Here is a 55000-nt window from a genome sequence, read left to right on the forward strand (position 1 = left end):
CGCCTCCCTGAGACCCTGGACATATTGGTCAATGTGCCGCTCATCGTGCCCACCGTCGCCCTCGGTTACTCCTTGGGCTTGTTCTGGGCAGGCGGGCAGCCAGTCAATGGCGCGGTCGGTATTGTACTGGTCATTCTGGCGCACATCGCCTTCACCTATCCGCTGATGGTGAGGAGCGTCACCGGGGCGGTGGAGGAGGTCGACCCGGTCTATGAGGAGACGGCCCGGACGCTTGGCGCGAAGCCGGTCCAGGCTTTCAGGCGTGTGCTCTACCCTGTGATCTCTAGCTCCATTCTAGCTGGGGCCATCATGGCCTTCACCAGGAGCTTGGGGGAGACCGGCGCGACCAGAGCGGTGGTGGAAGGCGCTAACACCGCCCCCAACTTCATCGTCAACCTGGTCCAGGCGCATGATTATTACTCGGCGGCATTGGCCTGCATCGTGCTGATCGTCATCTCCTATGCGTTCATGCTAGCGCTCCGTTACATGGTCAGGAAGAGGAGGAGGGACTAGATGCCCACCATAAAGTTGGAGGGCGTCGGGAAGCGCTACGGCGATATCAAGGCGGCCGACGACCTGGACCTGGAGGTGCGCAACGGCGAGTATCTCTGTCTCCTCGGGCCCACTGGTGCAGGCAAGACCACGGTGTTGCGCATCATCTCCGGGCTTACTAAGCCAGACAAGGGCAAGATAACATTCGACGACAAGGTCATGAACGAGGAGGAGCCGGAGAACCGCCGGGCGGTCATGCTCTCTCAAACCTACGCATTGTTCCCCCAACTCACGGTGGCGAAGAATATCCTCTTCGGGCCGGACATCCAGGATGTGCCAGATGAGGTGAAGAAGAGGACATTGACGGAGATGCTGGACCTGGTCAGGCTCACCCATCGCCCGGACGCCTACCCGAAGGAGCTGAGCGGGGGCATGCAGCAGAGGACGGCGCTGGCTCGCGCCCTGGCCTCCGGTGCGGACGTGCTCCTCCTGGACGAGCCCCTGAGGGCCATTGACGCCCGGCTGAGGATCAGCCTGAGGCAGGAGCTGAGGTCGCTGGCGAAATCGCTGGGCATCACCACCGTCCATGTCACGCACGACCACGACGAAGCCCTGGTCATGGCCGACCGCATCGCCGTAATCCGCGGAGGAAAGATCATCCAGGTCGGGAGCCCGGCCGAGGTCTTCGACAATCCCGTCTCCCCCTTCGTGGCCAATTTCGTCGGGCAGTCCAACTTCTTCGTGGGCAAGGTGGGCGCCAAGCGCGAGGCCACTGAGGTCCGGGGGGAGAATGGAAGGTCGGTCATGGCCCAGCCCTGCTCTTGCCGCGAGGGGGAGAATGTGGTGGTGGCCGTCAAAGTAGGCAACACCGAGATCTCCAAAGAGGGGGAAGGCTTCTTCGAAGGACGCGTAGAGCGCATTCTCTTCGAGGGTCGCAATCTGCACATCGATCTGGACGTGGGGGAGTTGGGGCGCTTCGCTGCCAAGGTGCCTTCCTGGCGATTGGGCAAGCTGAGCAAGGGAGACAAGGTGCAGATCAAGTGGAGCGCGGAAAAAGCGAGCGTATTCCCCGTGCCTCCGGGCGGACTGGAGGAGGAGCTGAGGGTGGAATAATGCCGCAGGTGGAGCTTAAGAGGGTGACGATGCGCTACGGCAAGCTGCGGGCGGTGGATGAGGTCGACCTCACCATAGCCGATGGAGAGTACGTCACCATCCTCGGTCCGTCGGGATGCGGCAAGACCACGCTCATTCGCATCATCGCCGGCATCCTGGAGCCGACCGAAGGAGAGGTCTGGATTGGAGGGAGGGAGATGCGAGGCGTCCCCATCGAGGATCGGGACGTGGGCTACGTCTTCCAGAACATCGCCCTCTTCCCTCATCTGAATGTGGAGGACAACGTCTCCTACGGCCCGCGCGTGAAGGATCTGCCCAGGGAGGAGCAGGGACAGGTTGCCAAGCGATACCTGGAGCTGGTCAAGCTGCTCGACAAGATGGAGATGTTCCCGTCCGAGCTCTGCGGAGGAGAGCAGCAGAAGGCGTCACTGGCCCGGGCCTTGGCCACGGGCGCCAAGCTCCTGCTTCTGGACGAGCCGCTTTCCGCGTTGGACGCCAGGGTGCGCGTGGACCTGCGCTACGAGCTGAGGCGTATCGTGAAGGCCTTGGGACTGACCACTGTGCACGTGACCCACGACCAAGAGGAGGCCATGTCCGTCTCAGACCGCATCATGGTCATGCGTGCCGGTGGGGTCGTTGAGACCGGAACGCCGGAGCAGCTGTACACCCAGCCCAAGGACATATTCACCGCCAACTTCGTGGGCGAGACGAACCTCCTGGAGGGTTGGGTCAAGGGTCGGGCCGAAGGTAAGTCGTTGATCGAGCTGCGCGACGGTTCGACCGTCGAGGTGACGGAGTGTGGTCACAAAGAGGGCGACGCAGTGGTCATCTCCGTTCGCCCGGAGTTCGTTTTCCCATTCACCGATGGACTGCTATCGAGGGTGCAGAACGTCACATACATGGGCACATACTGGAGGGTCGTGGCTCAATCGAGAAGCGAGGACCGAGTGGAGTTCGATGTGCCGGCGGCGGAAGGAAAGCTATATCATCAAGGGCAAGAGGTGTATCTGACGGTGAATCGAAAGGCAGCGGTGGTCTATCCCAGGCCACTAGAAGGCATAGCGGAGGCGGTCAAACTTGAGTGAAGCTGGTTCGTTGCTGGAATGGTTCGGAAAGCGCCGGGAATCGGTAGTGATGAAGGGAATCCGAGATCATGCACAGAAGGTCGCGGACACCACCACGGAGCTCAACCGAGTGCTCATGGCGCTCTGCAAAGAGGACGAGGAGAGAGCTCTGGACGCGATAAAGCGGGAGATGCTCTCCGAGAAGGAGGCGGACAACCTGGAGGACATCATCACGGCGGAGCTGTCCAAGGGCGACCTGGAGGCGAAGGAGCGGGAGGACCTCATGCACCTCATCCGCCGCATGGACTATGTCGCCGACTGGGCCAAGGAGGCGGGTATGAACCTGCAGTTGGTCATCGAGGCCAAGGTGAACGTGCCGGTGACCCTCTGGAATAAGTATTGCGCCATGACCGCGGAGCTGGAGAAGGCCGCCAAGCAGCTGAAGATGAGCATCGACAACTTGGGAGTGGACGAGGACCTGGTCATCAAGTACGAGAGGGGGGTGGAGATACAGGAGCACATCCTGGACGAGATGTACTTCTCCACCAAGAAGGAGATATTCTTCGCCGACATCGATCCCAAGGCCATCTACCTCATGCGCGATATCCTGCACGGCATCGAGAACTCGGCTGACAAGTGCAAGGACGCTGCGGACATCATCCACATCCTGGTCATAGCCCAGAGGCACAAGGCAAGGTAGGGACATGGCAGAGCGACTCTTCGGAACGAACGGGGTGCGGGGCGTCATCAACGAGGACATGACGCCCGAGCTGGCGATGGACGTGGGCAAGGCCATCGGCACCTACATGAAGGGACGGGTGGCGGTCGGGACCGATACCCGCACCTCAGCCCACATGGTGAAGAGCGCCGTGCTGGCGGGCCTGATGTCCGCCGGAGCGGAGGTGCTCGACCTGGGACTGCTACCCACTCCGGCCCTGCAGTACTTCGTGAAGACGAACCGCATCGCTGGCGGGGTCATGATCACCGCCTCCCACAATCCCCCGGAGTTCAACGGCATCAAGGCCGTGGACGCGGACGGCACGGAGATGCCCCGGACCAAAGAGGAGACGATCGAGGGCATCTACTTTAGCCAAGCCTTCGCCATCCAGGACTGGAGAGGGGTTGGCAACATCAGAATGGCGGGAGGGGCGATCGCATCCTATCAGAATGCCGTCCTGCAGCAGGTGGATGTTGAGGCGATCGCCAAGGCGGGCATAAAGGTGGTATTGGATTGCGCCAACGGCGCGGGTTCGGTCTCCACCCCGGTTCTGTTGGAGCGTCTGGGCGTTCGGGCCGTGACCCTGAACTGCAATCCTCTGGGAACGTTCCCCGGACACCCTTCCGAGCCGACCGAGGACCATCTGGAGGACCTCAAGTCCTTGGTGGAAGAAACAGGCGCTGACCTGGGAATAGCGCATGACGGGGACGCGGACCGCACCATCTTCATCGACGACAAAGGGCGTTATGTCTACGGGGACAAGAGCCTGGCCGTGGTGGCGGCCGCCATGGTGGCGGAGAACGACGGCGGCATAGTGGTCACGCCCGTCTCCACATCGTCCTGTGTGGAGGACGCGGTGCGCGAGGCGGGTGGAGAAGTGGTCTATACCCGGGTGGGCGCTCCCATCGTGGCTCGAAAGATGATGGAGTTGGGGGCGGTCTTCGGAGGAGAGGAGAACGGCGGACTGATATTCCCCAAGCACCAGTATTGCCGGGACGCGGCCATGACCGCGGCCAAGATGATCGAGGTGCTGGCCATCGAAGGGGAGCTGTCAGAGCTGCTCAAGAAGGTTCCCACATACCAATTGGACAAGCGCAAGGTGCGCTGCCCCGATTCCAGGAAGGAGGGATTGCTGCAGCAGGTGTGCCAGGCATTCGCCGATCAGCGGGTGGACCAGACCGACGGCGTCAAAGTGTATTTCGACGAAGGGTGGACGCTCATCCGTCCTTCAGGCACGGAGCCCATCTTCCGCATCTATTCCGAGGGCAGAACAGAAGAGGACGCGAAGCGCATTGCGGAGCGTTGCGAGAAGCTGGTCAAGGAGCTTTTGGACGAGTGAGCCAGGCGATCAGAGAAGAGCCAGGATCAGGAACACCGATCCGAAGATTACGAATATTGCGCCGCTAGCGAGCTTGACGTACCTCTTCGGTACGCGTTTGCCGATCTCCGAACCTACCAGGACGCCAATGAGGGTGACGAGGGCGAAGCCCGCTGCCGCGCCTAGCAATACCAGCAGCCAATCGCCATACTGAGCGGAGAGGGCGATTAGGGACAGCTGCGTCTTGTCCCCCAGCTCCATGACCGCCACCAAGGTGAAGGAGGCCACCAATCCCTCCCCATCTGGCTTTGTGGTCGGCGTTCACCTCCTCCTTCTTGTCTGGAAGGAGGAGGGTGAGAAGCCCGAAGACGATGAACAAAATCCCCGCCCCCATTTCGACCATCGGTCGAGGGACGTACTGGAACAGCACCTGGCCCACCACTCCCACTGCGGATAGTGCCACTAGCTCGCGAAGGCGCCCAGGAACACAGTCGAGCGAGAGTGCTTGGAGGAGAGGGTGATGACGGCGATCATGGTCTTGTCCCCGATCTCCGTCAGAGCGATGAGAACGAAAGCAGAGAACACCGGCGCCAGGTCCATGATCGCTCACTGCTTTTTGCGGTGACCGTGCACCACCGAGATGACCTCGATGATCATTCTGGCCGCCAGAGCGGCGGTGTTCCCTTTGTCGTAGGGTGGAGAGACCTCGTTCACGTCGAACCCTACCAGGCGAGGCCCGAGCATGTTGATGCACTTCTTGACGTCCATTGAGGTGAGCCCGAACGGTTCTGGCGTTCCCGTACCAGGTGCGTAGGCAGGGTCGATGCCGTCGACGTCCAGAGAGAAGTAGATGTTCTCCCGGCGGATCATGTTGAGCGCCCGCTTGAACGCCTTCTCCACGCCCTCCTCATGGATGGTGTAGGCGTCGATGTACTCCGGCATCTTGGCCATCTTCTCTTCCATGGAGATGGAGCGCACCCCGAAGGCGAGAACGTTCTCTATGCCCACGTGGTCCGCGTTCCGGCGCAGCACGCAGGCGTGACTGAGCTTGTTGTTCATGTACTCGTCCCGGAAATCCAGGTGAGCATCGATGGTTATGACCCCTACATCCTGGAAGGCCTGGACCGCTGGGATGGTGACGGCATGCTCCCCACCCATCACGATGGGGAACTTGCCCGCCTTGACGATGGAGGCTACGACCTGCTTGGTCTCCCGGACCATGTCCTCCGATGAGCCACAGTCTTCGATGTTGCCAGCGTCATGCACGTTGACGTCTGTCAGAAGCAGGTCGTGCTCGAAGACATAGGGTTCGAAGTTGCTAGATGCTTCCCGGATGGCGTTGGGAGCGGCCCGCGCACCTGGCCGGAAAGAGGTGGTGCGATCGAATGGCACGCCCACGATGACGAACTCCGCCTTCTCGAAGCTGGCGGTGGCGAAGGCAAAATTGATCCCGCGAAGCACCATGTGGACTACCTACACCTTGGTTATCTTCTTTCTTCCCATGGCGATCATGTACATGATCTCCTCGCCGGGGTGAAGCTGGCCCTGGAACTCATCCGGGATGCTCAGGGAGAAGTTCTCGTAGTTATCCAGGTCCATCAGCTGGACCTCTTTGCCACCGATGGCTAGGACCTGCGCCTTGCGCTTGTCGATCATGGGGATCTGCACCTTGTGGGTCACGGGGTGCACGATGCTGCGTTTCTTCTCGTCGAACAGCCCGACGGCATCGATGCGGGCCTTGGCCTCGCCGTGTTTACCGGGCTTGGAGGTCTGAATGGAAATGATCTTGCAGGGCTCTTCGTCGATGTTGACGTATCGGCCTTCCTTGAGCTCCCTGACCTCGGCTTGGTTCCAGGACATAGGTATCGGTGAGGGAAAAGTGCGGGCGTTTAAATACTTTTTCAGGTGCGCTTCTTGTAGTGGGCCTGACGGCGCTCACCGCTGGCTTGCTCCCTGCCCCTTCCCTTCTTGGGCGGCTCGGGGTACTTCTGCTTGATCTCCTCCACCCGCTTCTCCATCTCCGCCTTCAGGCGCTCCCCGATGAACTCGCCCTTGTAGAAGTCCACCCTGGCCGCGATGGTCGCCTTTGCGCCTAGAGTGCGAGACACCTTCCCCCGCTGCCAATACGGCGCCCTGTGAACCGCTGGATGCTGGAAGATGATGCCATGCTTTGGTGGCGCTTTTCCTGAGCGCAGATGCAAGAACATGGCCTTCTCCGCCCCTAGGAGCTGCACGGTGGACGAGGGCAGGGTGGCCAATCGGCCCAGCCCTCCCGCCAGGGAGATGAGCCTCGCGCCTAGATTGGCGGTGAGCAGGGCGGTCAGGTTGGGAGCGGTCTCCTCCATGCGCTTCTGCACGTACACCTCCAGCTTGGCCTTGGTCTCGTAGAGCTCCGCCAGCGACAATGCAAGGTCCTGCACCACCGAGACGTCTTCGTCCAAGAGCTCCGCCCCCACCGACTCTAGCTGCACGCCAATGGCCTTGAGGATTTCTTCCCTCTCCCCGTGGCGAGCGATCAGCTGGGCGTACTCCGCATCCTTCACGTAGTCGGCCATTTCCGGGAAGTGCAATCCATACCATTCGTGCAGCCGCTCGCTCATGATGTTGATGTTCTCGTTGAGGTCATCGATAGCCCGGATCGCTTGCACGACGTGTCTGTCCGGCCTGACTGGCTCCCGAGTGCGGACCTTGCCCAGCTCCACCATTACCTGCTGCATCAGCTCCATGGAAAAACCGTAGTCTTCGGGCTTGATGTACGAGGAATCGTACACCACTGGCTTCCCCAGCTTGGAAAGCCGAGGATCGGCCACCTGCACCCTCTTGCCCGCCAATTGCGCCTCTTCAGGCAGTATCTCACCCCGCTGCACCAAGGCCAGCTTGGAGGCGATGAGCTTGTGCTCCTTCTCGAAGAGGGTGGACTTCCGCACCCTCTCCTTATCGCACAGGAAGACCCCGAACCATTTGGTGACGATGATCATAGATTCCCCTCACTTCTCCTTAGCCATAAGTGCTAGGATCCTATCCGCTTCTTCCTTGGGCAAGGATCTCAATCCCATTGTACCGGCGCTTCGGACCTGCAGCTCCGCCAGGAACTCCAGGGTCTCCATGCGGTAGAACGCCTCGCCCAGGTCGCGGCCGACCACGATGGCCCCGTGGTTCTCCAGGAGGAAGGCGTTGCCCTTGGTCGATGTCTCTCGCAGACGCCGAGCCAGCTCCTCCGTTCCTGGGGTGGCATAGGGTACCAGGGGCACCTCCGCGCCCAGGACCATCAGACCCTCCGGCGTCAGGTCCGGGCGTGGCTTCTCCCCTGCGCATGCTAGGATGGTCGAGAACAAGGGGTGGCAATGGACCACTGCCCCCACGTCCTCCCGGCAGCGGTACATCTCCAGGTGGAACGGGGTCTCCATGGAAGGCTTGCCTCCGGAAGTGACCCTCCCAGCCAAGATATCCATGCGCACCAGATCGTACTCGCGCATCATGCCTTTGCATGCGCCCGAGGGGGTGATCACCATGGCGTCGTCGCTCACCCGGGCGCTTATGTTGCCTGACGTGCCAACGGTCAGCTTGCGCTCGTAGAGCATCTTCCCATAGCGCACGATGTCCCTTCGCACTTCCCATTCGATCTTCATATCCTGGCCCCCTTCACCCTGGTGATCTCATCCGGAACGAGAACGCCCACCTCCGTGATGAAACCTGCCACGTACCGATGGGGTGTCATGTCGAATGAGGGGTTCAAGGCATGGCTGCCCTCCGGCGCGATTTGCACGTCCTCCAAGAAGGTCACCTCCTCCTCTGCCCGGTCCTCTATGACGATGTCCTTGCCGCTCTCAAGGGCGAAATCGAAAGTGGAAATGGGCGCGGCCACGTAGAAGGGGATGCCCAGCTCCTTGGCCAGGACCGCTTTCTCGAAGGTGCCGATCTTGTTGGCGAAATCTCCGTTCAAGGCCACTCGGTCCGCTCCCACGATGACCATATCCACTCCCTTGCGCATGAAGTGGCCGGATGCTCCGTCGACGATGATGCTGTGCGGTATGCCCTCGTTCCTCAGTTCGTAGGCGGTGAGCTTCATGCCTTGGAGCCGGGGCCTGGTCTCTGAAACGTAGACGAATATTCTCTTGCCCTGTCGGTGAGCGACCCGGATGGGTGCGAGCGCCGTGCCGTAGTCCACCGTTGCCAATGCACCGGCGTTGCAATGGGTCATGATCTTGCTTCCATCCTTGATAAGCCTGGCGCCCTGCTCTCCGATGGAGCGGCACTTGTCTACGATGCGCTCCGCATAGCGTTCCGCGACCTTGCCGGCCTCCTCCCCCGCTCGGATGCGTTCCAGCATGAAGTCCACGGCGAAGAAGAGGTCGAAGGCGGTCGGTCTGGAGGCCTTGAGCACTTTGCCCGCTTCATCCGCATCCCTTCCGTTCATCGAGGCCAAAGCCATTCCGTAGGCCGCCGCCACGCCTATGGCCGGAGCGCCGCGCACGGTCATGTTGCGGATAGCCTCCGCCACCTGCTCCTCGGAACGGAACGAAACGATCTCGAATCGATGGGGAAGGAGGCGCTGGTCGATCATCTTGACCTCCGCTCCCTCGAGCCAAACCGCCCTGAATTCTTTGGCGCCTTCGCCAGTGACGATCCTCAGACGCTCACCGGGGATAAACCCGCTAGGCCATAGAAAAAGATTGCATTCGGGCAGGGCCGAGGTTTAATATCGCCTAATGCATTTGAACCCTGCCGGGTCGCTTGGGACTATGAACGAGAAGAAGACCGACGCTTTCGATGTATATTCGACGTCGACTGGTCTACGGCAGATTTCCAACCCCGTGAGGCAGAAAATCCTTAGCGAGCTGCAACGCAGGGACCTGAGCCTGAGCGAGATCGCCGTCTTGACCGGCAAGGCCCAGTCCACTCTGTCGGTACACCTGGACAAGATGGTCAAGGAAGGCCTTATCGGCTACCGGGACGACCCGAACGACAATCGGCGCAAGATCTTCTATCTGGTCTCCAGGCCGATCGGCAGCTCGGTGGTGCCGCGCGAGGACCTGATGAAGCAGGTGGAGAACACCATCTCCCGCAGCATCGGCACGCCAAGCACATTCCTCAAAGGGGTCGTCCGTTCCATCGTCATTGGCATGGAGGCCATCGGGTTCAACATGGACCCGGTGCTCAAGGATATAGGCCGGCAGATAGGGCGGGAGATCTCCAAGCGGATGAAGTCCAACAACGTGGAGGGCATCATCACCGAAGTGAAGGAGTTCTTCAAGCAGCACGAACTGGGCGAGGTGAACGTCTACGCGCTGCATCCCGTCACCCTGATCATCAAGGACGAGTACGACTGCTCCAAGGCGCCGGACGTGGGGAAGACCCTCTGCTTGATGAACGAGGGCATCCTCGAGGCCATTTTCGAATCGCGCATGGGCATACCAGCAAGGGTAACCAAGGCGGAGACGTTCGGTTCCGGCTTCAACTTCTGCAAGTACGTCATCGAGCCAGGGCTGTAAGCCTTGGTCCCTGGACGTGCATTGGGCAAGGCGAACTCAAGACCGCACGTTTTTTATGCCCCGTTCCAATCCCCAAGCATGGAGCGTTCGGAGATGCACAGCCTCTACGAGATGTTCGACGAGATCGACGAGGAGATGGTCTTGGTCCTGGATTGCATCAGCGACATCCGGGAGATGGTGGAGAAGGGCCAGAAGAAGAAGGCCCTTGAGACTCTGGTGGAGCTCGAGGATAGGCTAGAGGCCTTCCTGACCTTCCCTGATGATGAGGAGGACGAAGAGGATGAGGAAGAGGAGAGCGGCGAGGACAAGGAAGAGAAGGGCTAGTCCTCCTCCTCGGCAAGCCTGATCACGCCTCAACCGGACCGGCGCCTATCTCTTGATGCGATACACCTGGGCGTCCTTGGTCCTCACCCTTTCTATTGCCTTCTTTGCCTCCAGGTCCAGCTTCACCGCTTCCGCGTACCAGGGTATCGAGCCTTCGAACTTGCTTTCCAGTCTCGATTCCACGCACCGGGTTAGCTCCATGTGATTCAGAGGCTTGTTCCTAAGACAGTCAAGGATGACCTGGCGCATCTGGTCATACTTGTCCTTGGAGATGTTGACACCCTTCTTCCCCTGAGGATGCTTCGTAAGGATCTTCTCGTCCGCCATGGAGCAACCATCCCGTTGCGTCGCATATTATGCTTTCAGAGAGGTCGGAGCATCGGGAACGTGAATGTCATGCATCGCTACCTACGGGTGGTGGCAGTAGAGTCTGTGGCCATATGGATGAGATCGACCTTCACCTCCTCTGTGGACAGATCTCTTGATACTCAGAAACGGCAGGCGATGTGGAGAATGAGTGGGCTCAGCCAGATTCGAACTGGCGAACTTCTGCGTGTCAAGCAGACGTCATAACCGCTAGACCATGAGCCCCTGTGGATTCTGCTGTAACCTTTTCGACACTATATGCCTTTCGCTGGCCTCTGAGCGTCATCGTTCAGCGTCGACCAGATGCGGCCAAGACAGCAGTGCGTTCGATAGTGCATTCGCGCCGCGCCCTTGATTTGGTGAGCCTCGAAGATCTCGACTAGGCGATTCATCATCTCCTCGTGCTTCGCCTCACCGGGAGCAGGCAGATAGGAGACCGAGCTGACCAGGTTGCACAGCTCCTCGAGCCCCAGCCCCCTTTCGAATGAGAAGGTCAAATGCTCGAACGGCAGATCCCCGAACATCCGCTCTGGACGTTTCTTCTTGCTCTCTATATCCCCCCTTCCTTTCTCAAAATCGTCCACCAGCCGGGCGTACGCCTCGTCGAACGCCTCTTCCTTTCCCATCCGTTCGTTCCACACCAGGATGAGGTATGACCCCGGCCTGGAGATCCTCCGGAACTCTCTCATTGCCGGCAAGGGGTCGAACCAATGGAACGCCTGCGCCGCCGTGACCGCATCAACGGTCTCAGGAGGCAGGGGTATCTCCTCGGCCTTCCCCGCCACGCTGTAGAACCTTGGCTCGTCTCTAAGCTCCTCCTCCGCTATCGACCTCATGTCCCGATTCGGTTCCACGCCGAAGACCCTCATCCCTCTTTCCAGCAGCTGTCTGGTGAAGATGCCAGTGCCCGATCCGATATCGGCGACGACCGCACCCTCCCATAGCGCCTTCGCCCGGAGCAGATGTTCGAAGAGCTCGCCAGGGTACTGCGGTCGGCCTTTGGCATAGGAACGCGCTCTGCCACTGAATCGTTCCGTGGTCGATGTTTCCGTCCTCATCCTCACACCCTTCATTCGCTAACCAGGTTTATGTTGTTGCGCAGTCCTTTTATCTCTGAATCGGTTTCGGCAAAGAGGTAATGGGATGCCAGAGATACTACTCTTCACCAAGCCCGGCTGCGAGAAGTGCGACTACGTGAAGGAACGCCTGCCTCCAGGATTGAAGGTGAACATTTTGGACATGGAATCCGCCGACGGAATGGCCGAGGCCGCCTACTACGAGTTGCTCAGCAAGTACACCCCCATCCTGGTGGTCGATGACCAGGTCGTCGAGGGCGCCATCAACATATTGCAGAAGCTCAAGTCCGTCGCAGGCTGCGACGGCATTTAATACTCCTAGCCAATCTCACCAGCAGGATGATCGCGCTAGGCATCGAGGGCACGGCGCACACCGTGGGCGTGGGCATCGTCGACGAGCGAGGCTGCGTTCTAGCCAACGAGATTAAGATGTATAAGCCGGAGACCGGAGGAATACATCCCCGGGAAGCGGCCAACCATCACGCCGAGCACGTGGTGCCGATGATCGCCAAGGCGGTCCAGGCGGCAAACCTTTCGCTGAAGGACATCGAGCTCGTGACCTTCTCTCAAGGCCCGGGCCTGGGGCCATGCTTGCGCACCGTGGCCACGGCCGCTCGTGCACTGTCCCTCAAGCTCAAGACCCCCATAATGGGCGTGAATCACTGCATCGCCCACCTGGAGATCGGGCGCATCAAGACGCCTGCCAGGGACCCGGTGCTTCTCTATGCGTCGGGAGGAAACACCCAGGTCATCGCTTTCGCCAACGGCCGCTATCGCATTTTCGGCGAGACCCTGGACATAGGCATCGGCAATATGCTGGACAAGCTCGGACGAGAGATCGGGCTGGGATATTACGCCGGTCCGAAGATTGAGAAGGCGGCGAAGGACGGTAAGAAGCTGCTCGACATCCCCTACTCCGTCAAAGGCATGGACATGGCCTTCTCTGGCATACTCACCGCCTGCCTCGCGTTCAGAGACAAAGGGGAGAGCATCGAGGACATATGCTACTCCGTTCAAGAGACCTGTTTCGCCATGCTCGCCGAGGTGACGGAGAGGGCCATGGCGCACGTGGAGAAGAACGAGGTGCTCCTGGGCGGAGGCGTGGTACAGAACAAGCGCCTGCAGGAGATGGTGGATAGGATGGCCCAGGACCGAGGAGCGAAGATGTTCGTTCCGGACCGCTCGCTGTGCGTGGACAATGGGGCAATGATAGCTTGGACGGGGCTGGTCATGCATCTCGCTGGGGTAAGGATGAGCATCGATGAGACCGTTGTCAATCAGAGATACCGCACCGATGAAGTGGATGTGACCTGGCGGGATTAGATTGGCTTGAGGGCCGCTTTCTTGGCCTTCTGATCGCCTACGATGGAATCCAATCTAGTTAGGAATTCCGTCTCCTTTCCCTTGGGTATGGTGGCTCCGCTTGCCACCGCATGACCGCCGCCGACTCCTCCCACAGACTGAGCCGCTTCCCGCAGGGCCACGGCCAAATCCACGCCCTTCTCCAGGATGCGGAAGCTGGCCCGGGAGGATACCCGGATCACGTCATGATGGATCGAGAGTGTGATGGTCGGCTTATCGCAGTCCCCCACGAACTGCATCGTCAGCCCCGCCAGAACGCCGGAGAGCGAAGTATTGGTGCTCTCGAACCACTGGATGTTCTGCATCCGGGTGACGCCCTTCTTGATGATCGCCTTCATGGCAGAGATGATGGCATCCTTGTACTGCCGCCTCAGCTCTTCCGCCGCCGAAAGGGCCTTGGCGTCCCGGAGGGTCAGAGCCACTCCGATCCCTTCCTTATCCGTGCGCCCGCAGGCGTTCAGGAGCTGTGCCAAATCTTCCCCGTAGAGATTCCAGGAGGGGAAGAAGTAGCGCTCGGCGATGAGCTCCTCTAGGGCGCTGGTGGTGCAGCCCTGCTTCAGCAAGTGCAGCGCGACCAACGAGGAGAGCGCTCGCCTCTGATTCTCGTTCAACTGCTCCAACGAGGAATCCTCGGGGATCTTGGCCTCTCTCAGCAACGCTTTGGCACCTTCCAGGTCACCGCTCACGCCGATCATGTAGGGGTCGTTGCGGTCCGCCAGGGACTCGGCCAACTTGCCCTCGGGCAGCAGGGAGCCAGATCGTACCTCCACCAAATGCCTTTGGAGGCCGTTCTGGAGCAGGTAGAGGTTGATGCCGCTCAACCCTCTGATATGCTGTCGATCTCCGATTATTCCAGCGAAAGCGATCGGCAACAGGTCCCAGTTCCTCTCGTCCATGGCTAGGGCGAAGAGCATGCTCACCGCCCCGGCGCAACCGGAGGCCATGCCTTCGATGCCGAAGAGGTGGGGGTTGATGTGCAGGACCTTGGTGGAATCGCCCACCGTCTTGTGATGATCGAGCACCACCACCTTGGCGCCAAGCGCTTCCAGTGCGGGGAGATTGCCGGAACCCATGTCCGCCAAGATGAGGCATTTCGCCCCTTCGCCCACCTCCTTGATGGTGGCATCGTCCAAGCTTTTTACCAGGGTGAGGTGCAGGCGCTTGTTCGCTCTCAGCAGAGCATTGCAGAGAATGCCGGCAGCGGAGATTCCGTCGGCGTCGTAGTGGGATAGCACCACCACCTCGCTCTGGCGGGAGACCTCCTGTGCCGCGTTGGATAAAAGGGAAAAGAGGGGTTGAGGGAGCGGCTCTCCGTCCATTCCGCCCTCACTCGATGAGCAGCTCCGCGTTCTTCAGGGAGTACTGCCAGTCCTGGGGAAGGATCTCGTTGCGCTTGTAGTACTTCACCAAGCGGCGGATCTTCGACTCGATGAGCTGGAGGTTGCGGTTTGTGGCCATGTCCTTTTTGTTCTCGGCCATGTGGCCGTTGACGTTGATGGCCCGCCTCATGAGCGCCACCAGGTCGTCGGGGAGCGCCGGCCTCAGGCCGTTCGCTTCCAGAATATCGTACATCGTCTTGCCGGTGGCCAAGCGGACGCTCGGCACGGCGTATTGGTCTCTGAGCACTATGCCGATCTTGGCGGCGGTCATGCCCTCCTTGGCCAGCTTGACCACCATCTGTTCGATTTCGTCCTTGGGCACCGGGACCCACTCAGGGCTCTCCGTCACCAGAGGCTTGGAGGACGCGGACTTGCCCCTCCTTCTCGCATGCATCTTTGCCATGTGATCATCATCCTGGATTCTTGAGCTAAGGCGTTTCAGATATGGCGGCGAAGCAAACTGCCCATTTCCATTCTGGTATATAAGGTTTGAGCGCTCCGGTCAATCCAATTCGCTGCGGAAACGCGTGCGCCCATCTGTCCATTTGTCCCGCTCCGCTCGCGCCCAGGCCAGCAGCTCCTGGTACTCCTCGTCGGGGAAGGCCAGCTCCTTGGGCAGCTGCGAGAACAGGGCCCAATCCATCTCCGCCTTGCCGATGGGGCACTCCAGGTTGCCGACGAAAACGAGACCGTCCCGATGCTTCTTCTGCGCATAGGGCACGAGAACACAGCCGCACTCCTCCCGGACCTCGCGCACGGCTGCCTTCTCGTCATCCTCCCCATCCTCCACCCGTCCGCCGGGCATCTCCCATCCTCCGCGGGTAGGATTGAAGACCATCACGAAGCGCTCGTCCAGGAAAGCGATACTGTAGACCCATTTCATGTCCGTTCCACCACCATCATCGCGTGGTCTTTCTCGAATCTCTCCAACTCTACCACCTCAAGCACCTTGAATCCCCGGCTGCTCAGCTCGCTCCGCGCCCGCTCGAACACCTTTCTGGGATCGAGGGTCACATCCTCGCTGCGGGCCTTGATCGCCAGCATGCCTGAAGGGGCGGAGAACTCCTGCATGTTCTTCATCAGGATGGAGGCCTGGTTCTTCTGGGCCACGTCCTGATAGACGATATCCACCCGGTCCACTATGAACTTATACTCGGTGGGCTTGGTGGCGTCCCCCAGGATGGGCACCATGTTCTTCCTGGTCTCGCACACCGGGACCAGCTCGCGGAAGGAGCGCTGGGAGAACTCCACGCAGTAGACCCTTCCTTGCGAGCACACGTCGGCCACGTGGCTGGCGGTGGTGCCGCTCGCCGCTCCCAGATAGAGGACGCGCGACCCCTCGTGAAATGGGAAGCGCTTACCTCCCAATCTCAGGTAGGCGGCCAGCTTGCTTCGGTGCGGCACCCACTCCCTCAGTTCGATGTCATCCCAATTGACCAGTCTTTCACCGTAGACGCGATCTCCCGGGGCGGAGTTGCGCGTGTACAGCCTCTCGCCGTCGGTGTAGACGCCTCTAACCTCCAGCTCCCGGATGTCCTTTTCCTGCGCTCCCATGCCATCTCAAGGATGCACATCAAACTTAAAATCGTATCTAGGACATGCTGAGGACGTGGCGGAGGACGAACAGGCGCAGAAGATCGAGGAGCTGTCGCAAAGGATAGCGCAGCTCGAGGATTCCCTGCGCCAGGTGGCCAAGCCCTACTCGGAGCTGGTGCAGCAGCTTTCCATGTTCCAGGACACCGTGCAGCGCTACTTCCGCCTCATGGACCTGTACCAGAAGTACGGGGTGGTGAGCGTGGAGACCATTCTGCCCCAGGTCAAGAACCCCATCTCCAAGGAGATATTGCGCCTCCTGCTGGACAAGCCCGGCCTGAACACATCCGAGATCACGGAAGAGCTGCACGCCCGCCGAGGGTCCGCGTCCAGAAGGATAGTGCGTGAGAAGCTCGGCGAGCTGCTGGCGGAGAAGCTGGTGGTGGAGAAAGCGGATCGCAAGGAGAAGACCTATGAGATCTCCGAGGAGGTGGTGAGGAAGTGGTCACAAGTGCTCGGATTGTCCAAGTAGGGTGGTCACTGAGTATAGGGGTCGTGGAGCCGATGGCGGAGAGACCGCCCGGCGGCGAGGTGAATGCATGACGGACGATGAACGTGGCAAAGTGCCAGATGCGGAGCAACTGAGGCAGATATTCGAAGTGCTGACGGTGAGCGTGCCGGAGCTGCTGGACAAGATAACCAAGGTTCTCTATGGAGCTCAGGAAGGAGAGAAGTTCGGCATGTCTGTGGCGGCGTTCTACAAGGCGCTCAAGGACGCGGGCATGACAAGTGACCAGGCCTTCGCATTGACCAAGGAGTACATGAACAACATCTCCATCGGCGGGATGCTGAAGAACATCATGGGCGGAGGGAGGGCGGGAGACGAGATCGGCGCGGCCATCCGGAACAAGGTCAGGCGCGAGATGGACGACGACTGAGGCGCGTCCATGGCCAAGGACAAGGCCGCTGGGCAGGTCATGCTGATCGTGGCCACCTCAGTACCCTCGTTGGTGGTCAGGATCAGCTTGTCGTATTTGCGCATGAAGCGACAGGCCAATCGCTCAGCGCGTCAGTTCTATCTCAGCCTGGTCAAGAACGGCATGCCGAAGCCAGAGGCGAGGCAGCTTGCCGATGAGTTCGCATCCGCTTTCAGCCTCTCGACCATGATGAAGCAGGTTCGACCATTCGGCCGAGCTTCCCGGCCGTGAGAAGGCCGTTCACCTTCTGCGGTGGAGGTACTCCACGATGCCGAAGCCGACGTCGTCCCCGTCGGAGACGGTGAAGCGGGAAAGGCATTCGTGCATTCTCGCCACCACTTTTCCATCCTTGCCTGGGAAAGCCAGCTGCGCGCATCTCTCCACCTTCGCCTTCACGCCCAGCACCTCGCCGTCCTTGTCGTAGACGGCCATGTAGACGTATGCTGGCGAGCCTCGTTCCGTCTCTTCGATGACCAGGTCCACCCGGACGATGGGCCGGTTCTTGCCTTCTTCGTGGATGAAGCCGGCGTCGATGACCGTCCTCTCGTCCATCCACACCTTGGTGATGTTCAGAGCCAAGTCCTCGTCGAACTGCGCGGTCATCCAAAGCCATTTCAGCGCGGCGCCCCACTCGCGTACGCCCCAGGAGTGGTCCCTCTCGCCCAGAGCGGTCAGGTCATAGAGCTTGTTGCCCAGGGTGATCCTGCCAGAGGCCTTGCCGTACTGCTCCAGGTGCTCCGAGGCCACGGCCTGGGCCGCCTTCTCCTTCTCCGAACCGACGGACTCGCGATAATCGAATACTGGGTTGAGAGAGGTCCAGTCCAGCTCGAAGTGCACCTTCTCCATCTCTCCCTCCTTGTGGGCGTCGTGCAGCTCCCCGTCGAAGGAGAGCTTCCAGGCCTTCTCGTCCTCCACCGTGTTGAACTTGAGGCCGAGGGCCTCCAGGTCGTTGTTCTCCATGGGCGCGTTGCCCATCAGCCCGTAGATGTGGCCAGAGGGCATCATCAGGTAGCAGAAAACATTCTTCTCTTTCTTGTTGGGCTTGAGCCCGATACGCATGAAGCCGCAGATATCCTGTCCGCGGTCGTAGAAGTTGAAGTAGAAGCTCTCGTTCCAGTCTTCTTGGCTTCCAAACTCATGAATCACGTCCGTGTTCAATTTCGCATCTCCTCTAGATAGATAATTCCATCATTACCGTCGAGGGTTACCTCCTGCCCCGTTTTTAAGATTTTGGTCGCGTTCTTGACCGCGGTGACCGCGGGAATGCCGTATTCCCGGGAAACGACCGCTCCGTGGGACAGGATGCCCCCGGTCTCAGTGACCAGACCGCTAATCTTGGAGAATACCGCCGTCCAACTGGGATCGGTGTTCGAGGTGACCAGGATCTCGCCCTCCTGCACCTCGGACAGATGCTCGATGGAGCTCACCACCCTTATCCTGGCCTTGGCGATGCCCGGGGAGGAGGAGGTGCCCACAATCTTGAGGAGATCGCCTTGCTTGACCAGCGTGTCGTCGAACTCCACCTTGCCCTTGAGGAACTTGGGCGGGAGGCGGTGCTTCCAGCGTTCGAACTCCTTGCGGCGCCGCTGCACCTCGCCTTTCACATCCGCCTTGCCTTCCTTGGTAACGTGGAAGATCTCCTCCTGGCTAAGGAAGAAAATATCCTCCTGCAGGTCGGTCCAGCCGCGTTCCTGGAAACGCCGACCGAAATCCATGAACAGCCTTCTCTGGCGGAAGAGGATGTGGTCCAGGTAGAACCTCTGGTTCTCCCGGAACTCCAGGTATGTCTGGGCATACTTGAGCACCAGCTTGAACAGCGGCCTCTTGACCATCCCCCCCTTCAAACGTCGGAGCTTCCGGAACACCTCTTCCTCGGTGCGGAGCCGTTCCTGGATCTTCTCCCGCTCCATGCGCTCGAGGTCGATGTCCGAAGCGGCGGCCAGGGACTTGACGATCTCCACCACCAGCGTAGGATCGTCGCCCCAGCGGGGGAAGAACAGCTCCCGGGTATGGGAGCGCACCCCGTACTCGGCCAGGAAATGGTCCAGCTCCATCCGAAAGCCCCTGAAGCGATGGTCCTCCCGCACCACTTGCAGGAAGGAGGCGGGTCGGAGCTGGTTCAGATACTCCAGCACCAGCGGTTCCCTCTTGGCCGCCGCGGCCAGCTTGGCCAGGGCGATGTTGGTCTTGATGGTCTTGTTGTCCGGCAGCCCGGAGATGAGCTTGGAGTACAGCTCCCCTGAACGGTCATCGAGCCAGTCGGTCAGCAGCCGTTTGATGATGAGGTTGGTTCCGATGGAATGCGTCACCATGCCGTAACGGATGAGCTCGTAGTGCTTGCGGAAAGCCTTCTCGAAGTCCCGGTGCAGCTTCTCCAGCTCGGCATCCGAGAGCTTTCCCACGTCCGTTGCATCGAACTCCTGGCAGGTGACCATGAACCCGGCCGCCCACCGCTTGTACGCCTTGTCGGTCTTGTTGATCATGCCGTCCGTGTCCTTGAGGGCGATGCGCACCTCCGCCCAGAGGCGGGCAAGGAGCTTGGCCCTGGCCTGGGCGATCCTCTCCTGGTCCCTCTCCGGGAAGTAGTTCAGGAGCTCCTTGGTGCGCGAGAATCGAGGGTTGTAGGTGAAGACCTGCTCCAGCACCTCGGTGTTGAAGTAGACGTGGCCTTTGTGCAGCCGCAGAAGCTCGATGTGTACCAGGTCCTTGTAGCCCATGATGGCCGCGCCCTCGTGATTGACAATCCTGGTGAGATAGTCTCCCAGAGTGGAGAAGAAGAGGGGCGAGGTGACATCGGACCAGTACTCGTCCCCGTAACCGCGGGTCCAGAGCATCTCATCCCCTTTCCCCAAGGTGGTGATGGGCCTGGACTGGAGCAGATAGATATCGTCCCCTTCAATGGCCCATTCGATGTCCTGGGGGGAGGCGAAGAGCTGCTCTAGGCGCAAACCCATTTCCGCCAGTTGCTGCGCTTCCGCGTCGGTGAGCGAGGGAGCGTTCTGCATTTCCAGCTCGACATCCACCGCTCCCACGCGTTCTTGGAAGAGGTAGATGGCCCTGGTCTTCTTGGAAATCTCTCGGTGGCCGACCTTGCCCGATTTCCTTTCCACCTTGAAGTGGTCTGGGGCGACTATGCCGGAGACGATCGCCTCCCCCAGGCCGAAGGAGGATTCGATCATGATGTGCTTGTCATCCTGGTTCCGGGGGTCCTGGGTGAACAGTATGCCCGAAGAGCGAGCGTTCACCATGCGCTGCACTATGACCGCTATGCCTCCCCCGGTCTGGGGAATGCCCGCATTGTACCGGTAGGCCATAGCTCGGTCATTGTAGTAAGAGGCCCAACAGCGCTTGACGAAATCTGGTACGCTCTCCGTGCGCACGTTCAGGAAGGTGTCCTGCTGCCCGGCGAAAGATGCCTCCGGCAAATCCTCCGCCACCGCCGAGGAGCGCACCGCCCACAGCGTCCCCGGGCCCATTTCCTCGAACTGTCCCCCGAACTCTTTGCGCACCCAGAACTCCACCTCTGCGGTCAGAATGGCCTCCCGGATGCGCTTGGAGGCGGCGGCCACGCTCTCCTCGTCGTCGTAGTCCACGTTCTCCAGCATGGAAGAGATGCGCTCCCCCAAGCCCAGCTTCTCCAGGAACTTGTTGTACGTGCCAATAGGGATGACGAAGCCCTCGGGCACCGGGAACCCGGCCTCGGCCATGGAGGACAGGTTGCCTGCCTTCCCGCCGACCTGGTCCAGGTCCTTCTTCTCGATCTTCCCCAGGGCCATGAGCTTTTTTTCCACGCTCTCTCCTCCTGACGCAGGACGACGAACGCTCGGGCCTCTGGGATTGCCTTCCGCCGCATTAATAGATTGCTCGCTTCCGCGCTTGCCAGCTGGGGATGCGCCTGTGGGCGTCGTCTGAAGAAGCTTTTTGAATCGCCGGCCCATACTGCTGCTGATGATGATCAACGACCTGAAGACCATGGCCAGGAAGGTGCGCGAGGCGGAGCGCTCCCTGCCCAGAGAGTTCGAGCGGGGGCGAGAGCTGCGCCAGGGGGCCGACGGCACCCCTACGTTGAGCATCGACCAGCTGGCAGAGGACGTGATCCTGGACTTCGTCAAAGAGAAAGACCTTCCCTACAACGTCCTGAGCGAGGAGGCGGGCTTCATAGACCGCAAGCAGAGCCATACCCTGGTCATAGATCCCATCGACGGCACGCACAACTCGGTCGCTGGCATACCGTTCTACAGCGTGTCCTTGGCCGTAGGAACGAAATCGCTCCGGGACGTGGAGGCGGGAGTGGTCATGAACCTGATGACCCGCGAGACCTACTGGGCGGAGAAGGGCAAAGGCGCATACAAGGACGACGAGCGCATCCGGGTGCGCGCTTATTCGCCCCATCACTCACTGTTCCTCGTTTACCTTGGCAAGTACTCCAGCGCCCAGAATTTTCAGGTGGCAAGGCAGGCGATGAGGGCCAGGGCCATGGGATGCGCTTCGCTGGAGATGTGTCTGGTGGCCGAAGGAAAGGCGGACGCCTATTACATGAACTGCGAGGTGCACGAGAGGTCCATCCGGGTCATCGACATCGCCGCTTCCACTTTGGTCCTGCGCGAGGCAGGCGGGGATGTGGTGGATCTGAGGGGCAAGCCCCTGGACATGGGGTTCGATCTGGCGCAGAGGAGCAATCTGCTGGGCTACGGAGATGCTCGGGTGAAGGAGGTGGTGTTGTGAGGTTCGGGCTGACAGCCAACGTGGAGATCCCGGACGGACCGAGGCTGGCCAAGGTGGCCATCGAGGCGTTGCGGGGCAAGGAATTGGTCCTGGAGAAGGAGATTGCCCGCCGTTTCGGCCAGAAGGGCGCGCGCCTCGAGGATATGGATGTGGACATCATGCTCGCCGTGGGCGGGGACGGCACCATCCTCCGAGCGCTGCAGAAGAACGAGGCGCCCATCTTCGGCATCAACGCCGGCGATTTGGGGTTCCTTACCGAGGTGGCCGAGGACATGATAGTGGAAGGCCTGGAGCGCGTCCAGCGGGGCGACTACATGCTGGATGAGAGGATCAAGCTCAAGACCACCGTAGGGGGCAAGAGGCTGAAGGACGCCACCAATGAGACGGTGGTGCACACCGCCCACATCGCCAAGATCCGCCATTTCCAGGTGTACGTGGACGACCAGCTGGCCAGCGAGGTGCGGGCGGACGGCATCATCGTCTCCACGCCCACTGGGTCCACCTGCTACGCCATGTCCGTTGGAGCACCGATCCTAGACCCGAGACTGGACGCCCTGGTCATCGCGCCGATGGCACCTTTCAAGTTCGCCGGTCGGCCGACGGTGGTGCCGGCCAGCAGCGACATCCGCCTAGAGGTCATCCGGCCCAAGCCCTGCGTGCTGGTGGTCGACGGGCAAGAGGAGGTGCAGATGTCCGGCGAGGACTGCGTCCATTTCACCGTCTCCGAGAGCAAGGCGCGCTTCGTGAGCTTCGGACGGTCGTTCTACACCAAAACGCGAGAGAAGCTGATGGGCGGTCCATGCTAGCGAACAAGGGCGTGCGGGCCATCAGGCGGGATGTACTGCGAGCCATCAACGAGGCGGCGCTGCGCACCTACCCCAACGAGTTCGTGGCCGCCCTGAGGGCGGAGGCGGGCGTGATTGAGGAGATACTCCTTCTCCCGGGGACGATCCAAGGGCAGGATTCGGGCACGTTGCAGTTGCACATGCTGCCCATCGACTACAGCGTGGTCGGCTCGGTGCATTCCCATCCAGGCAACAGCAATCGTCCATCGGATGCGGACCTGCACTTCTTCGAGCACTTCGGGTACGTGCATATCATCACCTGCTTGCCCTTCGATGAAACGAGCTGGAAAGCCTACAATCTGCGCGGGGAAAGGATATTGTTGAACATCGAGGACTGATCAGAGCACCCTGGCGCCTGGTCCGATGTTGCCCCTGGCCATCGCCCCCGGTCCTATGACCGCGTTCTCGTGGACGATCGTGCCGGCGTCGATCATGCTATTGATTCCGGTCTTGACGTCGTCCCCCATGATCACGCCCAGTTTCTTCCTCCCCGAGTCGATGATGTGCCCGTCGAAGGAGACGCGCACGTTCCTATCGTCGAAGCGGAGGTTGGCGACCTTCGTCCCCGCTCCCAGGTTGCAGCGCTCCCCGATGATGCTATCGCCCACATAGTTGTGATGCGGGATGTGTGCATTGGCCATGACGATGGAGTTCTTCACTTCCACCGCCGCCCCGATGCGCACCCCCGGTCCGAAGCAGCAGCCTGGGCGGATGTAGCAGTTGGGGCCGATGTCGCAGTCCTTGGAGATGTAGGCCGGGCCCATGACGTAGCTGCCCGAGCGTATCTTGGCGCCTTTCTCCACCACCACGTTGTTCCTCAGGACGACGTTCTCCTCCACCTCGCCTTCCACCTTCCTCTCCAGGCGGCTCATGAATATCTCGTTCGCCCGCAGCAGGTCCCAGGGCCGACCCACGTCGATCCATTCCGTGGCGAGACGATACAGTTCCACCTCCCGCTTCGCGCTCAGAAGGTTCAGGGCATCGGTGATCTCGTACTCCCCTCGTGGCGACCTGCCTATCTGGTCGATCGCTTCGAAGATGTCCGGATTGAAAACGAACATGCCGGCGTTGATGAGATGGCTGGACGGGCGCTTGGGCTTCTCGATGATCTTCACCAGCTTGCCGTTGCGCTCCTCGATCACTCCGAAGCTGGTGGGGTTCTCCACCTCCACCGCTCCCATGACCGTTGAGCCGGTCCTCTCGTTCAGCGCCCTCATGGCCTTCAGATCGCTACCTGAGACCACCACGTCCCCGTTCAGGCAGATGAACGGACCGTCTCCCAGCCCTTTCGCATAGCGCACCGCGTCCGCGGTGCCCAGGCGGTCCTTCTGCTCCATGTAGGCGATCTTCATTCCTAGAACGGAGCCGTCCCCATAGAACTCCTTGATGCGGTTGGCCTTCCACCCCACCAGGATGGAGACCTCGCTCACTCCCGCCTCCTTCAATGCTTCCAGCACATGGGTCAGGAAAGGTTTCCCGGCCACCAGCAGCAGCGGCTTGGGAATATTGGAGGTGAGCGGACGCAGCCTCGTGCCTTCCCCCGCCGCCAAGATGATGGCCTTCATCTGATGCAGCTCCTTGCGATATCCTCGGCCAGAGCGATCATCCTTCCCAGCTCCTCTTGGCTCCTGGCCTCTGCGGCCATCCTCAACTTCGGCTCGGTCCCGGAGAGCCGGAGGAGTATCCAGCCATCGGCGAACTGGGCCCGGAACCCGTCCACCTGGGTGAGCTCGTCGCAGTCCAAGGAGGTCATTTCCTCCAACAGTCTGCTCTCCACCTCCCTGCGTTTCTCCGGCGGGAAGGGATAAGAGCGACGAGCCACGGGATAGGAGGGAAGCGCATCCACCATCTCCGCCAAGTCCCCGTCCCCTACCATCGAGACCAAAATCGCGGCCGCCAGGATGCCGTCGGGGCAATAGGTCTGGCTAGGGAAGATGAAAGTTCCCGAAGGTTCGCCGCCGAAACCGGCACCATGCTTCTTCAACGCCTCGGCCACGTACACGTCCCCCACCCGGGTGCGGATCACCCTCCCCTTGACGATGTCGTCCAGGACCATGGAAGCGTCCACCGGGGCCACGACGTCCCCTGCCTGGGCGATGTAGGCGAAGAGCGCCAGGAGCTTGTCCCCGTCCACCATGCGGCCCCGGCGGTCCACGGCCACCATGCGGTCGCCATCTCCATCGTGGGCGATGCCCATCTGGGCTCCCCGGGAAACGACCACGTTCTTGAGGTCCTGGAGCTCTTCCTCGGTCGGCTCTGGCCCCCGTCCAGGAAAATGACCGTCAGGTTGGCAGTTGATTGTGAGCAGGTCGCAACCCATGCCCCGGAGCACGTACGGAGAGACGAGGGAGGCAGCGCCACAGCCGCAATCCAACACGACCTTGGAGCGGGAACCTTCCACGCTCCCCAGCACTGCCTCGATATGCCTTTCCACCGCTCCTTCTAGAGGGTATGTGTTCCCCACTCCTCTCCAATCCTTTCGGTCGAAATCGCTGCCGTCCAGTCTATCTTCGATTCGCTGCATCTGCTCCGTGTCGAAGGCCGATCCGTCGGGGTTCCACATCTTGACCCCGTTGTACTCGGCCGGATTGTGGGAGGCGGTGACCATCAGGCCACAATCGAAGCCCTTGGTCGCCCGGGCCAGAGTCGGCGTGGGCATCATGCCTGCGAGAGCCACCTGCGCCCCTGCGGCGTTCGCCCCCGCCACCAGCGCGCTCCGGACCATGTCCCCGCTGGTTCGAGGGTCATTGCCAACGACCATGCGAGGGTGCTCGCTGCCCACGGCCAGGCCGATCCTTAGAGCCAGATCGGCGGTGAAATCCCTCCCCACCACTCCCCGGATGCCCGAAGAACCGAAAAGCGTCATCTGAGACCGACACTCAAGCGGTCTCCCCGCATTAAAACCTTTTCCGGCATTTCCCATCTGGCCCGTTCGCGAGATCGAAGGGAAAAAGCCGCCCGTCTGGCCAGCTGTCCAGTTCCATCCAGATGATTTGCGAAAAAACGAAAACATATAAAAGGCGCGGGATGCTGGATGAGGTGCTTAATAGGATAATTTTTATATATACGACCAATGTATTACTTACTGGGTCATGTGGCCAGCATGTGACCAGGAAGAAGAACACAGGAGGGATAGTCCATGGTAATGGAGAAAATCAACGTCGACAAGGCGAAGGAGATTGCCAAGAAGAAGGGTCTGAAGCCCGGCCGCGTCAAGGGAACAAACGGCATCCAATTTACGAAGGGCAACAACGCCCGGCTCGAGATCGTCGCTTGGGACGAGTTCGAGAAGACCCTCGGCAAGAGAGGCCTGGCGGTCTTTGAGAGCGGCGGCTGGATGAAGATAATGAAGAAGTAAAACACCTTCTTCACCCTTCATCTTTCATTTTTCTGATCCTTTTCATTTCCCTGGGACGGAGCGAGCGCCTTAGCTCTATCTCGTGGAGAAGGCGAGAGCTTCATGATGAGCCAATTCTTCGCCTTGTTCTCCTTCCCCTTGAACCGTATGAGGGCGTAGCGGCCCGCTAGGCGAGTTCCGGTCAGTTCTAGGACGTAGCGGTCCGGTCCAAGCTCCAGGACCGCACAGCGTCCCTTATCCCATATCTTGACCGTACCGGCGCCGTACTCGCCCTCCGGGATCGTCCCTTCGAAGCCTCCGTATTGCAGAGGGTGGTCCTCCGTCTCCACCGCCAGCCTCTTGACCTTCGGTTCTTCCGGCACTCCCTTGGGCACGGCCCAGCTCTTCAGTACATCGCCGAGCTCGAAGCGGAAGTCGTAGTGGAGGTGGGAGGCGTGATGTTCTTGGACCACGAAGATCCCTTTCTCCTGATCGACCTGTCCCTGCGGCTCCGGCGTCCTCAGGAAATCGCGCTTGGCCCGGTACTCCTCCAATGGCATGCTGACCAGGCTTGCCATGCAGCCCCGGCTAGTTAGTCCTTATCCTTCCTAGGAAGAGGGATCGAGGGGGGTGGCGGCTCGAAAACGGAGCACCAGGTCCCGATCGAACGCCTTCTTGAACGCCTTCGCCTGAGATTCGACTCCCCAGGTCTCCAGCTGGCAATCGCCGTTCGTGGTCACCTCCAGCATCGCCTCCTCCTCGTCGGCGTTCACGAAGCGGGCGTGCAGGATCAGACCGCAGTGGGAGCGGTCCAGGCTCTCGGCCAGGCGCAGGAGTGAGGCCATGAGCACCAGTTCCTCTTTCGAACTCCCTTCCACCCCGTCCAGGTCCTCGCTCTTCTTCCCCGGCAGCTTCTTGCGGTGGAACTTGGCCAGATTGGCCATGAGCACGATCTCCTTCTGGTCGAAGCCGAGGAGTTCGGCGTTACGGATGATGTAGTAGGAGTGAGCATGGTGATTGTTGAAGGAGATGAAATCCCCCACATCGTGCAGGTAGGCAGCGTACTGGAGCAGTTCTCTGTCCCTGTCGCTCAGTTCGTGCAATCCTTCCTCCTTCGCGGTGTCGAAGAGTTCCAGCGCCAAGCGCCTTATCGTGGCGGAGTGCACCTCGTCGACGCCGCAGGAACGGCCGAGCTGGAGCACGCTTCCTTCGCGCACGCTCATGCGCTGATACTGCGGGAAGCCTTCGATCTGCGAAAGGTAATCCTCCAGCATGCCGTCGAGGAGACCCCTCTCGCTCACCTGGATCTCTTCCAGGCCCATTTCCTCCATGAGGGTCTCAAGGATGGCCGCCCCGCCAATGATGATGTCCGCCCGCTCCGGGTTGATGCCCGGCACCTGCCTCCTTTCCTTGAGGGGCAGGGAGCAGAGCATGGCGATGGTCCTTTTCAATCGGCCGAGGCTTAGCCGGCTGTCCTTCTGTCCGCCGTTGGAGGATTTGGTGGCCATCTCCCATAGGTTGAGGATGGTGCCGCTCGATCCCACGACCGCTCCCACCTTGTACTTGCGCACGCGCTGCACGGTGCGCACGATCTCGCTCTTGACGGACTTCTTCATCAGAGCGTATCTCTCCGGGTACACTGCCCCCTCGTCGTCGAGGGGAACGAAGAGCGAGGTGAGGCGGATCGCCCCCAGCTTCAGGCTGTCCAGGTACATGTGCTCTTTTCCATTGCCGATGGCAATCTCCGTGCTTCCGCCGCCGATGTCGATGAAAAGACCTGGCCTGCCGGACAGATCCAGGGCGCTTCCCACGCCCAAATGGATGAGCCTGGCCTCTTCTCGACCGGAGATGACCCGGACCTCCAGCCCTGTCTCCACCTTCAACTTCTCCAGGAAGAACGACTGGTTCCTTGCCTCCCTGGTGGCGGAGGTGGTCACGGCCACGAACTCCTGCGCTCCGAAGGCTCGTCCCATCTCGGCGAAGCGCTTGCATACCATCACGCAGCGCTCCATCGCCTGGGGGATGAGCTCGTGCTCCTGGAACTCGTTCTCGCCCAGGCGCACCACCTGCTTCTGCCTGGATAGGATGGTATACGAATGATTGGGATTGAGTCGGACCACCGCGGTGCGCACGGAGTTGGTGCCGATGTCTATGAAGGAGACGGTCTTGGCCTCGAACCCCACTCTCATCCCTCCCTGGCGAGGCGAAGGCGCTTGGCGAACGTCCGAACGAACAAGTCTCCCTTCTTCAGCGCTTCCTCTTGCTCCTCTTTCGCCTCTTCAGCAGATGAAATGCTCAACAGCACTTCCTCATCGGTCACATGCACCTGCACGTCCTTGACCAGTCCCCGATGAGTGCGGTCCAGGCCGTCCGCCACCCGAAGGAGCGCGGCCAGCATTTCCACCGTACGCCGCTCGGCCTTCCTCATCTGGACATAGATTTCGTCTTCCTCTCCAGGCATCCGCTTCCGGTGGTAGCGCGCGATCAGGGCGACGATATTCCTTTCCCGCTCTGAGAAAGGCAGCTCCGCCTCCTCTAGGATGATACGCATCGATGCCCGGTGATGTCCCTGCCTTCCCTCCACCCATCCGACATCATGCAGCACCGCCGCCCAATGCAGCAGCCTTCTTTCCTTCTCCACAAGACCGTGCAGGTCCCGGGTGCGCTCGAAGATCAGCAACGCGAGCCGGGTGACCTGCCTGGTGTGCCCTTCGTCCGGCAAGTACCTGCCAGCAACGGCCCACACCTTCTCCAGCGTCTGTTCCTCGGTCAGCTTCTGCTTGGCGACGGGAACGACTCGCTCACTCTGCACTTTTCGGAGGAGCGAGGGGAAGAAGTCGGACTTGACCAGGGACACCCAATATGCCACGAACTCGGCGTAGAGCCTCGTTCTTTCTTTCTTCCGGTCCTCAAGAAGGGATTCGATGCCTGGCCTGGCGGCGGCTAACCTAGTTCCACCGTCTTTCTTCTTCTCATTCTGTAGAACGGCGGCGGTCTCCGCGATCCAGACATCACAATCGTGCATCTCTCCCAGCAGTTCCTGAAGGCGCTTGATCCGAGAGATCTCATCCCGCAGCTCATCCTCGAACGCCAAACGGAAAGCCTCCAAGGTATAGCGCAACCGCTTGGCGGCGATGCGCATGGCGTGATGTTCCAGGATGGCATCGGGGTCGTGCACGCTCTCCTCGTGTCCTCGAAGCTCCGAGACCCGTCTTGATACGTGCTCATCCGCCTGGCGCAGGGTGGAGGGGGTGCAGAGTGATGAAGCGTCTCTCTTCTCCGAATCTGTCAGCAGAGACCCGATATCCTCCAGGACGCCGTGGAGGCGTAGCTCATTCAGTGCCTTCTCCAGCCCCGGCTGAAGCGCTCTCCTCCGTCTTCGCTTCTTTTCCAGGAGGTATCTCAAGCCAGGCGCGAGCGTCTTATCCTCGGTGATGGCCATCCGCTCGACCAGGAAAATGATCTGCACGTCAGCGTCCCGGGCCTCCCCCAACGCCTCAGTGACCGCTTTCATCTCGATCTTCCAGGCCTTTGCCCTCTTGCCAGGGAAGCAAGGTTCGAAGATGGAGAGGGCGGAACGCATCCTTCGGGAAGCCACCCGCATACGATGCACGCACTCCACATCGTCGTTCTCGTTCGTCCCGACGGACTCCTTCTCCACTGCATCGATCAGCGGAGGCAGCACTTTGGAGCAAAGGGCGCAGAAACCTTCATCCCCGTACATGCCACACCCCCCGGTGCTCCAGCAGCCAACGCTGCGAGTCCATGAGCGTTTCGCCGGAGGAGGGCTGGACGCGCACGTAACTGCCGTCCGGCAATAGCCTCCTCGCTTTGACATTGTCACGGAGATGCGTGGCCAAGATGCTCTGGACCAAAGCCTTCCGGATGGCATCGTCCTGGACGGGGAAGAGAAGCTCCACCCTTCGGTCCAGGTTGCGGGGCATGAGGTCGCTGCTGCCAATCAACACTTCCTCTTGCCCGCCGTTGTGGAAATAGAAGATGCGCGCGTGCTCCAGGAAGCGGCCGACCACACTGGTGACGGTGATGTTCTCGCTCACTCCCTTGACGCCGGGGCGGAGGGAGCAAAGACCACGCACGCTCAGCTCTGCTCGCACGCCTTCCTGCGATGCCTGGTAGAGGGACTTGATGATCTCCTTGTCCAGCAGCCCGTTGAGCTTGAATGCCAAATGTCCGTCGCCGAACTCCCGGTGGCGCTCGATCTCCCGGTGGATGCGGTCCAGCATGCCCGAGCGAAGGCCGCGGGGAGCGACCAATAGCTGGCGGTAGTTCACCTGCTCCGCGTAGCCGGTGAGGGCGTTGAAGAGATTGGAGACGTCCATCCCTATCTCATGGTTGACGGTGAAGTATCCCAGGTCTCCGTAGGTGCGGGTGGTGACGTTGTTGTAGTTGCCCGAGCTTAGGTGGCAGTAGCGCACGATGCCGCCCCCCTCCTTGCGCACCACCAGGCAGATCTTGGCATGCACTTTGAGGTCCACGGGCCCATAGACCACGTGCACCCCCTCCTGCTCCAGCGCCCGGGCATAGGAGATGTTGTTCTCCTCGTCGAACTTGGCCTTGAGTTCCACAACCGCCGCAACCTGCTTGCCGTTCTTGCGCGCCTGGATGAGGGCGTCGATCACCGGCGAATGCTTGTCGATGCGATAGAGCGAGATCTTGATCGCCAACACGTCCGGGTCATGGGCCGCCTGCTGCAGGAAGCCCACCACCGGCGCGAACGAATCATAAGGATGGTACAGTAGACGATCGTGCTTGCGCAGCGCCTCGAATATACCTTCGTTGCTCGCCAGGTCGGGAGAGACGTGCTGTATGAAAGGCCGATCCTTCAGCTCTGGCCTTTCCACTCCATGCAGCTGCCAGAGATCCACCAGGCCCAGGGGCGCCTCCATCTGGAAGACCAGGTACCGGGGAAGATCGAGCTTGCGAGCGAGCATCTCCCTCATGTATTCGGGCATGGAGCGGTCCACCTCCAGACGCACCGGAGGGCCGATGCGTCTGCTCTCCACACCCTCCTCCACCGCGGTGAGCAGGTCGTCCTCGTCCTCCAACTGGATCTCTATCTCCGCATCCCTGGCGATCCTGAAAGGATAGGAGGAGACGACCTCCAATCCCGGGAATAGAAGGTCCAGGTTGGCGGCGATGAGGTCCTCCAGGAGGACGAAGTTCAGCACTCGCTTTCCGGCCAGAAGGTCCTCGGCGCAGCTCTCCTCGGGGATGGCGATCAGGCGGGAGAAGGTGCTCACCGGGACCTTGACCCGGGCGAAGCAGTCCTTGCGCTGGCAGTTGAGCATCACCACCGCGAGATTGATGGTCAGGTTGGAAAGGAATGGAAAGGGATGCGAGGCATCGAAGGCCAGCGGGGTCAAGGTAGGATAGATCTCCCTCTCGAAAAGCTGCCGCAACGCGCCTCTCTGCTCCTCCTTGAGCTCGTTCCAACGATGGATGTGGATGCCCGCGTCCTTGAGCTTGGGGAGCAGTTCATCCTTCCAGCAGCGTGCGTGCCCGTCCAATATGCCCATTAGCTCCGCCCGGACGGCGTCCAAGGTCTGCGCCGGCGTGAGGCCATCGGCGGTGGGCTTGATGGCGCCGCGGACCAGTTGCCGACGCAGGTCCGAGACCCGGGACATGAAGAACTCGTCCAGGTTGGAGCTGCAAATGGCCAGGAACTTGACCCTCTCCAGCAACGGATGGGAGGGATCCATCGCCTCCTCCAGAACCCGCCGGTTGAACTCCAGTGACGAGAGCTCGCGGTTGATGTAAAGATCGCACCGCTCCAGCCCTTCCGCCGTGCGGCAGAGCGCCTGCCCGGGCTTCAGTTCGCTGGAGTCGACCATCATCTCACCATGGCAACGATACCTGAATTGAGTGCCCTCGTATCAAACTTCAGGAGGCGAACGAGCATTGCTCGAACGATCACCGACCCGGACGGATCGGTCGTCATGGTTCGGATCGCTGGCCAACGCCGCGTCCGAGCGAGAGTGGGGGATGGCTGGAGTGGCAAGCTTTTTGTAGACCGACGTTATGTTCCTAATCTCAGCAACGCAGGGATAACCAAGCCTGGCCAACGGTGTGAGATTCAGGGTCTCATCGCGAAGGCGTTCGGGGGTTCGAATCCTCCTCCCTGCACTTCCTTTCCAGCCAATAGGCGCGTCATGGACCATCAAATCAAAGAGGGTTTGAACCCCTTCGCTCTTTCTTTTTCCAGGCGGCATCTTCCGGTCGCTGTCCCGTCAGGTAACGTTCATCGACCCTTAGTATTGGCTGGCAAACGCACAAATATCGGCCTTGGCATCGTTCGAAGGAGATGCCGTCGATCGAGGAATTCTGCAACGATCTCTTTCAGGGCAAGAAGTCGGTCGACGTGCCCAAGGACCAGGTCTCCGAGGTGTCGTCAAGCTGGTACAGGTCCAAGTACGACCTGCCCCACAAGGGGAGTCAGGGTGCAATGAGGAACGGAAGGTTGCACGCCCACGACATGGGTGATCACTACTCCGTGCACTTGGATCGCATCGATCCCAAGCTCCACGGGATGGAGCACCTGATCGTCGACGCCCCTTTGGTCTTCTTCATCTGGAACGCCTTCGCGAACGTAGTCGCATTGGTCAAGGACTCGCTAAAGGAAGGCGCGGAGCAGAGCGCGGACACCAAGAACTACAGCGAGAGCAAGTTCGCTGGCAGGCTGCTCGTCGGCATCGGGCTGGTCATCATTGGTTCTCTGATCGCGTTCGACCCGGCCATCGGCATCGTCCCTACGATCTACCTTCTCCCCTTCGTGCTGATGCTTCTAGGGGCCACGACCATCATCGAGGCAAGGAGGTCGAAGAAGGGAGGGATGCAGAAGACCAATCTGACCCTGGGGGTGCTGGCGGTCGTGGCCGGTTTTGTAGCCATGTTGTTCATCTGGCTCGAGGTCATCCTGCTCATCCTGTTCCTGGCTTACTACACGCTATCGACCGCATCCTACTTCCTCCGCCATCCTGGGAACGTGGCGGCGGAGTTCGCGGGCAAATACATCCCCATGGCGATCGGTGTGGTGTCGCTCATTCTTGGAGTCCTTCTGCTGATCGAGACGAGGCTCGCGCTCGACATCATCTACGCGATACTGGGAGTTCTGATCATCGCTTTCGGAGGGAGCAGGATCATATCCGCGCTCATCCTCAGACAGGCGAGGAAGAATGGTGCAAAGGCCTGAAAGCCATTAGGCTCGCCCGGGCCGTTCCATTCTCTGAAAGAAGGGGGCAACTGGTCCGAGCCGCAGTCGATCGGCTCCTCCTTCGCCGACGAACCCACTCTTGATGTCGAAGGCAACCTCCTCTTCGTGCACCACCTCTATCGGGACGATGTCATGCTGGAGGCGGACGTCCACGTGGCGTACAAGAAATGAGGCCGTGCGAAAAGCACATTAACGCGCACAGCGGATTCCTGCCGCGGGTGGAACATGAAAGCACTCATCGTCTACGAATCAAAGTACGGCAACACGGAGAAGATTGCGCTCGCCATCTCATCTGGCATGAAAGAAGTGGGCATGACCGACGTGGTGGTGAAGAAGGCGGATGATGCCGCAAGCGAGGACTTCAAGTCCGCGGATGTCTGGGTCGTCGGAGGGCCAACGCACATCATGAGCGCCACGGGCGGTCCCAAGAGCGCCCTCAAGACGGGCATCAAGTCCGGCTTGGAAGGCAAGAAGGCGACCTTCTTCGATACGCGCTTCAAGAATGCGAAGAGCGGCGGCGCTGAGAAGCTGAAGAGCATAGCGGAAAAGGAAGGGCTGAGACTGGCGGTCGAGCCCGAGGCGTTCATCGTGACGAGCACGCAGGGACCGCTGGCAGAAGGCGAGGAAGCGAAGGCGGCGCAGTTCGGACGCAAGATCGCTGGCTTGCTCCGAGGCTAGATCATCCTTCATTGGCCTTCGGTTCGATGCCCTCCACCTTCTCCACGTTCAGCGCCAGGAGCAGCAAGAGCGCGCTGGCGACGAAGGTCGAGGCCACCAGGAACGTCGGCAGGAAGCCGTAGGCGTCCGCCACCAGGCCGCCGATTAGGCTGCCTGCGATCGCCCCTATCCCGATGATGGAATTGTACACTCCTAGAGACTCGGTGCGGAAGTCGCCGTAGGCCATGTCGGAGACGAGAGCGTTGCCGGCCACACTGAGCACCGCCCAGCAAAGCCCAATGAGCGAATGCAGCAGGCACATGAGCGCCAGGAGCGCGAGCAGCGGAACGTGCACTAGGGTGACGACGAAGAACGTGGGGAAGAGCACGATCCGTCCGGAGAAGGCGAGCATCTGCATCCTCTTGCCCCCTTTGGACGAGGCCCAAGCTCCCGCCCGCGAATAGACGAGGGCGGAAGTGACGCTGCTGGCGATATAGACGATGAACACCTCCGGCACGGACAGACCCATCTGGTTCTTGAGGAATATCGGCAGACCGACGTAGAAGGTGAGGAAGCCGGCGAACGCCAGTATCATCACCACATAGTAGATCTTGAGGTTCCGGGGGAAGTTGCGGGGGTGCATGTTCTTGGCGCTGAGCTTGACGATGTGCAGCAGCCTGGATGGAGTGTATCGGCCGCGCTCGAAGGAGATGATGGGCAGCTTGGAGGCGCTGTCCAGCTCGCTGCGCTCCATTTTCTTCTTCGGTTCGGGCACCCATTTGATGGCCAGGAAGACCGAGAGCAGCGCCAGACCGCTCGCCACCACGAAGAGCGCGCGCATTGCGGTGACCGTCGAGCCCAGGCTATCGGCCATCCCCAGCCAGAGCGTCCCCAGCAGCAGGCCGACCACCCAGCCTATGCCGCCCACTCGGGAGAAGTCCCCTATTCGCTTCGCCCATTCCTCCTTGGCGAAGGATTCCAGGATGAGGACCGTGCCGACCGGCGCTGCGGCAGCGGCGATGGCCCCGAGCACGAAATTGGCGAAGTAGTAGGTGCCCATGTCCATGGACAAGCCCATGAGCAACAGCGCCACGGCCAGGCCAAGGAAACCGATGAGCACGAACACCTTTCGCCTCTTGGTGGTATCGGAGAGGTTGCCCCAGAGGATGTTGGCCGGTACGCTGGCGACGGAAGAGATGGCGCTGATGATGCCCACCTGCGCCACCGTGCCCTTGAGACCCTCGGTCACGAAGAGCGGAATGAGCGGCGAGGTGCTCCCTCCCGCCACGTTGTATGGCAGGAAGGTATAATACCAGCGGTCGCTGCGTTCCTTTGACAAGCCCATCCCTCGATTTGCTCAGTGAGTTTCAACGCCTCTAATAAAAGCTTGCTTCTTTCGCTCTGGCCGACCGCGGCGAAGGTCACCTTCCCCCAAGGAGCACGGCCACCGCCACTACGCTTAGCACTAGAATTGCCACCACGACCATCTTCCACTCCCTTCCCCGGGCGAACTGCCACAAGGCCACGATCAGCCTCGCCAGCGGAGTGGCGATGAGCAACATGATACCCAGGTCAACCAGCCCGAGCGGATCGCCGCTCATCAGGGCTCGGATCGCTTCGATGGGACCGAGGGCCACATCCTTGCTGGCGCCAGGGTTGAGAGCGTAGAGAGCAAGTCCTACAGCCATCAGGCTAAGGCTAAGCACCATTCCGCTCAACAGCACGAAGCTGATGCGCCGGTTAAGAGCGGGCGTCGGCATCACATCACCCCCACGGCTTTCAGCAACATGAGCAGGGAGACGAATCCTAGGATGACAGCGAAAGTCTTCTTCAGATTCGGTCCACATAGGCGGTCGGCCAGGCGCGTGCCGATGGAGGCGCCAGCGAAGACGCCCACCGCCACGACCGCGGCCAGCACCGGCACCACGTCCCCGTAGCCGTAGTGCACTATCGCTCCCGCCAAGGCGGTGACACCGATCATGAAGTTGCTGGTGGCGCATGCCGCCCTCATGGGAACGCCCATCCACAGGTTCATCACCGGCACTTTGATGATGCCCCCGCCCACCCCGAGCAGGCCGGAGATGCCTCCTGCGCCTGCGGATGCCGCCATTCCTTTCCCTAGCTCCTTGACGCCGTACTCGATCTCCTTTCCCTCCGCCTTGTCAACGTAGGAGCAGCTCAGGTCCAGCGGTCCACACGGGCCGGGAGGGCAGGTGCAGACGGATTCGGGCTTGGTGAGCATGTAGTAGGCGGCGTAGATGAGGATCAATGCGAAAGCGAACGCCAGGACGGCCTGATTGAGATAGACCGCTATCAGCGCCCCGATGACCGCACCCAGGGTCGTGGCCACCTCCAGCACCATGGCCAAGCGGATATTGGTCAGTCCCTGGTCAACGTAGTGCGTGGCCGCTCCGGTGGAAGAAGCGATGACGGCTATGAGGCTCGCTCCGATGGCCAGCTGCATCGGATAGCCGAACAATAGAGTGAGGGAGGGAATGATGATGATGCCCCCTCCCAGGCCGAAGATGGCACCGATGAGCCCGGCTAGCACTGAGAATCCCAGAATGCCCAGGGCTGCCAAGGCGTCCATTGCGCTCTCTCCGGCAACCGATGCACCTTCGAGGCAAAAACGATTACTAGGGCGTGGAGGATAGGAGGGCGTGCGCCTGATCCTCGTGCGGTATGCTGAGCTGGGCCTGAAGTCCAGGGCGGTGCGGAAGCGCTTCGAACAGATACTGGTATCGAACATGCTCTCCGCTCTCGCCCAAGCGGAAGTGGAGGCGGTCGTCACCACCGAGCAGGGCCGGGTGTTCGTGGAGACGGAGAGGATCGAGACGGCCATCGAAGCTCTGATCAGAGTGTTCGGCGTGGCCTCCGTCTCTCCCGTTGAGAAGACCCAGAGCGACATGGCCTCGATGCAGAGGACGGCCGCAGAGCTCTCTCTTCCGCTTCTGAAGGCGGAGCAGAGTTTCGCCGTGCGTGCGAGGCGGGTAGGACATCACCAGTACTCGAGCATGGACGTGGGACGGGAGGTCGGTTCGGCCATCTACCTGGCGAACGAGGAGAAGAAGGTGCGCGTCGATCTCTCTCATCCTGATCTGGAATTCTTCGTCGAGGTGCGGGAAGGCTCCGCCTATCTCTTCTCCGTCTACGTCCCTGGTCCGGGAGGATTGCCATTAGGCAGCCAGGGACGTGCCCTCGCTCTCTTGGAGAAGGAGAGGGACGCTCTGGCCGCCTGGCTGATCATGAAGCGCGGCTGCCGCGTCATCGGAGTGGCATGCGCGGGCAGCCCCGTTCCCGAGATCCTGCGCCGCTGGGACCCGGAGATGAAGTTCATCGAACCTGGCGACTGGGAGGAGCTGGTCAAGAGGCAGAAAGCTCTGGCGGTGATCTTCGGCTACGGCGTGGAGGATTTCGAGAAAATGAAGAAAACGAAGGTCCCCGTGCCAGCGTTCTTTCCGCTGTCGGGGATGTCCGCCGAAGAGATCGAGAAGGGTTTGAGAGGGATAGAAGGGTAAGCTCAGTTGCCCTGCCGGTCATGTGCTCCGAGGGAAGGCCTGTTCTTTTCGGCCCCTCTGCCCTTGTTCCTCAGGCCACGTCCGCGCACGCCGGAGCTGGTCAGACCGCGATAAACCCTTCCCTTATGCTGCGGCTCGGTGATCCACTTGTACACCGGGTCGTTGGCAATGACCGGGTGGTGCTTGTCCAGCATGATGACCTCGTACCACACGTGCTTGCCGTCCTCGCCGACCCAGTAGGAGTTGAGCACCTCTAGGTTCGGGTACCTCTTGGCCGCGCGCTCCTCGCAGATGCGCTGCAAGCTCTTCTTCATAGTGATCTTGTTGATGCCCCGGCGCTTGGCCCGGCGACCCTTCCTGATCTGGTGCTTCCGCAGGCCGCCCTTGCGCACCCGCCCCCGGACCATGATGATGCCCTGCTTGGCCTTGTAGCCCAGTGTCCGAGCCCGGTCCAACCTCGTGGGTCGCTCGATGCGCCCGAAGTTCTCCTCCTTGCGCCACTCGATCTTGCGTTCCCACATGAGATCGTTCACGTAGCTCTTGCTCGGTACCTTCCAGGCCTCGCCGATGTAGTGGTAGAAGCTCTTGCCTGATGGAGCTTTCTTCTCCACCTCTTCCTCGGCGACCTCGCGCTTAGGCGCATTCTCTGCCATTTGTTTCACCTTCTTTGCCGTCGGAACGGCTATTCCGGATTCACCCCGAAGGGCACAACTCCGTTCGCGAGACCAATCACGTCCCGCAGGGCTGCTGAATACCCATGCGTATATAAACCTTGTTTCCTGACCTCATGTTCGAACAGCCTACGTTCACATGAAGTGGTCCAGGTTCAGCTTCTGGTCCGTCTTCTTCACGCCTTCCTTCTTCTTTGGCTTGTTCTCCTCGGTATTCGTCCTATCGCCGTCGTCATGGAAGCTTTGGCTGAAGAGGTCGGCCTGCTGCGACCCGGTCATCAGGTCCTTCTCCGTCCAGCCGAAGTTCTCTGTTGCCCTAGCTACGGACTGAGCCAATCGCTCGGCATAGTACTTCCAGTCCGGGACCGCGTCGAACTTGCGGCCGAAGACGTAGGGCGCGATCTCCTGCGGCGTCTTGCGCGAGTTCGTCACGATCCAGGAGACCTTCATGCCCGGGACGAATTCGTAGCCCATGGCCATGAGCTTCTCCGCCGCCTGCACATGTGCCAGTCGCTTCGGGTTGTCGTAGGTGGAGAACTCCTTGACGGAGCGGGAGATGACCAGTTTCTCGATCGGCACCTTGCCGGCCATGACCTCCTGCACAACGCTCCTGGCCACCCTGACCGCCTCCTCGGAGTTCTCGTTCAGCACCTGCTCGAAGACCTCGGTCAGGAGCTCGCTCTGCAGATCGAACGAGTCCGTGCGTCGGGTCTCATATCCGCGGATGAGCAGCTCGTCCTCCTTCTTCGGCCAGATCAATCTCCCCACGTACCGCTTCTTCTTGCCGTGGGAGAACAGCGGCTCCAGGATCTTCTCGAACTCCAGCTGGCCGCCTTCCTTGCTGAATCTCTCCGCAACATCTTTGCCGAATCGGACCGAGGCCTCGAGCTCAGGCGTCGGGCTTTGGACGAAGATCGAATCCGTGTCCGAATAGATGACCTTGAACCCCTCCCCCTCCAGGGAGGAGATGATGCCTTTGGTCGTTTCCCTTGCAAAGGAGGTGATGCTGGAGCCGATGGAGCGGTCTGTGAACCTATAGAATGAGGAAGCGAATACTCCGTAGAAGGAGTTCATGAGGATCTTGATGGCCTGCTGCAGGCCGTCGTAGTAGCGCCTCTCCTCCTCGTCCTTGGCATCCTTCATCTTGCGCTTGGTCTCGTCCCTCTCCCTCATCAGGTCCTGGAGGATCTTCGGCAACAGGCCGGGGCGCTGCTCCCGGCTCATGAAGTGCACGCCCATGGGTGAGATGATCTTGCCCTCGTTGCCCGTCGCATCAAGAGTGGTGAAGCAGATGTTCTTGGCGATGATGAGCGAGGGGTACATGGACTTGAAGTCCAGGACGCACACCCAGTGATAGAGCCCCGGCTTGAACTCGTGCACGTAGCCCCCTTCGATCGCCTCCACCTCCTTGAAGGAGCCGGTCATCGGCACTCCGACCCGGGGAACGCGGCGGTCCGCCGCCCGGATGAGGATGGAATCTATGAGGAAGGAGGAGCCGGTGTTGAGCACATCGTCCAAAGGCAGGCGGGAGACCGTGGCCATGTCCATCGCCCTCCTGATCGTCCCGAGCCGATCCAGGATGCGCAACGAGAGCTCCGCGTCCCGAGTGCAGTAGGCCAGGATGCGCTCGCGGTCCGCCTCCCACTCCTTGTCTATGCGACGAGGGTCGTAGTCCGCGTCCACCTTCATGCCCATGTTCACGTCCAGCTTCTGCTCGCCCAGCAGCTCCTTCGCCACTGCGTTCAAGGTCTCTTGCTTAGGCTTGAGGTCCTTCTTCACCGCCCACCAGGCGTCCGCCACCAGACGTCCGTTCAGGCGCCAGAACCGTTGGTAAACGTTGCGAGGCTCGCTCTTGTCCCGACCCCAGTCCAATCGCTTGATGCCGACCTTCCTCGCCCGCTCGATGATGGTCGGGATGTCGTAGCCATCGATGTTGTAGCCCGTGACCACGTCCGGATCTTCCTTCTGGATGGCGGCGGTGAACCTCTCGATTATCTCCTTCTCCGATCCCCAGATGGGCTCGCCCGGCCTTAACCCCGAGCCGTCCTTCACGAAGTAGCAGATGGTGTACAGGTGGCCGTCGGTGATGGAATTCTCGACGTCGAAGGCCATGATCTTGATCTCTGGGGAGAAAGCCGGAATATCATCGAAGCGCGCTCGGCCGTCGATTGATTCCATCTCCACCACCAGGTCGGTGGTGTAGGCGTCGCTCTTGATCGCTTCCCCGTGCACCCGGATGCAGGTGCCCATGTCGTGGTCGAAGATGAAGCGCCTATGGAACGGGATGTCGGCGGCCAGTACCTCGAAACGCTGCCTGATCTTGTCCCTGAACTCAGGCACCAGGCCAGGATAGCGCACCGTCACCTGCGCGCTCCGCTTGACCTGGCCTCGGTGGAAGAGGTCGATCCACTCCACCTTGAGCACGTCCCGGTCCTTGCGCAGGCCCTCTACCAGCTCTTCGCTCGCCCCGAAGACGTGGAAGTAGGGCATGAAACCCGAGTACCGAATGGTAATCGACTCGCCCTCGCGGGTCTTGCCAAACATCTCGATGACGAGCTCGTTCTCGCTCGGCCGCTTGTAGGTGGCGGTTATCAGCCTTACGTCCCAGGTGCCTTTCATTCCCGGCTCACTTCTTGGTGATGATGGTGATCACATCGCTGGGATGGAGTACGTAGTCCGCTCCCACCACGCGCTGCGTGCGGCAGTTCATCGCCCGGATGAAGTTGTCCCCCAGGTCGGTGTGGATCTTGTACGCCAGGTCCTTCGCCGTCGAGCCTTTCTTCACCAGGTGCGTGTCCGGTAGGACATTGCCTTTCTTGTCCGTCCACCTGTGCTCGTCCTCCACCGGGTACACCGGGATGAGGTCGAGCATCTCGAACGCGGCGTTCTCCAGGATCTGCTGCACCCCCGTGCCTTTCAAGCGGCTCATGACGTGCGTCTGGATGTAGTCCAGGCCTTTCTTCTGCGCGGGGTTGAGCTTGGCCGGCTCCTTGACCTTGAACTCCGGCGAACCTGGCAGATATTCCACCATGCCCGCCTTGGCCGCCTTCCTGAGCGCCAGCTCGGACTGAGCGCAGGTCGCCACCGCCAGATAGTGCGGGGTCTTGGCCATCCTCTGCAGGACGTCGTCATGGGCTATGTCCGCCTTGTTGAGGGCAATCATCATGGGCTTGGCGTGCTTGCGCAAAGCCCCGGACAAACGCATCAGGTCCTCGTCCTTCCAGGCGACGACCGATTCTGGCAACGCGGCATCTCGTAGCGCAGTATGGATGTGGCCCATGCTGACTCCCAGGCCCGTCAGCCGGTCGTAGATGAGCTCCGCGATCTTCTCCCCTTCCAGGTGCGCCTGGCGGGCGGACTTCTCCCAGCCCTTGTCCAGGATGCCCTTGATCCAGTGGTCGACCTCCTTCTCCAGGAACTGCACGTCGATCATCGGATCATGCGATCCAGCGGGCACGGGATTGCCTTCGGAGTCGGTGGCGCCGCTCGCGTCCACCACGTGGATGAGGGCGTCCGCCTGTCGCAGATCGTCCAGGAACTGATTTCCCAATCCTTTGCCTTGCCAGGCGTCCGGGACCAGTCCGGCGACATCCAGCATCTCCACCGGCACAAGCCTGGTACCGTTCTCGCAGGCCGAGTTGCGAGGATTGCACTGCACCCCCAGGTCCAGATGAGGGCAACGCGTGCGCAGAAATGCCACCCCTTTGTTCGGCTTGATGGTGGTGAACGGGTAGTCAGCGATCTCCGCTGGCGCCAGCGTCGCCGCCGAGAAGAAGGTCGACTTGCCCACGTTAGGTTTCCCTACGATGCCGATTAGCATTTGCTCTCTCCCCTGCACATAATCCCCGACGCGTAGAAAAATGATTGCTTGAAGCTGAGGTGGTCCGGCCCGAACTCCTGATCTTCGGGTCGTGCTTCTACTACCACGTGGGATGATGGGAGAGGAGGCGCCAAGCGCACTGGATGTGCCTAGACCGGCTCATCTTCAGAACTTTTCCCGCTTCTGCGGATACGCCACCTTGGGCCTCTTGACGACGAACGAGACATCGATGTCATCCACCATCCTTCTGGCCACGTCGATAGGCATGGCCATGCCCAGGTAGCACTCGGGGAACCAGGAATTGCCCGTGGGGTCCACTGGTCCCACGAACACGCTTTCCTTCGGGGCATTGGAGGACATGCCGGTGGGATACGTCACCAGGGAAGCGCAGGCCGAGCCGCTGGGTATGATGGCCGCGCCGAAGATGTCCGAGCTTCCGAAGGAGTTCAGAGCGCACAGATTGCGTATCTGCTCCGCCGTGCCGAAGCAGATGATCGCCCGGACACCCGGATCACTATCCTCCATGTCCTGGCAGCGGCGGAAGACGATGTGCTTGGCCAGGGGCGTGATCTTGCCCGCGGACCGCAACATCGCATCGACATGCTCAGGCGTCCGCTTCAGGAACTCTGCACCACCTTTGCCGTCCGGGGATCCAGTGGAAACGAAGTAGCGGACCCGCTGGGGGAACTCCGAGAACCCCATGTAGGCGATGCCTCCGCCACAGCAGCCCTCGGTCGAATCCTTCCCTAGGTAGGCGGGCGGACGTTCCTCCAAGGCCAGATGCAGCAGCACCTTGGCCAGGCAGCGGTCGATGGTGGAGGTCCGAACCCAACCTTCTTCCACTTCCTTCGTCCCGTGCACGCACACCGGCTTGGTCTCCAATCGTCCGGCCTTGACCAGCCCTTCACCCAGCTGAGCGATCGACAACGCCATTCTACCACCCCGAACCGATGACAAAAGAATGTGGCGGGAGGGTCTTAGAGCTTGCTTCTCGCCCTCTGTTCATCGATGACGGCGTCCGCGAGCTCGCCTATCTGCTCTGCGGTAAGTTCCTCGACCCTCCGCTCGACGTATGGTAGAGAGGGAATGGAGTCCCTAGGCGCCTGGCCGGTCATCTTGAGGACGGTGCCGATCTTCTTGCGCCGGTGCTGGAACAGCACGTCCACCAAGTGAACGAAGAAGCGCTCGCTCTGCACCTTGAACGGTGCTGGTCTAGGCTCGATGAGCACCATGGATGAGTCAACTTCAGGCTGAGGCCAGAATCTGGAACGGGGGACGATTTCCAGCACCTCGCACTTGGCTCGGTAGTAAGTGTTCACGCTCAGCCGGGAGTAGTCGTCCGAGCCCGCCTCCGCCACCATCCGGTCCGCGAACTCCTTCTGCACCATGACCACTCCTCTCTCGAACTCATAGTCGAGGAGCTTGAACAGCAGGGGGGAGGAGATGCTGTAAGGCAGGTTTGAGATGAACCGCTGGAAATGAGGTAGATCGACCTCCAGAGCGTCCGCCTGCACCAGCTCGATGCGCTCATCGAATCTCTCTCGCAGATACTGGCACATTCGCTCATCAAGTTCAATGCAGGTGAGCTTGCCGACTTTGCCAACCAATCGCTCGGTGAGCGCTCCCAGCCCCGGCCCGATCTCCAGCACCTCATGCTCCGGACCGGCCCGAAGGTGCTCGATCTCTCTGTCCGCGACTCTATCGTCAACAAGGAAGTTCTGTCCTCGGGCCTTGGTCGAATGGATGCCGTAGCGCTCCAGGAGCGCCTTGATCTCCGAGGGGTTCATGTTCAGCGAGCTACGAAGATGTGATATTTCTGCGTCGGGTCCGAGAGCTCCATCTCGATGCGCTTGGCGATGACCTTCTCCGGGTGCTTGAACGACGTCACGCGCTTGGCGATGTCCTCGAAGCTCTTGAACGGACCTTTCTTCTTCTCCTCGACGATGGCCCACATGGTCTTCTTTCCCAGCCCTGGGAGAAGCTCCAGCATGTGGAATCTGGTCGTGATCGCTTGCGCTTCGTTGAAGAACTGCACGAAGCGGGCCTCGTTCTGCTTGGCCACGTCCGTTATGACGAAGGGAAGCTCTGCGTGAGCCGCTGCCGTCAGCTCCTCGTATCCCACCCGGCGCTTGACGTGCGCGATCTTGTCGCGCTGCTCCGCCTCCTTGCCGATGTAGACCCTTTCGCCGATGGTGATCTGCACGTTCGGCTTGGGGACCAGCTCGAACAGCTTGAACTCGATCTCGCCCAGAGCATAGGCTAGCGGCTCGTGCTTGAAACCTCTCTCCGCAGGAAGTCCTTGCGGTAGATAGTCAAGGATATGCGCGTAGTCCTCCATGCTCTCCCCTCGTGCTCAGACGTACTTCTTGACCGCTCCTAGCAGCTGGTCTATTTGTTTCTTGTCGAGTATAAGCCTTTCCTTGGCAAAAAGGGCACGCACGTCCTCGGGGTAGGCGGGCAGGGTGTCCACGATCTTCACCGCCACGTTCTCGGAGACGAACTCCAAGGACCTGAGCTCCTTGAACAGCTTGCGCGCGTCATCGGCGCTCAGCTTGATCAGTCGGGTGGCATGGTCCAGGGAGACCTTCTGCTCTGGCCCGAGCTCGGTGCGGACCTTCTGCTCCTCTTCGAGGATCTCCTTGACCTCGGCCAGGGTGACCGGACGCTCGTTGCTCATGTTCGCCGCCTCACGGTTTGGCCTTGCGCAGGTGCTCGGGGGTCGCTAGAACGGTCTTGATCTTGTTGCCGTCCTTCACCGCCAGCACGCACGCCCGACCCTGTTTGCCCATGACCGTTCCGGTCTTTCCGTGGAAGCGGATGGAGGGCATGCCGTGGTGGATGCTCGGATCGAGAATGATATTGGCCTTCTCTCCCACTTCGAAAACCTGGAACTCGTGGGTGATAGGTGATAGCCCTCTATCTCTTGGGCGCCTGCTGAGTATCTGCCTCGACTTCTTCCTCGGGCCGTGTGATGATCTTACCATGTTGATCCCTCGCTTGGTCGGCGACCTCTATCACGTCCAGCGCCTTTACTTCGCAGGCCACGCCAAGGAGCTCGGAGAGCGACGGTCTCGTGCGTCCCTGGTCCCCGTGCACGAACTCCTTCACATAGGTGCCGGATTCCGTGCGTAGGCGAAGCACCAGGTCCTCGTCATCGAACTCCTCGACCACGAGGTCCACGATCTCCCGCTCCCGGGCCAAATCCGCGCGCCTGTGAGCGACACGGGTTGGCGTCTGCTGGGTGATGCGTATTCGCTTCAGCGACGAGAGAACCTCATTCAATGTTCGCTTATTAACTTTGTCCTTCAATTGGACGTGGACCCTATACACTTTCTCAGGGGATGCGGCCTTGATCTGGCGTACCTCTTCGCGGGTGGAATATCGCAATGGTCCCACGACCTCGACCATGTCCGGGGAGCTATCGTTGACCTCCTTGAGCAGGGCGGTAAGGTCCAGATCGCGTTTCTTAGGGTGACGCACCTCGAGCACGAACGGTCTGCCATTTCCGAGCATGCGGGCATCGATGTCCTCCCGTCCCATGCCGTGGAAGAAGTGATCTTCTCCTTGCGCAGCGCGGAGCAGAGGTGCGCCGATGATCTCTTGCACGCTGGTCTGGTACATCTTGCCGGTGCCGCCGCACTTCTGGCATCCCTTGCCGCGGCACATGTTGCAAGGCCAGCGCGTCTGCGGTATCTCTCTTGATAGCTTCTTGTAGCGGCCGTAGACGAACAACGGGGCGACGTCCAGAGACACGTGGCTGAAACGGGTGTCCACCAGCGCCACAACCTCCGGGGCGGCGAACTCCACCTTCTTGCCGGTCCTCTCCTCCACCAGCTTGCCGATCTCCTGGTTGAGCTCGGCTTTTATGGTCTCCGCTTTCTCCTGGCCGACGTCCGACCAGACCCTTTCCTCTCTCTCGGTGACCAGGGGGTCGACCCGCGTCCCGACCAGGAAATTGTGATACTCGATGGAGGAGAGCTTCTCCTCCACCGCCTCCGCGAAGCGAGGCACCATGTCGAAGAGCTCCTCGCAGACGAAGCATTTCTGATGAGGGACGAGCGGCTCCTTTTCCTCCAAGGCGCGTTGGAAGTCCAATGCCATGCGCAGGGACTTGCCTCTTTCTTCATTGGAGAGGCCGGTGTCCACGTGCGCGAAGATGCGCCCTAGGCAGTGATCGCACAGGTCGCGTTGCAGCGCCTTCTCCGCCCGCTCTAGTAACTCGTTCATTTCAGGGTGCGTGAAAGCGGGCCGCTTTAAAACCTCTTGCCTTCTTGCGCCTGTACTAGTGGCCGATCTCCAGACCGTCCGGTGGTCCCCGATGTGCACCAAGACGGTGAAGTCTCACTTAATAACATATTGATTTAAATACTGAATATGCTTAACACGATGATGATGCTTAATGACATACTAGACGAACTCCGGAGCACGCTTCTGGATCGCGCGAACCTAAGGAGCCTTCCCGAGTCCGTCTGGAAACAGGTGGCGATCCTGAACACCTGGGGCACCAACTCCATCGAAGGGAACACCCTCAGCCTAGAGGAGGTGCGCGTCGTGCTGGAGGCGCAGCGGAGTGTCCCCGGACGGCCTATCCGAGACGTCATCGAGACGGTGCAGCACGAGGCGGCGTTTCGCGGGCTCCTGCTTCGGCTGGACGCTCCGATCACGCTCGTCACAGTGAAAGAGTTGCACGAGCAGGTGTTCAGAGGGATCAAGGTCGATGCCGGTCAGTGGAGAAGGGTCAATGTGCGGATTGCTGGCAGCAAGCACACCCCGCCCCGCCTGGAGAAGGTGGTGGTGGAGATGGAGAAGTGGGAGAGGGCTTACGACCAGAAGGACCGCGATGGCACGAACGTTTTCGCATTGGCGGCTCAGATGCACTCCGAGTTCGAGAGGATACATGCCTTCAGCGACGGGAATGGAAGGGTGGGGAGGCTGCTTCTGAACCTCCACTTCCTCAAGCACAACTGGCCGCCGGTGAGCGTCACGCCTATCGAACGGAAGCGATACCTTGACGCGCTGGAGAAGGCCGACGACGGCGATCCGAGGGAACTGGAGGCGTTGCTCAGGGTGCTGATGGCCTCTTCCTTGCTAGCATTGCTGGACCAAGTGGGTACCGCCGAGGATGCGCTCGTACCTCTGAGAGAGCTGGAGAAGGGCGCGGACCGCTCGGCGAAGTATCTTTCGCTGCGCGCCGGCCAGGGCTATCTTCCGGCGGTCAAGAGGAAAGGGGATTGGCTGTCGAGCAAGAGGGCGCTTCGCCTCTATGACCAGTACCATGCCCGCGGCTAAGGCTCGAATCCCATCTCTACGATCCTCAGCTTCCCTCGACTGCGCTCCAGGAAGCGGTACACGGTGGCGTGCTCGCTGCCCCGCAGAATCATGTCCACCGCTCTCCTGGCGACATCCACCTGCTCCGGCTGTCCGATCATGCCGATGGTGCTGCCGTAGACCGAGACCGTAGCTCCGGTCAGCTCTTCGATGAGGCGCCTGGTCTTGCCGTTGGAGCCTATGACCCTGGCCCTCAGCCTGACCAGGTGCTCGGCCTTGCCGCCCACGTAATCCTTCATGTCGATGAGCTCCAGGTACTCCATGTCGTCCAGGAGGCGGTAGGCGTTCTGAGGGCTGAAGCCCCGGCCTATGGCCTTGACGATGTCCAAGGCCTTCATGCCCGCGACCGGATCGTCCGGATTCTCTTCCACGACCGAGACCTCTCCTTCGGCATCGATGATGAGCTTCAGGCCCAAGCGGGATTCGATGAACGCCTTGGTCTCGCCCTCAGCGCCTATCAATGCTCCGATCCTTTCCTTGGGGATGCGTACCGCTTTCATTTCTTTCCCTTCGTTATCTGCTTGAGAGTAGTCTCATCGTCCAGCACGTCCACGTCCAGAGAGCGGAAGTAGCGGTTGACGTTGCTTATATCCCTTCTCAGGAACTCAATGGCGTTGGGATGGTCGAGCGTCATCGCTTGGCCGCAGTCGATTATCACCGGGCCGTCCATCCAGAGGATGTTGTATTCGCTCAGGTCCCCGTGCACGAGCTTCGCCTTCTGATAGGCGAGGCGCATGTACTTGAGGATGAGCTTGTAGGTCTTCGTCGGCTCTTCCAGGATGACGTTGCGGAGCATGGGGGCGGGCATGTCCTCCGTGCCGAGGTATTCCATGAGCAGGAGGTTGTTGTGGAATCTGATCGCCGCTGGCACGCGGACCTTGGCCTCCTGAAGGCGAAGCAGGTTGCGATACTCCTTCGTCGCCCAGGCCATGATGATCTTGCGCCTTGATCCTCGCAGTCCGATGAACCTCTGGTCCCCCTCGATATAGCGGGCGATGCGCTTGAACGTCAAGTTGGAGGTGCGGTAGATCTTCAGGGCGAAGCGCTTGCCTTCCGGCGAGGTTATTCGGAAGACGTTCGCCTCCTTGCCAGTGGAGATGGGAAAATCGACCGATTCTATGTAGCCCTCCTTCATCAGCTTGTATATGCTCATCAGGGCAGGTTTGTCGAAGACCTCGTCCAAAGTCTTGCGGTCCTCCGCATCGACCGCGCCGTACTCCTTCGACTTGATGCGCTGCACCGTGTGCTCGAGCGTTCTATAAGCGTCGTCTTGGCGAGGCATCTTGCCTCCTTCCTTCCTAGAAGACGTCCAAGCTCTTCGGCAGCGCCTTCTTCCGACTAAGGTAAGAAGCCTGCGTCTTCGTGTAGCGGTAGCGGATGTCGGCCTTCTCGTCCTGGAAGTCCCAGGGCTTGACGATGACCAGGTCGCCCTCTCGGATCCACATGCGCTTGCGGATCTTGCCCGGGATGCGGCCCATGCGCGACTTGCCGTCGGCGCACATGACCTTGATCCTCGAGGCGCCAAGGAGCTGATCGGCGATGCCGAACATCTCCCCCTCCTTCTTGTTCGGGTAGGGGGTGCGGAGGATCTCCTCCTGGACCGCGGCCGCGTCCTGTGGTTTCTTGTATTTATTATCTGGACTCAAACTGTGCCTCCGTGAGGTATTTGGCACATAAGGAGTGCGTATATAAAAGGATACGCTGGAAGGGGTGGGAGGGGAGGGCGAGAAGAGCGGCGCTCATTGTGCGTTGTGGATAGTGAGGGCCTCGACTGGATGGCGGTTGGCGAACTCGATGGCCGCCAAGGTTTAAGTAGCGCGTCCATATAATGAGGCAAACCCAAGCTCCCGTAGTGTAGTCCGGTCAATCATGTTGGCCTTTCGAGTCAACGACTCGGGTTCAAATCCCGGCGGGAGCACTATCAACTATATCCAGACAAATAATCATTCTGCTTTATCAAAACGTTTTCTACACTTTGTGTCATGTTCATGGCTGGCTTCGACCATGCGGCGCATAGTCTCCTTCCGGCGTCGAACGCTTCTATGTCGGCGTAGAGCGTTGCGTAATGTCCAGCGATGAATACCCAAGCCGTTTCGGTTCGTTTGGCATCGAAGAGGGGTCTTCTTCACGGTCAAAGATGCGAAGGCGCTCCGGAAGTCCTTCAACCGGAAGGCGATCCCGGAGCACTCAACGAGGGATGCGGGAAAAAAGCCCCAGTTTTTCTGACCCTTGGGTCGGTGTTCTGGTTTCAGAGATATTGGCTCTAACGCTGAACTACTTATTCCATCGGATATCATGGTTAGCCAGTCGTTTCATTTCTATTACCCATAGGAAGGATTACTGGGGTTTAGCGTCAAAGCCATTTATGGCTTGCTTAGAAGCAGGCATCAGGGCAGTTGGCCGGCCCGGCCCCATCCTTGGGATGGACCAGAGCAATGCTCTCCTCATTGCCTCCGAGTATTTATCCATCCCCCAAATGTAGTTCGCCAATTTGATGGTCCCTAGGATCACGGAGGCGATGATCAGGAGGTAGAAGGCGAATGCGCTATCGGGCGTCAAGCCCAAGGTCAGAGACAAGAGGCCCAGCGTGCCAGCGATGCACATCAAGATGATTCCCAGCATACTTCGTCGGATACATGCTCTTGAAGTCAAGGACCAACAAGTCTAGGTCCCCCTCTAAGCGATATTGACTTCTCTACGTGGGTCTAACAAGAGCCAGGGGCCACGGATATCTTAAGATCCAGTTACTCGGAAGCGATGAAGTCAAGAAATAAGAAGGGGTTTCGCCGTTCGAAAGTCAAAGAGTGCATTTTTGGTTTTGATGGAGCGTCAAGAATAAATGTCTGGATAGGTCGAGATGCATTCCTCGGCGGGATCAATCAGCATTGCCTTGCGGATCACGTCGGAGGAGACGTCGACGACGATTGCCTCGAATCCTAGACGACGCAAGAATCTGGTAGAACGGCCGGCTCCGCATCCGAAGTCCAGTGCCCTTCCTCTTCGCACGTGCTCCGCGATGATCTCTGGCAGGTCTCTAAAGGCCAGATGGTAGGTGCCTGGGAATTCCAGCTTGGCATAGGATTCGGCGCGCTTCGCGTCCCCGTAGACGTTGGTGAACTCCATGCCCCCATCGCCCTGCCATTTTCTGGGGTGTTTACAATCATCCAGGTATTAAAGACCACAGCTGAGAGGTGAATCACTGATCCTCGATCTTTCGGGACACGATGCGTTCCATGCAACCGATCGAACGGAGCCCCTCCTCGATCATGAGCGAAGTCCAAGGACATGGTGGCCTGAAAGATCTCCTGAGTCGGATTGCCAATAAATCCCACAGGAGCATCCTCATAACCATCTGCCCGGGTCCCTCATCAAGGTCCGCCTGAGGGAGTTGCGCTCGTAGCAGATGAAAGCATCAGCCAATCTAAGAGTGGCAACATCTTGATCTCAACGCCCTCGTGCTCCACGACCTCATCGCGGTCCATGTTGATGAGCAGACGGTACTTGGCCTTCAGCTCGGCGGAGCACTTGCTCAATCCTGTCAGCTCGCGCCTCAGAGTGCGCTCGTTCGCCAGGTCATAGCACACCTGGACCGCCTTCACCGCTTCCAGTCCACGCAGCACCACGAAATCCACTTCCGCTCCGGAACGATCCTTCCAATATCGCAATTGCTCGCCCGGCAGCATCTTGCGCATCAGCTCCAAGCAGACCAGGTTCTCCATACTCCTCCCCATATCGCCGGTCCCTAGGATGGCGTAGTGCAGTCCAACATCGCCTGCATATACCTTCCTTGGATACTGCGTCCTGTCCTTCACGCTCATGGAGTGTATCTGCAGGAAATGGAAGAGCATGCTGTCTCCCGCGGCCTTCTCCAGCTCTAGTATCTTGTCCTTGCCGATCTTGAACCCCACGCTCTTAAGGAAGTTCAGGCAGGCGGTGGCGGAGAAGTAGGGGCTTTGCAGGAGGTATTTCCCAAAGAGGTCTACCAATGCTGGATCGGTGCCGGTAGCGCCGGCCACATCCAAAGCGAGTATCTCGCGCTGGTATTCGGACAGGATGCGCACTCTCTCCAGCTCAGTCTTCTGCAACACCACTTCTGGAAAGCTGCCGTATCGCAGGTGGTCCTCGAGCGCCCTTTCCAGCTTTCCTGTTCCTGCCGTCGTCCTTTCGACCTTCACTCCCGTGAACCGGAGCCTCTCCCGGTAGGAGAGGGGGAGGACATCGAAGTATACGGAGCGGCCGCGAAGCGGACGGCTGGGCGTGCGGATGTTGCTTCTCGATGACGTCACGATGATGTGCAGATGATCTTTGGCAAGCTCGTGCATTCGTGCCAACCAGCCATCCCAATCCTTCGCCGCGGTGATTTCGTCTATCAGAAGGTATCCTTCGTCCCCGAAGCGCTTGATTACCTGGTCCAGGAGATTCGGCTCGTTCTTCAACCGACTGTCCTCGGCGTTCACGAAGGTGGCGCTCTCGCCCTTGGAGATCAGTCGCTGCAGGATGAGCATCAGCAGGCTCGACTTGCCTGACCTTCTGACCCCGGTGAGGGTGACGATCTTGTTCTTCGATGACCCTATTACCATATCCAGTGGTAGGTCTCGAGGGATAAGCACTTTCTTCGCCGCATATTCGTTCCATTCATCAAGGATAGGGGCTATTTCCATTGAATCGTCCTATTGTAGGACGCAATATATAAATTTTCGTCCTGCCGTAGGACGATTTGAAGGACGGAAGGCCCTCCCTAAGCCTTAGGTCCCGATGTGGGAACACAGCCGTCTCTGAAGAACTGGTCGCATTCGGGTCTTCTTCATCCTCATGAAACTCAGTGACAGCAAGCGCCCTCCCCAGCACGCCCATCAGCCCGGGTCGGCCCTCGCACTCCTGGGAGCATCCTTCGCCAAGAAGGCCAGTACCACGCACGTCAAGCACAATGCGATGCCCACCGTGAATGCCGATTGGAACCCAGACATAAGGTCGGACGTCGAGCTGACGTTCAGACTCGGGACCGACAGCTGGAAGACGGATTCCATGATGGTCAGCCCCACGATGTATCCAAGGTTCCTCATAGTGTTGATGAGGCCAGTGGACACGCCCTCGTCCTCCTTGGGAGTATGGCGCAGGATCAGATTGCTGGCTGGGGACAGGTAGGTACCGAAGCCCATGCCCATGATGAACAGGAACAGGAGCACCAGCGGGATCGCGGTAGATGCGTCGATGGAGGACAGCAGCACGAACGCCAGGACGGAGATGAGGCCGCCGTAGATGCACAGCCGGCGAGCGCTCAGCCGGTCGGACATCTTCCCGGCCAGCATACCGAATATCATGACCGCCACGGAGGCGCTCAGCAGCAGGAAGCCGGTGTCGCTGGTGCTCTGCCCCCTCACCAGCTCGAAGTAGAACGGCATCAGCAGGAAAGCCCCGCCGATGGCCCCCATGAGGGCGAACCCGGCCAAGTTCTCATAGATGATGGACTTGTTCTTGACCACGCCCCGGCTGAGCATGGGCGCCTTCCTTCTCCGTTCGTTGGCGAAGAAGCTGATTAGGAAGAGCACGGAAAGGACGAAGAGGACGATGATGGGCATGGACGTCCAACCCAGCTCGGAGCCGTTGTTCAAGGCGAGGAGGAAACAGAACACCGTGGCGAAGAACAGCCCCGCCCCGGGCATGTCGAAGCCTCCACTGTGCTTCTTGTCGGCCGCCGAATCGGCGGGAATGAACTTCAGCCCCATGATGATGGCGATGATGCAGATGGGCACGTTGACGAAGAAGATCCATCTCCAGGAGAGGAACTGGGTGAGCAAGCCGCCGATGACCGGCCCGAGCGCGATACCCAGCGCCATGAAGGTGGAGACCAGGCCCAGACCCTTTCCCTTGCTTTCCAGGGGGAGATAGTGCGAGACCATGGCCAATGTCAGTGCGGCCATAATGGAGCCCCCGACCCCCTGCAGCCCGCGGAAGGCGATCAACATCCCGATATCGGTGGCCAGGCCGCTCAGGATGGAACCGGCGGTGAATACCAACAAGCCAATCAGGAAGATGCGCTTGAATCCTATCGTATCAGCTAGTTTCCCGAACATCAGCAGGAGGCTGCTGAGAAGCAGGCCGTAGATGATGATGATCCAGGAGACCACGCTGGTGGTGGTGTGGAATTCCTTGGTGATGGTGGGCACGGCGATGCTCACGATGCTCGCGTCCAGCGAGGACATGAACGTGGCCAGGGCGATCGAGACCAACATGAACACCTGCGCCCTGCTCCATTTCCCGGCTTTGGTGGACAAATGCCACACCCTTGCTGGACACATTCTTATGAAGTATTAATTAATCTACATGGCCGAATATCATGAATGAACGGGGAGATGAACATCTCATTCTCCGAGTGCGCTGAGCGGTGTGCGCCAGGAATGGGTCCAAAGATCGTTCTTAGCTCTTCCCTAGCCGTCTGTCGATCCTCTCTGCCAGGCACGGATGGCCTTTCACCCTTTGCCCCAGTCGATCGAAGACCTTTCCTTCCTTTAGAACCACATCCCCGTCCACGATCGTCCTTATGCTCTCCATGAGCAGGTGCGCCTCCCTCTTCAGCTCCTCCGCCCTTATCGCCTTCACCAGCTCTTCCTTGGACGAGTAGCTCGAGCGCAGCTTCTTCGTTTCAAAGGAATCGTACGCCAACGGCTCTCCCCTATCCAGTTCGGCCGTGCACAGATGCACCGTCGCTCCGTAGCGCTCATCCTCATTCTCCACCACCTGTCCCACGATCTCCTCCCAGGTGCCCTTATAGGTATCCGGGAGCGCGGGATGCAGGTTGATGATTGTGTATCTTCTGCACGTCTCAGGATCGATGATCAGCATCCAGCCCGCCAAGACCCCGAAATCCATTTCGTATTTCGAGATGCGCTGCCGCAGCTCTTTCCCGTAGGCATCGCGCCACGCCCCGATATCTTCCTCCTTCAGCTCCAGCCTGAACGTGTCCGAAGGAAGGATGATGACAGGGATGCCTCCCTCCTTGGCCATTTCTATTATCTTCATGCGATATTGATTTCCCTTCACGTCCCGGTTGATGAAGACGAAGGACAGCTTGGCTTTGATCTCACCTTTCTTTACGCTCTCAATCATGGTGTTGAAGAGATTGTACGAACCGGAGCCTCTTGCGGTGGTGAACCAGCCGATCTTCTTCATGCCTGTCATCCTGATCCCATAATGACCGACCGCATCATATCATAACTGCGGCGTTCTTCTTCGATTGTTCTCCTGTCCCCTCATCTCCAGCGAGCCCCAGCCCCGGTTTGATCCAGGCAACGTGGCATGTTTTGGCATGTCGCGCTCCTTGAGAGCCAGGTCGCTTGCTGCTTCCTCAGTGCTCCGGCGTTAGGTCGCCAGACTTAATATAGCGCCCCATTGATGCGCCTCAAGCGCGATAATCAGGTGTTCGCCATGCCTATCATCGAAACCAGATCCGTCAACAAGGTCTACGTCACCGGCCCGGTCCGAGTGGAGGCGCTCAAGAACGTCTCATTGTCCATCGACCAGGGCGAGATGGTGGCGGTCATGGGGCCATCAGGCTGTGGCAAGACCACGCTCCTGAACTGCCTTTCCGGCATCGACGACGTCACCTCTGGCCAGGTGTTCGTCGAAGGTAAGGAGATCACGGCCATGAATGATG

Annotated in this window: 61 protein-coding genes and 3 tRNA genes (2 of these 64 cut by a window edge); 23 read left to right on the forward strand and 41 right to left on the reverse strand. The window is 59.9% G+C overall.

From position 1 onward, the window contains the following. The 5 genes in view from NT137_07645 to glmM (NT137_07665) are tightly spaced (at most 4 nt apart) and all read left to right on the forward strand, a layout consistent with a single transcriptional unit that may run on beyond the window. On the forward strand, positions 1-513 hold the end of the coding sequence (locus tag NT137_07645) for an ABC transporter permease subunit (GenBank protein ID MCX6653205.1). The gene continues 1140 nt to the left of window position 1, outside the view; only the last 513 of its 1653 coding nucleotides appear in the window; its start codon lies beyond the left edge, outside the window; the stop codon is at positions 511-513. Next, positions 514-1605 (forward strand): ABC transporter ATP-binding protein, encoded by a 1092-nt coding sequence (locus NT137_07650; protein ID MCX6653206.1) that lies wholly within the window; start codon positions 514-516, stop codon positions 1603-1605. Continuing rightward, positions 1605-2690 (forward strand): ABC transporter ATP-binding protein, encoded by a 1086-nt coding sequence (locus tag NT137_07655; GenBank protein MCX6653207.1) that lies wholly within the window; start codon positions 1605-1607, stop codon positions 2688-2690. Before NT137_07650 ends, NT137_07655 begins: the two co-directional genes overlap by 1 nt. Then, positions 2683-3369, forward strand: coding sequence for a DUF47 family protein (locus NT137_07660; GenBank protein ID MCX6653208.1), 687 nt, complete (start codon positions 2683-2685; stop codon positions 3367-3369). Before NT137_07655 ends, NT137_07660 begins: the two co-directional genes overlap by 8 nt. A 4-nt stretch (positions 3370-3373) precedes the next feature. Beyond that, on the forward strand, positions 3374-4726 hold the full coding sequence (glmM, locus tag NT137_07665) for a phosphoglucosamine mutase (protein ID MCX6653209.1): 1353 nt from the start codon (positions 3374-3376) through the stop codon (positions 4724-4726). A gap of 9 nt (positions 4727-4735) precedes the next feature. On the opposite strand, the gene NT137_07670 is transcribed toward glmM (NT137_07665), so the two are convergent. The 7 genes from NT137_07670 to mtnA form a co-directional block, all read right to left on the reverse strand. Next, positions 4736-4993, reverse strand: a complete 258-nt coding sequence (locus NT137_07670; protein ID MCX6653210.1) for a TMEM165/GDT1 family protein — start codon at positions 4991-4993, stop codon at positions 4736-4738. Positions 4994-5167: 174 nt separating this feature from the next. Continuing rightward, the gene (locus tag NT137_07675) at positions 5168-5305 is read right to left on the reverse strand and encodes a TMEM165/GDT1 family protein (GenBank protein MCX6653211.1); all 138 of its coding nucleotides are present in this window, start codon (positions 5303-5305) and stop codon (positions 5168-5170) included. Positions 5306-5311: 6 nt separating this feature from the next. Continuing rightward, positions 5312-6169 carry an agmatinase gene (speB, locus tag NT137_07680; GenBank protein MCX6653212.1) on the reverse strand — a complete coding sequence of 286 codons (858 nt, stop codon included), beginning with the start codon at positions 6167-6169 and terminating at the stop codon, positions 5312-5314. Between the two features lie 9 nt (positions 6170-6178). Continuing rightward, on the reverse strand, positions 6179-6565 hold the full coding sequence (locus NT137_07685) for a translation initiation factor IF-5A (protein MCX6653213.1): 387 nt from the start codon (positions 6563-6565) through the stop codon (positions 6179-6181). A 41-nt stretch (positions 6566-6606) separates the two neighbouring features. Then, on the reverse strand, positions 6607-7683 hold the full coding sequence (locus NT137_07690) for a ribosomal biogenesis protein (GenBank protein MCX6653214.1): 1077 nt from the start codon (positions 7681-7683) through the stop codon (positions 6607-6609). 9 nt (positions 7684-7692) lie between these two features. Further along, positions 7693-8334 (reverse strand): class II aldolase/adducin family protein, encoded by a 642-nt coding sequence (locus NT137_07695; protein MCX6653215.1) that lies wholly within the window; start codon positions 8332-8334, stop codon positions 7693-7695. Beyond that, entirely contained in the window at positions 8331-9338 is a 1008-nt protein-coding gene (mtnA, locus tag NT137_07700; GenBank protein MCX6653216.1) for an S-methyl-5-thioribose-1-phosphate isomerase, read from the reverse strand. The genes NT137_07695 and mtnA overlap by 4 nt, the downstream gene beginning before the upstream one ends. 181 nt (positions 9339-9519) lie before the next feature. On the opposite strand from mtnA, the gene NT137_07705 reads away from it, so the two are divergent. Continuing rightward, positions 9520-10197, forward strand: a complete 678-nt coding sequence (locus NT137_07705) for an ArsR family transcriptional regulator (GenBank protein MCX6653217.1) — start codon at positions 9520-9522, stop codon at positions 10195-10197. 78 nt (positions 10198-10275) lie between these two features. Further along, positions 10276-10521 (forward strand): hypothetical protein, encoded by a 246-nt coding sequence (locus tag NT137_07710; protein ID MCX6653218.1) that lies wholly within the window; start codon positions 10276-10278, stop codon positions 10519-10521. A 45-nt stretch (positions 10522-10566) separates the two neighbouring features. Here the strand turns inward: NT137_07710 and NT137_07715 are convergent, their stop codons facing one another. From NT137_07715 to NT137_07725, 3 genes are all read right to left on the reverse strand, one after another. Then, the gene (locus NT137_07715) at positions 10567-10848 is read right to left on the reverse strand and encodes a hypothetical protein (GenBank protein MCX6653219.1); all 282 of its coding nucleotides are present in this window, start codon (positions 10846-10848) and stop codon (positions 10567-10569) included. A 191-nt stretch (positions 10849-11039) separates the two neighbouring features. Then, a tRNA-Val gene (locus tag NT137_07720) sits at positions 11040-11112 on the reverse strand. A 29-nt stretch (positions 11113-11141) separates the two neighbouring features. Continuing rightward, positions 11142-11945 (reverse strand): class I SAM-dependent methyltransferase, encoded by an 804-nt coding sequence (locus NT137_07725; protein MCX6653220.1) that lies wholly within the window; start codon positions 11943-11945, stop codon positions 11142-11144. Between the two features lie 85 nt (positions 11946-12030). Between NT137_07725 and NT137_07730 the strand changes: the two genes are divergently transcribed. Further along, positions 12031-12276 (forward strand): hypothetical protein, encoded by a 246-nt coding sequence (locus NT137_07730; GenBank protein ID MCX6653221.1) that lies wholly within the window; start codon positions 12031-12033, stop codon positions 12274-12276. A gap of 26 nt (positions 12277-12302) precedes the next feature. Then, complete coding sequence (locus tag NT137_07735) at positions 12303-13286, forward strand: bifunctional N(6)-L-threonylcarbamoyladenine synthase/serine/threonine protein kinase (GenBank protein ID MCX6653222.1); 984 nt, start codon at positions 12303-12305, stop codon at positions 13284-13286. Here NT137_07735 and NT137_07740 read toward each other — a convergent pair. The 4 genes from NT137_07740 to NT137_07755 all read right to left on the reverse strand — a co-directional run bounded on the left by NT137_07740 (position 13283) and on the right by NT137_07755 (position 16258). Beyond that, entirely contained in the window at positions 13283-14644 is a 1362-nt protein-coding gene (locus NT137_07740) for a DHH family phosphoesterase (protein ID MCX6653223.1), read from the reverse strand. The two genes, NT137_07735 and NT137_07740, sit on opposite strands and share 4 nt — an antisense overlap. Before the next feature lie 7 nt (positions 14645-14651). Further along, a complete protein-coding gene (locus NT137_07745) occupies positions 14652-15107 on the reverse strand; it encodes a 30S ribosomal protein S15 (protein MCX6653224.1) in 456 nt (151 codons plus the stop codon). A gap of 99 nt (positions 15108-15206) precedes the next feature. Further along, complete coding sequence (locus NT137_07750; GenBank protein ID MCX6653225.1) at positions 15207-15587, reverse strand: NUDIX domain-containing protein; 381 nt, start codon at positions 15585-15587, stop codon at positions 15207-15209. Further along, positions 15584-16258, reverse strand: coding sequence for a fibrillarin-like rRNA/tRNA 2'-O-methyltransferase (locus tag NT137_07755; GenBank protein MCX6653226.1), 675 nt, complete (start codon positions 16256-16258; stop codon positions 15584-15586). Before NT137_07755 ends, NT137_07750 begins: the two co-directional genes overlap by 4 nt. Before the next feature lie 55 nt (positions 16259-16313). Here NT137_07755 and NT137_07760 point away from each other — a divergent pair, with 55 nt between their 5' ends. From NT137_07760 to NT137_07770, 3 genes are all read left to right on the forward strand, one after another. Then, positions 16314-16769, forward strand: a complete 456-nt coding sequence (locus NT137_07760) for a hypothetical protein (protein MCX6653227.1) — start codon at positions 16314-16316, stop codon at positions 16767-16769. A 67-nt stretch (positions 16770-16836) separates the two neighbouring features. Next, entirely contained in the window at positions 16837-17175 is a 339-nt protein-coding gene (locus tag NT137_07765; GenBank protein MCX6653228.1) for a hypothetical protein, read from the forward strand. 9 nt (positions 17176-17184) lie between these two features. Next, entirely contained in the window at positions 17185-17445 is a 261-nt protein-coding gene (locus NT137_07770) for a hypothetical protein (protein MCX6653229.1), read from the forward strand. Positions 17446-17454: 9 nt separating this feature from the next. On the opposite strand, the gene NT137_07775 is transcribed toward NT137_07770, so the two are convergent. Both NT137_07775 and NT137_07780 read right to left on the reverse strand, forming a co-directional pair. Further along, positions 17455-18372: a hypothetical protein gene (locus NT137_07775; protein MCX6653230.1), complete on the reverse strand. Its 918-nt coding sequence runs from the start codon at positions 18370-18372 to the stop codon at positions 17455-17457. Beyond that, a complete protein-coding gene (locus tag NT137_07780; GenBank protein MCX6653231.1) occupies positions 18369-20990 on the reverse strand; it encodes a PEP-utilizing enzyme in 2622 nt (873 codons plus the stop codon). The genes NT137_07775 and NT137_07780 overlap by 4 nt, the downstream gene beginning before the upstream one ends. A gap of 172 nt (positions 20991-21162) precedes the next feature. On the opposite strand from NT137_07780, the gene NT137_07785 reads away from it, so the two are divergent. From NT137_07785 to NT137_07795, 3 genes are read left to right on the forward strand one after another with little or no spacing between them, the layout of a single operon-like run. Further along, complete coding sequence (locus tag NT137_07785) at positions 21163-21939, forward strand: hypothetical protein (protein MCX6653232.1); 777 nt, start codon at positions 21163-21165, stop codon at positions 21937-21939. Continuing rightward, entirely contained in the window at positions 21936-22745 is an 810-nt protein-coding gene (locus tag NT137_07790) for an NAD(+)/NADH kinase (protein MCX6653233.1), read from the forward strand. Before NT137_07785 ends, NT137_07790 begins: the two co-directional genes overlap by 4 nt. Continuing rightward, the gene (locus NT137_07795) at positions 22739-23122 is read left to right on the forward strand and encodes a Mov34/MPN/PAD-1 family protein (GenBank protein MCX6653234.1); all 384 of its coding nucleotides are present in this window, start codon (positions 22739-22741) and stop codon (positions 23120-23122) included. The genes NT137_07790 and NT137_07795 overlap by 7 nt, the downstream gene beginning before the upstream one ends. Here NT137_07795 and NT137_07800 read toward each other — a convergent pair whose 3' ends face one another. Together NT137_07800 and glmM (NT137_07805) are read right to left on the reverse strand one after the other, a co-directional pair. Beyond that, complete coding sequence (locus NT137_07800) at positions 23123-24349, reverse strand: sugar phosphate nucleotidyltransferase (protein MCX6653235.1); 1227 nt, start codon at positions 24347-24349, stop codon at positions 23123-23125. Beyond that, positions 24346-25650: a phosphoglucosamine mutase gene (glmM, locus tag NT137_07805; GenBank protein MCX6653236.1), complete on the reverse strand. Its 1305-nt coding sequence runs from the start codon at positions 25648-25650 to the stop codon at positions 24346-24348. Before glmM (NT137_07805) ends, NT137_07800 begins: the two co-directional genes overlap by 4 nt. A 273-nt stretch (positions 25651-25923) precedes the next feature. On the opposite strand from glmM (NT137_07805), the gene NT137_07810 reads away from it, so the two are divergent. Beyond that, positions 25924-26142: a hypothetical protein gene (locus NT137_07810; GenBank protein ID MCX6653237.1), complete on the forward strand. Its 219-nt coding sequence runs from the start codon at positions 25924-25926 to the stop codon at positions 26140-26142. A 17-nt stretch (positions 26143-26159) separates the two neighbouring features. Here NT137_07810 and NT137_07815 read toward each other — a convergent pair whose 3' ends face one another. From NT137_07815 to ppk1, 4 genes are read right to left on the reverse strand one after another with little or no spacing between them, the layout of a single operon-like run. Then, positions 26160-26699 carry a 3'-phosphoesterase gene (locus NT137_07815; GenBank protein ID MCX6653238.1) on the reverse strand — a complete coding sequence of 180 codons (540 nt, stop codon included), beginning with the start codon at positions 26697-26699 and terminating at the stop codon, positions 26160-26162. A gap of 30 nt (positions 26700-26729) precedes the next feature. Next, on the reverse strand, positions 26730-28304 hold the full coding sequence (locus NT137_07820; protein MCX6653239.1) for a Ppx/GppA phosphatase family protein: 1575 nt from the start codon (positions 28302-28304) through the stop codon (positions 26730-26732). A 2-nt stretch (positions 28305-28306) separates the two neighbouring features. Continuing rightward, positions 28307-29845: a CHAD domain-containing protein gene (locus NT137_07825; GenBank protein MCX6653240.1), complete on the reverse strand. Its 1539-nt coding sequence runs from the start codon at positions 29843-29845 to the stop codon at positions 28307-28309. After that, entirely contained in the window at positions 29832-31973 is a 2142-nt protein-coding gene (gene ppk1, locus NT137_07830; GenBank protein ID MCX6653241.1) for a polyphosphate kinase 1, read from the reverse strand. Before ppk1 ends, NT137_07825 begins: the two co-directional genes overlap by 14 nt. Before the next feature lie 207 nt (positions 31974-32180). On the opposite strand from ppk1, the gene NT137_07835 reads away from it, so the two are divergent. The 3 genes from NT137_07835 to NT137_07845 all read left to right on the forward strand — a co-directional run bounded on the left by NT137_07835 (position 32181) and on the right by NT137_07845 (position 34030). After that, positions 32181-32265 (forward strand) — tRNA-Leu (locus tag NT137_07835). A 178-nt stretch (positions 32266-32443) separates the two neighbouring features. Continuing rightward, positions 32444-33331: a DUF308 domain-containing protein gene (locus tag NT137_07840; protein ID MCX6653242.1), complete on the forward strand. Its 888-nt coding sequence runs from the start codon at positions 32444-32446 to the stop codon at positions 33329-33331. A gap of 246 nt (positions 33332-33577) precedes the next feature. Then, positions 33578-34030: a flavodoxin domain-containing protein gene (locus tag NT137_07845; protein ID MCX6653243.1), complete on the forward strand. Its 453-nt coding sequence runs from the start codon at positions 33578-33580 to the stop codon at positions 34028-34030. A 1-nt stretch (position 34031) separates the two neighbouring features. Here NT137_07845 and NT137_07850 read toward each other — a convergent pair whose 3' ends face one another. From NT137_07850 to NT137_07860, 3 genes are all read right to left on the reverse strand, one after another. Beyond that, on the reverse strand, positions 34032-35354 hold the full coding sequence (locus NT137_07850) for an MFS transporter (GenBank protein ID MCX6653244.1): 1323 nt from the start codon (positions 35352-35354) through the stop codon (positions 34032-34034). 76 nt (positions 35355-35430) lie between these two features. Further along, positions 35431-35769: a DUF1634 domain-containing protein gene (locus NT137_07855; GenBank protein ID MCX6653245.1), complete on the reverse strand. Its 339-nt coding sequence runs from the start codon at positions 35767-35769 to the stop codon at positions 35431-35433. Next, positions 35769-36599: a sulfite exporter TauE/SafE family protein gene (locus NT137_07860; protein ID MCX6653246.1), complete on the reverse strand. Its 831-nt coding sequence runs from the start codon at positions 36597-36599 to the stop codon at positions 35769-35771. Before NT137_07860 ends, NT137_07855 begins: the two co-directional genes overlap by 1 nt. A 70-nt stretch (positions 36600-36669) precedes the next feature. Between NT137_07860 and NT137_07865 the strand changes: the two genes are divergently transcribed. Continuing rightward, the gene (locus tag NT137_07865; protein ID MCX6653247.1) at positions 36670-37527 is read left to right on the forward strand and encodes a THUMP domain-containing protein; all 858 of its coding nucleotides are present in this window, start codon (positions 36670-36672) and stop codon (positions 37525-37527) included. Between the two features lie 2 nt (positions 37528-37529). On the opposite strand, the gene NT137_07870 is transcribed toward NT137_07865, so the two are convergent. From NT137_07870 to NT137_07910, 9 genes are all read right to left on the reverse strand, one after another. Continuing rightward, on the reverse strand, positions 37530-38180 hold the full coding sequence (locus NT137_07870; GenBank protein ID MCX6653248.1) for a 50S ribosomal protein L15e: 651 nt from the start codon (positions 38178-38180) through the stop codon (positions 37530-37532). A 153-nt stretch (positions 38181-38333) separates the two neighbouring features. After that, a complete protein-coding gene (locus tag NT137_07875; GenBank protein MCX6653249.1) occupies positions 38334-40817 on the reverse strand; it encodes a DNA polymerase II in 2484 nt (827 codons plus the stop codon). Positions 40818-40824: 7 nt separating this feature from the next. Next, entirely contained in the window at positions 40825-42018 is a 1194-nt protein-coding gene (locus NT137_07880; GenBank protein MCX6653250.1) for a redox-regulated ATPase YchF, read from the reverse strand. 165 nt (positions 42019-42183) lie between these two features. Next, positions 42184-42951, reverse strand: a complete 768-nt coding sequence (locus NT137_07885; protein ID MCX6653251.1) for a DUF169 domain-containing protein — start codon at positions 42949-42951, stop codon at positions 42184-42186. Between the two features lie 44 nt (positions 42952-42995). Continuing rightward, positions 42996-43805 carry a 16S rRNA (adenine(1518)-N(6)/adenine(1519)-N(6))-dimethyltransferase RsmA gene (gene rsmA / locus NT137_07890; GenBank protein ID MCX6653252.1) on the reverse strand — a complete coding sequence of 270 codons (810 nt, stop codon included), beginning with the start codon at positions 43803-43805 and terminating at the stop codon, positions 42996-42998. Positions 43806-43807: 2 nt separating this feature from the next. Further along, a complete protein-coding gene (locus NT137_07895) occupies positions 43808-44356 on the reverse strand; it encodes a DUF655 domain-containing protein (protein ID MCX6653253.1) in 549 nt (182 codons plus the stop codon). A gap of 15 nt (positions 44357-44371) precedes the next feature. After that, positions 44372-44695 carry an RNA polymerase Rpb4 family protein gene (locus NT137_07900; GenBank protein MCX6653254.1) on the reverse strand — a complete coding sequence of 108 codons (324 nt, stop codon included), beginning with the start codon at positions 44693-44695 and terminating at the stop codon, positions 44372-44374. Positions 44696-44705: 10 nt separating this feature from the next. Next, positions 44706-45002, reverse strand: a complete 297-nt coding sequence (locus tag NT137_07905; protein MCX6653255.1) for a 50S ribosomal protein L21e — start codon at positions 45000-45002, stop codon at positions 44706-44708. Continuing rightward, a complete protein-coding gene (locus tag NT137_07910; GenBank protein MCX6653256.1) occupies positions 44935-46245 on the reverse strand; it encodes a tRNA pseudouridine(54/55) synthase Pus10 in 1311 nt (436 codons plus the stop codon). Before NT137_07910 ends, NT137_07905 begins: the two co-directional genes overlap by 68 nt. Positions 46246-46407: 162 nt before the next feature. Between NT137_07910 and NT137_07915 the strand changes: the two genes are divergently transcribed. Continuing rightward, positions 46408-47307, forward strand: a complete 900-nt coding sequence (locus tag NT137_07915; protein MCX6653257.1) for a Fic family protein — start codon at positions 46408-46410, stop codon at positions 47305-47307. Here the strand turns inward: NT137_07915 and NT137_07920 are convergent. Genes NT137_07920 through eif1A form a run of 3 tightly spaced genes read right to left on the reverse strand, consistent with a single transcriptional unit; the run spans position 47304 to position 48992 of the window. Beyond that, the gene (locus NT137_07920) at positions 47304-47846 is read right to left on the reverse strand and encodes a KH domain-containing protein (protein ID MCX6653258.1); all 543 of its coding nucleotides are present in this window, start codon (positions 47844-47846) and stop codon (positions 47304-47306) included. The two genes, NT137_07915 and NT137_07920, sit on opposite strands and share 4 nt — an antisense overlap. Then, a complete protein-coding gene (locus NT137_07925; protein MCX6653259.1) occupies positions 47843-48628 on the reverse strand; it encodes a serine protein kinase RIO in 786 nt (261 codons plus the stop codon). The genes NT137_07920 and NT137_07925 overlap by 4 nt, the downstream gene beginning before the upstream one ends. A gap of 16 nt (positions 48629-48644) precedes the next feature. Continuing rightward, entirely contained in the window at positions 48645-48992 is a 348-nt protein-coding gene (eif1A, locus tag NT137_07930) for a translation initiation factor eIF-1A (protein MCX6653260.1), read from the reverse strand. 197 nt (positions 48993-49189) lie between these two features. On the opposite strand from eif1A, the gene NT137_07935 reads away from it, so the two are divergent. After that, positions 49190-49264, forward strand: a tRNA-Glu gene (locus NT137_07935). A 911-nt stretch (positions 49265-50175) separates the two neighbouring features. Here NT137_07935 and NT137_07940 read toward each other — a convergent pair. The 4 genes from NT137_07940 to NT137_07955 form a co-directional block, all read right to left on the reverse strand. After that, positions 50176-50469 carry a hypothetical protein gene (locus tag NT137_07940; protein MCX6653261.1) on the reverse strand — a complete coding sequence of 98 codons (294 nt, stop codon included), beginning with the start codon at positions 50467-50469 and terminating at the stop codon, positions 50176-50178. 245 nt (positions 50470-50714) lie between these two features. Continuing rightward, positions 50715-52007, reverse strand: a complete 1293-nt coding sequence (locus tag NT137_07945; protein ID MCX6653262.1) for an ATP-binding protein — start codon at positions 52005-52007, stop codon at positions 50715-50717. A 192-nt stretch (positions 52008-52199) separates the two neighbouring features. Continuing rightward, on the reverse strand, positions 52200-53621 hold the full coding sequence (locus NT137_07950; GenBank protein ID MCX6653263.1) for an MFS transporter: 1422 nt from the start codon (positions 53619-53621) through the stop codon (positions 52200-52202). 142 nt (positions 53622-53763) lie between these two features. Next, positions 53764-54516 carry a formyltransferase family protein gene (locus tag NT137_07955; protein ID MCX6653264.1) on the reverse strand — a complete coding sequence of 251 codons (753 nt, stop codon included), beginning with the start codon at positions 54514-54516 and terminating at the stop codon, positions 53764-53766. 255 nt (positions 54517-54771) lie between these two features. On the opposite strand from NT137_07955, the gene NT137_07960 reads away from it, so the two are divergent. After that, on the forward strand, positions 54772-55000 hold the 5' end (the start) of the coding sequence (locus NT137_07960) for an ABC transporter ATP-binding protein (protein MCX6653265.1). 491 nt of this gene lie beyond the right edge of the window; the window shows 229 of its 720 coding nt (coding positions 1-229); the start codon lies at positions 54772-54774; its stop codon lies off the right edge, out of view.

The sequence above is a fragment of the Methanomassiliicoccales archaeon genome (assembly GCA_026394375.1).
GTDB lineage: Archaea > Thermoplasmatota > Thermoplasmata > Methanomassiliicoccales > UBA472 > JAJRAL01.

Excerpts from the sequence above, each read along its gene's own strand:
- NT137_07650 (MCX6653206.1), top strand. The coding sequence starts at position 514 with ATGCCCACCATAAAGTTGGAGGGCGTCGGGAAGCGCTACGGCGATATC.
- NT137_07655 (MCX6653207.1), top strand. The coding sequence starts at position 1,605 with ATGCCGCAGGTGGAGCTTAAGAGGGTGACGATGCGCTACGGCAAGCTG.
- glmM (MCX6653209.1), top strand. The coding sequence starts at position 3,374 with ATGGCAGAGCGACTCTTCGGAACGAACGGGGTGCGGGGCGTCATCAAC.
- NT137_07675 (MCX6653211.1), bottom strand. The coding sequence starts at position 5,305 with ATGGACCTGGCGCCGGTGTTCTCTGCTTTCGTTCTCATCGCTCTGACG.
- speB (MCX6653212.1), bottom strand. The coding sequence starts at position 6,169 with ATGGTGCTTCGCGGGATCAATTTTGCCTTCGCCACCGCCAGCTTCGAG.
- NT137_07685 (MCX6653213.1), bottom strand. The coding sequence starts at position 6,565 with ATGTCCTGGAACCAAGCCGAGGTCAGGGAGCTCAAGGAAGGCCGATAC.
- NT137_07690 (MCX6653214.1), bottom strand. The coding sequence starts at position 7,683 with ATGATCATCGTCACCAAATGGTTCGGGGTCTTCCTGTGCGATAAGGAG.
- NT137_07695 (MCX6653215.1), bottom strand. The coding sequence starts at position 8,334 with ATGAAGATCGAATGGGAAGTGCGAAGGGACATCGTGCGCTATGGGAAG.
- NT137_07710 (MCX6653218.1), top strand. The coding sequence starts at position 10,276 with ATGGAGCGTTCGGAGATGCACAGCCTCTACGAGATGTTCGACGAGATC.
- NT137_07715 (MCX6653219.1), bottom strand. The coding sequence starts at position 10,848 with ATGGCGGACGAGAAGATCCTTACGAAGCATCCTCAGGGGAAGAAGGGT.
- NT137_07725 (MCX6653220.1), bottom strand. The coding sequence starts at position 11,945 with ATGAGGACGGAAACATCGACCACGGAACGATTCAGTGGCAGAGCGCGT.
- NT137_07730 (MCX6653221.1), top strand. The coding sequence starts at position 12,031 with ATGCCAGAGATACTACTCTTCACCAAGCCCGGCTGCGAGAAGTGCGAC.
- NT137_07735 (MCX6653222.1), top strand. The coding sequence starts at position 12,303 with ATGATCGCGCTAGGCATCGAGGGCACGGCGCACACCGTGGGCGTGGGC.
- NT137_07740 (MCX6653223.1), bottom strand. The coding sequence starts at position 14,644 with ATGGACGGAGAGCCGCTCCCTCAACCCCTCTTTTCCCTTTTATCCAAC.
- NT137_07745 (MCX6653224.1), bottom strand. The coding sequence starts at position 15,107 with ATGGCAAAGATGCATGCGAGAAGGAGGGGCAAGTCCGCGTCCTCCAAG.
- NT137_07750 (MCX6653225.1), bottom strand. The coding sequence starts at position 15,587 with ATGAAATGGGTCTACAGTATCGCTTTCCTGGACGAGCGCTTCGTGATG.
- NT137_07755 (MCX6653226.1), bottom strand. The coding sequence starts at position 16,258 with ATGGGAGCGCAGGAAAAGGACATCCGGGAGCTGGAGGTTAGAGGCGTC.
- NT137_07765 (MCX6653228.1), top strand. The coding sequence starts at position 16,837 with ATGACGGACGATGAACGTGGCAAAGTGCCAGATGCGGAGCAACTGAGG.
- NT137_07770 (MCX6653229.1), top strand. The coding sequence starts at position 17,185 with ATGGCCAAGGACAAGGCCGCTGGGCAGGTCATGCTGATCGTGGCCACC.
- NT137_07780 (MCX6653231.1), bottom strand. The coding sequence starts at position 20,990 with ATGGCCCTGGGGAAGATCGAGAAGAAGGACCTGGACCAGGTCGGCGGG.
- NT137_07785 (MCX6653232.1), top strand. The coding sequence starts at position 21,163 with ATGATGATCAACGACCTGAAGACCATGGCCAGGAAGGTGCGCGAGGCG.
- NT137_07795 (MCX6653234.1), top strand. The coding sequence starts at position 22,739 with ATGCTAGCGAACAAGGGCGTGCGGGCCATCAGGCGGGATGTACTGCGA.
- NT137_07800 (MCX6653235.1), bottom strand. The coding sequence starts at position 24,349 with ATGAAGGCCATCATCTTGGCGGCGGGGGAAGGCACGAGGCTGCGTCCG.
- glmM (MCX6653236.1), bottom strand. The coding sequence starts at position 25,650 with ATGACGCTTTTCGGTTCTTCGGGCATCCGGGGAGTGGTGGGGAGGGAT.
- NT137_07810 (MCX6653237.1), top strand. The coding sequence starts at position 25,924 with ATGGTAATGGAGAAAATCAACGTCGACAAGGCGAAGGAGATTGCCAAG.
- NT137_07815 (MCX6653238.1), bottom strand. The coding sequence starts at position 26,699 with ATGGCAAGCCTGGTCAGCATGCCATTGGAGGAGTACCGGGCCAAGCGC.
- NT137_07825 (MCX6653240.1), bottom strand. The coding sequence starts at position 29,845 with ATGTACGGGGATGAAGGTTTCTGCGCCCTTTGCTCCAAAGTGCTGCCT.
- ppk1 (MCX6653241.1), bottom strand. The coding sequence starts at position 31,973 with ATGGTCGACTCCAGCGAACTGAAGCCCGGGCAGGCGCTCTGCCGCACG.
- NT137_07840 (MCX6653242.1), top strand. The coding sequence starts at position 32,444 with ATGCCGTCGATCGAGGAATTCTGCAACGATCTCTTTCAGGGCAAGAAG.
- NT137_07845 (MCX6653243.1), top strand. The coding sequence starts at position 33,578 with ATGAAAGCACTCATCGTCTACGAATCAAAGTACGGCAACACGGAGAAG.
- NT137_07850 (MCX6653244.1), bottom strand. The coding sequence starts at position 35,354 with ATGGGCTTGTCAAAGGAACGCAGCGACCGCTGGTATTATACCTTCCTG.
- NT137_07855 (MCX6653245.1), bottom strand. The coding sequence starts at position 35,769 with ATGCCGACGCCCGCTCTTAACCGGCGCATCAGCTTCGTGCTGTTGAGC.
- NT137_07860 (MCX6653246.1), bottom strand. The coding sequence starts at position 36,599 with ATGGACGCCTTGGCAGCCCTGGGCATTCTGGGATTCTCAGTGCTAGCC.
- NT137_07870 (MCX6653248.1), bottom strand. The coding sequence starts at position 38,180 with ATGGCAGAGAATGCGCCTAAGCGCGAGGTCGCCGAGGAAGAGGTGGAG.
- NT137_07875 (MCX6653249.1), bottom strand. The coding sequence starts at position 40,817 with ATGAAAGGCACCTGGGACGTAAGGCTGATAACCGCCACCTACAAGCGG.
- NT137_07880 (MCX6653250.1), bottom strand. The coding sequence starts at position 42,018 with ATGCTAATCGGCATCGTAGGGAAACCTAACGTGGGCAAGTCGACCTTC.
- NT137_07885 (MCX6653251.1), bottom strand. The coding sequence starts at position 42,951 with ATGGCGTTGTCGATCGCTCAGCTGGGTGAAGGGCTGGTCAAGGCCGGA.
- rsmA (MCX6653252.1), bottom strand. The coding sequence starts at position 43,805 with ATGAACCCCTCGGAGATCAAGGCGCTCCTGGAGCGCTACGGCATCCAT.
- NT137_07895 (MCX6653253.1), bottom strand. The coding sequence starts at position 44,356 with ATGGAGGACTACGCGCATATCCTTGACTATCTACCGCAAGGACTTCCT.
- NT137_07900 (MCX6653254.1), bottom strand. The coding sequence starts at position 44,695 with ATGAGCAACGAGCGTCCGGTCACCCTGGCCGAGGTCAAGGAGATCCTC.
- NT137_07905 (MCX6653255.1), bottom strand. The coding sequence starts at position 45,002 with ATGGTAAGATCATCACACGGCCCGAGGAAGAAGTCGAGGCAGATACTC.
- NT137_07910 (MCX6653256.1), bottom strand. The coding sequence starts at position 46,245 with ATGAACGAGTTACTAGAGCGGGCGGAGAAGGCGCTGCAACGCGACCTG.
- NT137_07915 (MCX6653257.1), top strand. The coding sequence starts at position 46,408 with ATGATGCTTAATGACATACTAGACGAACTCCGGAGCACGCTTCTGGAT.
- NT137_07920 (MCX6653258.1), bottom strand. The coding sequence starts at position 47,846 with ATGAAAGCGGTACGCATCCCCAAGGAAAGGATCGGAGCATTGATAGGC.
- NT137_07925 (MCX6653259.1), bottom strand. The coding sequence starts at position 48,628 with ATGCCTCGCCAAGACGACGCTTATAGAACGCTCGAGCACACGGTGCAG.
- NT137_07940 (MCX6653261.1), bottom strand. The coding sequence starts at position 50,469 with ATGGAGTTCACCAACGTCTACGGGGACGCGAAGCGCGCCGAATCCTAT.
- NT137_07945 (MCX6653262.1), bottom strand. The coding sequence starts at position 52,007 with ATGGAAATAGCCCCTATCCTTGATGAATGGAACGAATATGCGGCGAAG.
- NT137_07955 (MCX6653264.1), bottom strand. The coding sequence starts at position 54,516 with ATGAAGAAGATCGGCTGGTTCACCACCGCAAGAGGCTCCGGTTCGTAC.